At 44.9% G+C, this 57,671-nt stretch carries 46 protein-coding genes (2 of these 46 cut by a window edge); 23 read left to right on the top strand and 23 right to left on the bottom strand.

Annotated features, from left to right (window positions below):
• The 3 genes from ACF8EG_RS14985 to ACF8EG_RS14975 all read right to left on the bottom strand — a co-directional run.
• Positions 1-15, bottom strand: the 5' portion of a protein-coding gene (locus ACF8EG_RS14985) for a hypothetical protein (protein WP_005451745.1). It extends 177 nt beyond the left edge of the window; the window shows 15 of its 192 coding nt (coding positions 1-15); the start codon lies at positions 13-15; its stop codon lies beyond the left edge, outside the window.
• Between the two features lie 279 nt (positions 16-294).
• Positions 295-1,314, bottom strand: coding sequence for a TerC family protein (locus ACF8EG_RS14980; protein ID WP_020842108.1), 1,020 nt, complete (start codon positions 1,312-1,314; stop codon positions 295-297).
• A 521-nt stretch (positions 1,315-1,835) separates the two neighbouring features.
• Entirely contained in the window at positions 1,836-3,578 is a 1,743-nt protein-coding gene (locus ACF8EG_RS14975) for a bifunctional UDP-sugar hydrolase/5'-nucleotidase (protein WP_025795962.1), read from the bottom strand.
• 271 nt (positions 3,579-3,849) lie between these two features.
• Between ACF8EG_RS14975 and ACF8EG_RS14970 the strand changes: the two genes are divergently transcribed.
• A complete protein-coding gene (locus ACF8EG_RS14970; protein WP_015313222.1) occupies positions 3,850-5,484 on the top strand; it encodes an ATP-dependent endonuclease in 1,635 nt (544 codons plus the stop codon).
• A 193-nt stretch (positions 5,485-5,677) separates the two neighbouring features.
• On the opposite strand, the gene ACF8EG_RS14965 is transcribed toward ACF8EG_RS14970, so the two are convergent.
• Together ACF8EG_RS14965 and ACF8EG_RS14960 are read right to left on the bottom strand one after the other, a co-directional pair.
• Positions 5,678-6,160: a DUF1097 domain-containing protein gene (locus tag ACF8EG_RS14965; protein ID WP_015313221.1), complete on the bottom strand. Its 483-nt coding sequence runs from the start codon at positions 6,158-6,160 to the stop codon at positions 5,678-5,680.
• Between the two features lie 268 nt (positions 6,161-6,428).
• Positions 6,429-7,334, bottom strand: coding sequence for a LysR substrate-binding domain-containing protein (locus ACF8EG_RS14960; protein ID WP_005498809.1), 906 nt, complete (start codon positions 7,332-7,334; stop codon positions 6,429-6,431).
• 264 nt (positions 7,335-7,598) lie between these two features.
• Between ACF8EG_RS14960 and focA the strand changes: the two genes are divergently transcribed.
• On the top strand, positions 7,599-9,050 hold the full coding sequence (focA, locus tag ACF8EG_RS14955) for a formate transporter FocA (RefSeq protein ID WP_015313220.1): 1,452 nt from the start codon (positions 7,599-7,601) through the stop codon (positions 9,048-9,050).
• 119 nt (positions 9,051-9,169) lie between these two features.
• Here the strand turns inward: focA and ACF8EG_RS14950 are convergent, their stop codons facing one another.
• The 3 genes from ACF8EG_RS14950 to ACF8EG_RS14940 all read right to left on the bottom strand — a co-directional run bounded on the left by ACF8EG_RS14950 (position 9,170) and on the right by ACF8EG_RS14940 (position 10,692).
• Positions 9,170-9,739, bottom strand: coding sequence for a YceI family protein (locus tag ACF8EG_RS14950; protein ID WP_005477055.1), 570 nt, complete (start codon positions 9,737-9,739; stop codon positions 9,170-9,172).
• Complete coding sequence (locus ACF8EG_RS14945) at positions 9,736-10,275, bottom strand: cytochrome b (RefSeq protein ID WP_025553871.1); 540 nt, start codon at positions 10,273-10,275, stop codon at positions 9,736-9,738. The genes ACF8EG_RS14950 and ACF8EG_RS14945 overlap by 4 nt, the downstream gene beginning before the upstream one ends.
• A 174-nt stretch (positions 10,276-10,449) precedes the next feature.
• On the bottom strand, positions 10,450-10,692 hold the full coding sequence (locus ACF8EG_RS14940; protein WP_020842105.1) for a DUF2164 domain-containing protein: 243 nt from the start codon (positions 10,690-10,692) through the stop codon (positions 10,450-10,452).
• 214 nt (positions 10,693-10,906) lie between these two features.
• On the opposite strand from ACF8EG_RS14940, the gene ACF8EG_RS14935 reads away from it, so the two are divergent.
• Positions 10,907-11,539: a hypothetical protein gene (locus ACF8EG_RS14935; protein WP_020842104.1), complete on the top strand. Its 633-nt coding sequence runs from the start codon at positions 10,907-10,909 to the stop codon at positions 11,537-11,539.
• Between the two features lie 188 nt (positions 11,540-11,727).
• Positions 11,728-12,516 (top strand): EAL domain-containing protein, encoded by a 789-nt coding sequence (locus ACF8EG_RS14930; protein ID WP_005479139.1) that lies wholly within the window; start codon positions 11,728-11,730, stop codon positions 12,514-12,516.
• A gap of 39 nt (positions 12,517-12,555) precedes the next feature.
• Here ACF8EG_RS14930 and ACF8EG_RS14925 read toward each other — a convergent pair whose 3' ends face one another.
• Both ACF8EG_RS14925 and ACF8EG_RS14920 read right to left on the bottom strand, forming a co-directional pair.
• On the bottom strand, positions 12,556-13,809 hold the full coding sequence (locus ACF8EG_RS14925) for a DEAD/DEAH box helicase (protein ID WP_005479127.1): 1,254 nt from the start codon (positions 13,807-13,809) through the stop codon (positions 12,556-12,558).
• Between the two features lie 78 nt (positions 13,810-13,887).
• Positions 13,888-14,484 carry an ACP phosphodiesterase gene (locus ACF8EG_RS14920; RefSeq protein ID WP_005454393.1) on the bottom strand — a complete coding sequence of 199 codons (597 nt, stop codon included), beginning with the start codon at positions 14,482-14,484 and terminating at the stop codon, positions 13,888-13,890.
• Between the two features lie 577 nt (positions 14,485-15,061).
• On the opposite strand from ACF8EG_RS14920, the gene ACF8EG_RS14915 reads away from it, so the two are divergent.
• A complete protein-coding gene (locus ACF8EG_RS14915; protein ID WP_069507119.1) occupies positions 15,062-16,492 on the top strand; it encodes a methyl-accepting chemotaxis protein in 1,431 nt (476 codons plus the stop codon).
• A gap of 552 nt (positions 16,493-17,044) precedes the next feature.
• Here the strand turns inward: ACF8EG_RS14915 and ACF8EG_RS14910 are convergent.
• From ACF8EG_RS14910 to ACF8EG_RS14900, 3 genes are all read right to left on the bottom strand, one after another.
• Complete coding sequence (locus ACF8EG_RS14910) at positions 17,045-17,713, bottom strand: HAD-IA family hydrolase (RefSeq protein ID WP_025631539.1); 669 nt, start codon at positions 17,711-17,713, stop codon at positions 17,045-17,047.
• Positions 17,714-17,896: 183 nt separating this feature from the next.
• On the bottom strand, positions 17,897-19,648 hold the full coding sequence (locus ACF8EG_RS14905; protein ID WP_029864170.1) for an HD domain-containing phosphohydrolase: 1,752 nt from the start codon (positions 19,646-19,648) through the stop codon (positions 17,897-17,899).
• A 70-nt stretch (positions 19,649-19,718) separates the two neighbouring features.
• Positions 19,719-20,228: a hypothetical protein gene (locus ACF8EG_RS14900; RefSeq protein ID WP_020842098.1), complete on the bottom strand. Its 510-nt coding sequence runs from the start codon at positions 20,226-20,228 to the stop codon at positions 19,719-19,721.
• 270 nt (positions 20,229-20,498) lie between these two features.
• Here ACF8EG_RS14900 and ACF8EG_RS14895 point away from each other — a divergent pair, with 270 nt between their 5' ends.
• The 4 genes from ACF8EG_RS14895 (at position 20,499) to glgC (ending at position 25,966) form a co-directional block, all read left to right on the top strand.
• Positions 20,499-20,972, top strand: a complete 474-nt coding sequence (locus tag ACF8EG_RS14895; protein ID WP_005454218.1) for a CreA family protein — start codon at positions 20,499-20,501, stop codon at positions 20,970-20,972.
• A gap of 131 nt (positions 20,973-21,103) precedes the next feature.
• Complete coding sequence (locus ACF8EG_RS14890; RefSeq protein WP_031813085.1) at positions 21,104-22,408, top strand: inosine/guanosine kinase; 1,305 nt, start codon at positions 21,104-21,106, stop codon at positions 22,406-22,408.
• Between the two features lie 238 nt (positions 22,409-22,646).
• Positions 22,647-24,395 carry a formate--tetrahydrofolate ligase gene (locus ACF8EG_RS14885; protein ID WP_045546024.1) on the top strand — a complete coding sequence of 583 codons (1,749 nt, stop codon included), beginning with the start codon at positions 22,647-22,649 and terminating at the stop codon, positions 24,393-24,395.
• 356 nt (positions 24,396-24,751) lie between these two features.
• On the top strand, positions 24,752-25,966 hold the full coding sequence (glgC, locus tag ACF8EG_RS14880; protein ID WP_005498778.1) for a glucose-1-phosphate adenylyltransferase: 1,215 nt from the start codon (positions 24,752-24,754) through the stop codon (positions 25,964-25,966).
• Positions 25,967-26,074: 108 nt separating this feature from the next.
• Here the strand turns inward: glgC and ACF8EG_RS14875 are convergent, their stop codons facing one another.
• Positions 26,075-29,239, bottom strand: coding sequence for a chitinase C-terminal domain-containing protein (locus ACF8EG_RS14875; RefSeq protein ID WP_069507116.1), 3,165 nt, complete (start codon positions 29,237-29,239; stop codon positions 26,075-26,077).
• 277 nt (positions 29,240-29,516) lie between these two features.
• The gene (locus tag ACF8EG_RS14870; protein WP_069507113.1) at positions 29,517-30,398 is read right to left on the bottom strand and encodes an AraC family transcriptional regulator; all 882 of its coding nucleotides are present in this window, start codon (positions 30,396-30,398) and stop codon (positions 29,517-29,519) included.
• Between the two features lie 204 nt (positions 30,399-30,602).
• Here ACF8EG_RS14870 and ACF8EG_RS14865 point away from each other — a divergent pair, with 204 nt between their 5' ends.
• Both ACF8EG_RS14865 and ACF8EG_RS14860 read left to right on the top strand, forming a co-directional pair.
• Positions 30,603-31,751, top strand: a complete 1,149-nt coding sequence (locus ACF8EG_RS14865) for an iron-containing alcohol dehydrogenase (protein WP_023585206.1) — start codon at positions 30,603-30,605, stop codon at positions 31,749-31,751.
• 301 nt (positions 31,752-32,052) lie between these two features.
• A complete protein-coding gene (locus ACF8EG_RS14860; RefSeq protein WP_005479123.1) occupies positions 32,053-32,709 on the top strand; it encodes a lysoplasmalogenase in 657 nt (218 codons plus the stop codon).
• Positions 32,710-32,799: 90 nt separating this feature from the next.
• Here ACF8EG_RS14860 and ACF8EG_RS14855 read toward each other — a convergent pair whose 3' ends face one another.
• Genes ACF8EG_RS14855 through ACF8EG_RS14845 form a run of 3 tightly spaced genes read right to left on the bottom strand, consistent with a single transcriptional unit; the run spans position 32,800 to position 37,698 of the window.
• Positions 32,800-34,068, bottom strand: a complete 1,269-nt coding sequence (locus ACF8EG_RS14855) for a sigma-54 dependent transcriptional regulator (protein ID WP_020842091.1) — start codon at positions 34,066-34,068, stop codon at positions 32,800-32,802.
• Entirely contained in the window at positions 34,058-36,412 is a 2,355-nt protein-coding gene (locus tag ACF8EG_RS14850; protein WP_175423227.1) for an ATP-binding protein, read from the bottom strand. The genes ACF8EG_RS14855 and ACF8EG_RS14850 overlap by 11 nt, the downstream gene beginning before the upstream one ends.
• Positions 36,412-37,698, bottom strand: a complete 1,287-nt coding sequence (locus ACF8EG_RS14845; RefSeq protein ID WP_029830181.1) for an ABC transporter substrate-binding protein — start codon at positions 37,696-37,698, stop codon at positions 36,412-36,414. Before ACF8EG_RS14845 ends, ACF8EG_RS14850 begins: the two co-directional genes overlap by 1 nt.
• Positions 37,699-37,985: 287 nt before the next feature.
• On the opposite strand from ACF8EG_RS14845, the gene ACF8EG_RS14840 reads away from it, so the two are divergent.
• From ACF8EG_RS14840 to ACF8EG_RS14810, 7 genes are all read left to right on the top strand, one after another.
• Positions 37,986-39,365, top strand: a complete 1,380-nt coding sequence (locus ACF8EG_RS14840) for an MFS transporter (protein WP_005397635.1) — start codon at positions 37,986-37,988, stop codon at positions 39,363-39,365.
• 135 nt (positions 39,366-39,500) lie between these two features.
• Positions 39,501-40,979: a pyruvate kinase gene (pyk, locus tag ACF8EG_RS14835; protein ID WP_069507106.1), complete on the top strand. Its 1,479-nt coding sequence runs from the start codon at positions 39,501-39,503 to the stop codon at positions 40,977-40,979.
• A 209-nt stretch (positions 40,980-41,188) separates the two neighbouring features.
• Positions 41,189-41,923 (top strand): amino acid ABC transporter ATP-binding protein, encoded by a 735-nt coding sequence (locus ACF8EG_RS14830; protein WP_020835258.1) that lies wholly within the window; start codon positions 41,189-41,191, stop codon positions 41,921-41,923.
• Positions 41,923-42,720 carry an amino acid ABC transporter permease gene (locus ACF8EG_RS14825; protein WP_017447591.1) on the top strand — a complete coding sequence of 266 codons (798 nt, stop codon included), beginning with the start codon at positions 41,923-41,925 and terminating at the stop codon, positions 42,718-42,720. Before ACF8EG_RS14830 ends, ACF8EG_RS14825 begins: the two co-directional genes overlap by 1 nt.
• Before the next feature lie 9 nt (positions 42,721-42,729).
• Positions 42,730-43,548 carry a transporter substrate-binding domain-containing protein gene (locus tag ACF8EG_RS14820; RefSeq protein ID WP_069507105.1) on the top strand — a complete coding sequence of 273 codons (819 nt, stop codon included), beginning with the start codon at positions 42,730-42,732 and terminating at the stop codon, positions 43,546-43,548.
• Positions 43,549-43,629: 81 nt separating this feature from the next.
• The gene (locus ACF8EG_RS14815; protein ID WP_021454506.1) at positions 43,630-44,550 is read left to right on the top strand and encodes an amino acid ABC transporter permease; all 921 of its coding nucleotides are present in this window, start codon (positions 43,630-43,632) and stop codon (positions 44,548-44,550) included.
• 92 nt (positions 44,551-44,642) lie between these two features.
• Positions 44,643-45,461, top strand: a complete 819-nt coding sequence (locus ACF8EG_RS14810; protein ID WP_005454118.1) for an EAL domain-containing protein — start codon at positions 44,643-44,645, stop codon at positions 45,459-45,461.
• A 126-nt stretch (positions 45,462-45,587) separates the two neighbouring features.
• Here ACF8EG_RS14810 and ACF8EG_RS14805 read toward each other — a convergent pair whose 3' ends face one another.
• The gene (locus ACF8EG_RS14805) at positions 45,588-46,127 is read right to left on the bottom strand and encodes an RNA-binding S4 domain-containing protein (protein WP_025613590.1); all 540 of its coding nucleotides are present in this window, start codon (positions 46,125-46,127) and stop codon (positions 45,588-45,590) included.
• Positions 46,128-46,353: 226 nt separating this feature from the next.
• On the opposite strand from ACF8EG_RS14805, the gene ACF8EG_RS14800 reads away from it, so the two are divergent.
• Complete coding sequence (locus ACF8EG_RS14800) at positions 46,354-47,307, top strand: endonuclease/exonuclease/phosphatase family protein (RefSeq protein ID WP_023624549.1); 954 nt, start codon at positions 46,354-46,356, stop codon at positions 47,305-47,307.
• 9 nt (positions 47,308-47,316) lie between these two features.
• On the opposite strand, the gene cra is transcribed toward ACF8EG_RS14800, so the two are convergent.
• A complete protein-coding gene (gene cra, locus ACF8EG_RS14795; protein WP_069492619.1) occupies positions 47,317-48,297 on the bottom strand; it encodes a catabolite repressor/activator in 981 nt (326 codons plus the stop codon).
• Between the two features lie 364 nt (positions 48,298-48,661).
• Here cra and fruB point away from each other — a divergent pair, with 364 nt between their 5' ends.
• The 4 genes from fruB to ACF8EG_RS14775 all read left to right on the top strand — a co-directional run bounded on the left by fruB (position 48,662) and on the right by ACF8EG_RS14775 (position 53,416).
• Positions 48,662-49,792, top strand: a complete 1,131-nt coding sequence (gene fruB, locus ACF8EG_RS14790; RefSeq protein ID WP_069507103.1) for a fused PTS fructose transporter subunit IIA/HPr protein — start codon at positions 48,662-48,664, stop codon at positions 49,790-49,792.
• 11 nt (positions 49,793-49,803) lie between these two features.
• Positions 49,804-50,778, top strand: a complete 975-nt coding sequence (gene pfkB, locus ACF8EG_RS14785; protein ID WP_392419512.1) for a 1-phosphofructokinase — start codon at positions 49,804-49,806, stop codon at positions 50,776-50,778.
• A gap of 19 nt (positions 50,779-50,797) precedes the next feature.
• Positions 50,798-52,531, top strand: coding sequence for a PTS fructose transporter subunit IIBC (gene fruA, locus ACF8EG_RS14780; RefSeq protein WP_025545774.1), 1,734 nt, complete (start codon positions 50,798-50,800; stop codon positions 52,529-52,531).
• 309 nt (positions 52,532-52,840) lie between these two features.
• A complete protein-coding gene (locus ACF8EG_RS14775; protein ID WP_005454197.1) occupies positions 52,841-53,416 on the top strand; it encodes a porin family protein in 576 nt (191 codons plus the stop codon).
• Between the two features lie 68 nt (positions 53,417-53,484).
• Here ACF8EG_RS14775 and vmeV read toward each other — a convergent pair whose 3' ends face one another.
• The 3 genes in view from vmeV to vmeT are tightly spaced (each overlapping or abutting the next) and all read right to left on the bottom strand, a layout consistent with a single transcriptional unit that may run on beyond the window.
• Complete coding sequence (vmeV, locus tag ACF8EG_RS14770; RefSeq protein WP_024702929.1) at positions 53,485-56,544, bottom strand: multidrug efflux RND transporter permease subunit VmeV; 3,060 nt, start codon at positions 56,542-56,544, stop codon at positions 53,485-53,487.
• Positions 56,544-57,605: a multidrug efflux RND transporter periplasmic adaptor subunit VmeU gene (vmeU, locus tag ACF8EG_RS14765; RefSeq protein WP_069507099.1), complete on the bottom strand. Its 1,062-nt coding sequence runs from the start codon at positions 57,603-57,605 to the stop codon at positions 56,544-56,546. Before vmeU ends, vmeV begins: the two co-directional genes overlap by 1 nt.
• Positions 57,605-57,671, bottom strand: the 3' portion of a protein-coding gene (gene vmeT / locus ACF8EG_RS14760; protein WP_079858969.1) for a multidrug efflux RND transporter periplasmic adaptor subunit VmeT. 1,019 nt of this gene lie beyond the right edge of the window; 67 of the gene's 1,086 nt are visible here — the last part of the coding sequence; the start codon falls outside the window, past its right edge; the stop codon is at positions 57,605-57,607. The genes vmeU and vmeT overlap by 1 nt, the downstream gene beginning before the upstream one ends.

Genomic DNA, 57,671 nt, shown 5'->3' with positions numbered 1-57,671 from the left:
CATTGCTTGTGCCATGATTGCCTCTCTTTAAAAGCAGTAATATGTTTTGTTGGTTGTATAGTAGTCACTTCCTCACTGTTTAAAAAATGACAAAATTTGACCAACCAAATTAGTTTTTCTAATAAAACAAATCATTCACATTGCTGCGAGCTAGAAATGCCCACTTTTCGCATAAAAATTCAACAACCGCCTACTTTTCTTGAATAACTTGGAGTTACGGGGATAACTCCAAGCTTTTAAGTAACAAATCCTTAACCAATCAATACTGAAAATATCTTTTCAAAAATCCGGTTATCAATATTTTTGATTAGTAATATTAACTCGAGAACGACTGTTTTCTTTGTTCTTATACACCGACGCAACTACCGCGGAAGTCATTACTAGAATCAAGAACGTCAACGACCAAATCGTTGGGATTTCGTATTCCGTTCCGACCAAAAGCATCTTCACACCGATAAACATCATGATCACAGAGAGCGCAGGTTTTAAGTAGACAAACTTGTCCAGCATCGCTTGCAGCACGAAGTACAGCGAGCGTAAGCCTAACAGCGCGAATACGTTAGCCGCTAACACCAAGAATGGCTCGCGAGTGACCGCAAAAATTGCCGGAATTGAATCGAGTGCAAACATCACATCCATCACGGCGATCACGCCCACTACAATTAACATTGGCGTCGCAACCCACTTCCCTGCTTGCTTCAAGAACATATGATTGCCTTGATAATCATCTGTTACAGGCAGCAATTTACGAATCACTTGCTCTGGGTATGGGTTCACTTCTTCCTCTTCACCTTTGTCGCGAGCAAGCTTAATGCCTGTCCAGATTAGGAACGCCGCAAATAGGTAGAGTACCCAATGGTATTGGGCGAGCAGCTGCGCACCGACAGCAATCATAATTGCTCGCAGAACCAACGCGCCAATCACACCCCATAGTAACGCACGCGGACGAAGATGCTCTGGCACTTTGTATTGGGCAAATATGATGGCGAAGACAAATAAGTTATCAACGCTTAATGATTTTTCGAGCAAGTAACCAGTTAGGAATGAAACGGTCGCTTTCTCATTGCTGTAAGCACTATGAGGAGCGTAAACGTCCCAAAAGAAATAGATGGAACCTGCAAAAAGAAACGCGAGTAAGAACCAGAATATGCTCCAAACGATGGCTTTTTGCATCGTAATGGCACCGCCTCGGGTTTGATAGATATCAAGCGCAACCAAAACGAGTGTGAAAAGGCCGAATGCACCATACATTGTCAGTGATTCTTGAAATAGAACAGATTGGCTTAACTGGGTGGTATTTTCGATAAGAGACATGCTTCCTCCCACGCGGAAGGACAGCAGTGTTTGGTGACCTTCCGCAAACAATACAAACCAGCAGTCACATTACCCATGTGTCTGCTAATCAATGAATGCGTTGGTCTCGTTGAAGTGCCAAGATTGAATGTTCAATCATACACCTTTACTTACCGGATAAGCGTTCGCTTAACGAGATGACGATAAGTAAACTTGCGCTAACTACTCCCCAAACGCCGCCATCATACGCCTGATCATTCTGATTTCCAACAAAAATTCCCTATCAATAAAATCAATGCATTTAATCGCCAGCAGTCCATCAAATATATGAATATAAAGAAAAAGGAGCACTGACCAGTGCTCCCTCTTATTGCTCTTTGTTCTTTATAGCCCATTTAGCGGCACAAAATACACAAGCATGGACCAAGCGGCTACCCACGCAATGACCACAGCGGCGTCTGCCCAGTCTTTTTTCCACATACTTTCCACCCTCTAACTCGCATGTAGTGTGGAAAGTACAGCAAAATCAATACCAAGAATGATTAACGATTTTGTTGAGAGTAAAGTTTATGACTTTCGTTCAAACAGTTTGGCTCATCTGTAAGTAGTTCAATAAAGCAATCCGCCATTGATAAGTTACTCACACAACCCTCGCCTTTCATATCAAGCAGGGCTTCATAGCCTTCTTTACCTTTCATCGTGTAAGCCGAAGAGGTGCCACGATACCAAGCGTCATCATCAACCTTTACCCAGCGGTATCCGTCAAATATTTCTAATCGTTGGATTCTCTCACCTTTTGGCGCATCGGCTTGATAGTCAAAGTTCAGATTGTACGTATATGGGTAACTGCCTGACCCAGTGCCTTCTACGCCGTTGTTTAGTGCGTTATTGATTGCACCTTCTAGAGCTCGGCGAATAACCGCACCTTTCACATCGTAAAACCCGATCGGTACGGCAAAAGGCAATAATCGTCCGGCAACATCTGCCACTGTAATATCACCTGGATTGAGTGAAGTGCGAACGCCACCTGCATTATGAATTGCAAATTGAACGTTGTGCCCGCGTTTATTTAAGCTATGAAGGAAAGAGCGAGCGACCGCACCGGCAAGTTCACTTCCGCCCAACTCATCCGGAATACGGACATGACGCTTTTTGCTTTCCACATGAGCGATCACCTGCGATTGCAAGGCACGCACGCGAGGTATGTATTTATCGCTCAAAATAGCTTGAGTTTCTGGGTGTTTCTTACAGACCACAACATTTGGTTGGCCGTGAATAAAATCACAAGCGGTTTCAAATACGCCTTGGTCCAATTGTTGATTCAATGTTGAATCCCAGAAAATACGGCGTCCTAACAGTAATTCATTTTGACCATTCAACATGGTTGCTTGGCCATTTTCGTCAAACTCAAGCACACAATGGCCCATGGTCAGGGCATGGAAACCGGCTTGCACAACGTAGGTTCCATTTACTTTGATACCATAAGGATCATCTTCACCCAAACCAATCGCAGTAAAGTCACCTTGCAAACGGTGGCTATGACCACCCACGATGATACCGATGCCTTCTACTTGCTCTGCAAGTTCTAAGTCGCCCTCGTAACCTAGGTGACTCAGTAAAATAATGTTTTTGATTCCATCATTGTGAATTTGTGCGACCGTCGCTTTCGCGGTTTCAATTGCAGTCATAAATGGCGTATCGGCGTCAGGGTTTGCTATATCGCTCATTTTATCGATGGACAAACCAAAAATAGCGACTTTTACACCGTTAAACTCTTTCACAAGGTATTGCGCACTGCGTGAATCCGGTTGATAGCTCAGTACGTTGTTACAGTCGCTTAGTCGATGCGCTTTGTTTTTTGACTCATTGGACAGATCCCAGTTGCCTGCGAGCAGCGGAAAATTGGTACGCTGACAAAATAGTGCAACTGGTTCGTTCCCCATGTCGAGCTCGTGGTTTCCCAATGCCATGGCATCAATATTCAAGGCGTTCAACAAATCGGCGTTCGCTTTGCCCTTAAATAAGGAGAAATAGAGCGTGCCTTGGAAGCAGTCGCCAGCATGAAGGAACAACATTCCCTGCCCTTGACGCTGTGCATCATCACGTAGCTGTTCAACCCGAGTCGCGATTCGTGAGAATCCGCCCGCACTAACATAAGGTTCTAATATGAGGTCTTTGTCGATTTTGAGTTTTAGCTGTAATGACGTTGGCTCAAAGTAGGAATGAGTGTCATTGATGTGTGCCAGTTTGATTCTTACTGGCTTATGATTTTTATTCATTTTCATCTTCTCTCTTTTCATTCCTTATAATAATAAGAAGTGAATCATGACAGAATCATGAATTTTATGAAACTGTGAATTTTTGATTTCACGTTTACGTGATCACGATGCTGTCTGTCGTTCAATTGAAAGCAACTTACGCTTGTCGCGGTCTCTATTCAATAGGAGGCTCTCGTAATTTTGTGAACTGAGCTTAACTCAAAAATTTCGAATTCATATATGCTTAGGAGTAGCAAAATAACTCTCTATAATTCAAATAATTGCAAGGAGGATTGAGATGAGACTAGAACGCATCGAAATCTCCGGGTTTAGAGGCATCAAACGCCTTTCACTCTCTTTTGATGAACTCACTACCCTCATTGGTGAGAATACGTGGGGCAAATCTTCATTGCTCGACGCCCTATCTATTGCGTTACCAGCCAACGGAAGTCTATATGAGTTCGAACTGAAAGATTTCCACGTCGACTACTCCATTTCTCACCCTCAGTCTCAACACATCCAAATTATTGTTTGCTTCAAAGCACAAGATAAACATGAAGCAAACGCAGGTCGTTATCGCCGCATCAAACCCGCTTGGTGTACAACAGAAGATGGCGAACATGTCATTTATTATCGAATCAGTGCCTCTCGCGTTGATCATGACATCACAACCAAATACGCGTTTCTTGACCGTGATGGCAAACCGAAACAGATTCACCATTCAGAAAAATTAGCGGTTGAGTTGATGACGTTGCACCCTGTCATTCGACTAAGAGATTCTCGTCGCTTTCCTCGTCCGTCACACATTAATGGTGACAGCAAAAACGCGCGTATCGAAAAACGCATCAACAATACCTGTCGACGTTTATTGGCGATGCCGGGTCATGTAAACAAAGGGGAAATACGAAGCAGTCTCGATGCCATGAAAACGTTGGTCGAGCACTATTTTGCGTTTCGTAGCATCAGTAAAGGCAATCCTAGAAAACCGAGAGACGGATTATTCTACACTAGCCCATCTTCTGATAAAGGATTGAGCCAATACCTGAAAGAGACCAACGATAAGCAAAGTCGCTTGCTCTTAATGGGGTTGCTTAATGCATATCTCCAAGCCAAAGGGCCGACGGATTTAAGACGTTGCGCGCGGCCTATTTTGATCATCGAAGATCCAGAAGGTCGTTTACACCCAACGCATTTAGCTCGAGCTTGGTCGTTGCTTCAACTTTTGCCAATGCAAAAAATCTTAACTACGAACAGTGGCAGTTTGCTTGGTTCCGTGCCGCTCTACTCCATTCGTAGGCTTATTCGTCTGTCCGATAAAACTATCGCGAAGAGTCTAAACACGTCTAAGTTTGGTGGTGACGAGCTAAGACGAATTGGTTTCCACATTCGTTTTCATCGCGCTGGCGCTTTGTTTGCGCGTTGCTGGCTATTAGTGGAAGGCGAAACTGAGGTTTGGTTGTTTAATGAATTGGCAAGACAATGTGGATACGATCTCGCCGCTGAAGGGGTTCAGATTGTCGAATTTGCACAATCTGGCTTACGTTCATTAATAAAAGTAGCCAAAGAGTTCGGTATCGATTGGCATGTGGTTACCGATGGTGACCCAGCGGGTAAAAAATACGCCCACACAGTGAGAGCGCAGCTTGGGCATGATCAAGAGCGCCATAGGCTCACTGAACTTCCCGATCGGGACATCGAGCATTTTCTTTATAATCATGGGTTCGAGCTTTTCTTTAAGGACATGATCAAAGTCCCTCACGACCATCCAATTCCGGCGAAGAAAGTGGTTAACCGCGTTTTGAAAAAACATGCGAAGCCAGATTTGGCTCTAGCCATTGTGTCTCACTGCGAAGAGAAAGGCATGGAATGTATCCCTGTGCTGTTGCGTTGGACTTTAAAACGCATCGTTACTATGGCAAGCGGGAATACTTAAGCGTTATATATCTATTTACTCGTTTTCCATTTAAATAGTCTTTGGGGATAGCACTGCGCTATCCCCTTAAAATTTAGGCAAAAAAAAGCACACTAAATTAGTGTGCTTGTATCAAATATCATTAATTTTGATTAACTGTATTGAGAGGGATAAAGCTCAATACACAGCGGATACAAATTAGATCGGGGGTTCACTACTGTGCTTGCTCAGCGAGCGAAGAAGAAGTAGCGGTTGATTTCGCATGTAACCAAAGTCCTGTTGCTTTCATTAAGTAACCAAATATGCCACCTAATACAAGCGATGGAACAACAAGTTGCCAATTGCCATCTGCTGCGAATGTCGCGCAAGAACCAATGAAAGTACCAGGAATGTACGCTAGCCAAGCCTGTTTCGCTTGAATACACATGAAAAACGCTACAACAGCTGTGATCACATAACCTAAGATCTCTAAACCTGCGTAAGTGGAGCCATAAATAATTACCATTGCCCAGAATACACCGGTCAAGTTAGTAATTAAGCTTGTCGCTAAACCTTTTAATCCACTCGTTGGAGCTGCGAAGTAGCTTGTACAGCCTAAAAAGCCTGCCCAAGATAAAAGGCCAAGAGAAATGGCAATCCAACCCCAAACGCCGGACAGAATCCCAGTAGTAATAGAGATAGCTAAAAGTGTTGTCATGGTATTCGTACCTGCTCGGCGACTATCGCACCCTTTTGGATTGATAACTGCCTTCATACATTGAAATCAAGAACCAATACTAGGCACATCGCGCCAGTTTATCGGTGATAATGATCACAACAATATCACCTTTCGTTTCATGTTTTACACAAATTATTTGACGCAACCGATAAATCAACAGATTTAGAAAATAATAAAAAACAGAGATGGACGAATAAAAGAGATAAAAAAGGCCCTGCGATGCAGAGCCCATTAAAATTGATAGTACCTATAAGACGGATGGTTTACCCTTCATCATGCGCAAACCTTCACGCTTTATGCAATCGACCAACGGGTTTTCGGCCATATCCGCACGCCAAATAAAGGACAATGTGCGCTCCATTTTCAGATCTGGTACGTTTAACGCGACTAAACGTCCAGCCTCAATGTAACGTTCAACATCCAAATATGGCAAACAAGTTAAGTATTGTCCGTTAGCCACCAAGCTGCGCAACACAGGAACGTGTTCATACTCACGCCATACATCTAAATCTTCAATCAAATGATGAATGGAGCTATCAAAGGTTTTACGAGTACCTGAGCCATGCTCACGCAACACCCATTTCGCCTGCTCTAATTGAGCTAAACTGACTGAAGGGTTACGAGCAAAAGGATGATGAGAAGCTGCGACTACAGTAAGGTGGTCACGACACCAGATTTCTTGGTGTAAACGGTTATCGTCACAACGCCCTTCAATAATGCCTAAATCGTATTTGTAATCTAATACGCCATCGATAACTCCTTTCGTACTTTGTACGCCTAGCGAGATTCGCATCTCAGGAAAATCGTTATCAATGATACTGATAAGGTCAGGCACCAAGTGTTCTGCTGGTGTTTGGCTCGCACCAAGACGGATCTCTCCGCTTAACAAATGTTGCTCATAGAATCCCATTTCTATCTGCAAGGCATCTTGCAATAAACGCTTTGCTTTTGGCCTTAACCACATCCCCCAATGTGTTAGGGCCATTTGCTTTCCTTGCCTTTCAAATAAAGGCCTGCCAAGCATTTTTTCTAACTGCGCGAGCGACATACTTGTCGCCGATTGTGTCAGAGCCAGTTTGTCTGCGGCCTGGCTTACACTGCCGGTATCTGCAACTGCGTCGAAAACCGCTAATTGCTTAAGAGAGTAGCGCAAAGTGTCCTCCATCATGGGCGAGTATTCCCATACTCTCACAACCTCAAAAACATGCCCCAATAAGCAATAGGGTTCATTTTACTCCGCGCTAAAAACTTATCAAATAATTTGATGAGATTTCTAAATATTATCAATTTTACCTGTACCACTGCCCGCCCTATTCTGGATATGCGGTTCGGGAACACCGCAAAACAAAAACAACAATTCATTTTTGAGCTAATAAATCAAGGAGCTTTTTATGGAACCACAAACTAAGGAGTCATTATGGCGGTGACCAGTTCTCAAACTCACCAGGACTTTTCTCCTAAAGAGATGATGGCTGAGGCGGAGAAATTCGCATTAAGTAAAGCAAACAAAACCAGCAGCATGACACTTGGCCTAGCAATAATGGCTGGTGCGTTTATCGGTTTGGCATTTTTGTTTTACATCACAGTGACAACTGGCAGTGCGAATACAGGTTGGGGTTTAAGCCGCTTGGCCGGTGGTATCGCCTTCAGTATGGGGTTAATCCTTATCGTTATTTGCGGTGGTGAGCTGTTTACCAGTTCGGTGCTTTCCAGCATCTCATGGGCAAACAAACAAATCTCTTTCGGCAAAATGTTGTCGATTTGGGGCAAGGTTTACGTAGGTAACTTCATCGGCGCAATGTTTTTGCTTGCTCTTGTGACTGCGGCAGGTTTGTACCAAATGGATGCAGGCCAATGGGGGTTGAATGCTCTTAATATCGCACAACACAAACTGCACCATACATTGCTTCAAGCGTTTGCTTTGGGCGTTCTATGTAACCTACTGGTTTGTCTTGCAATTTGGTTGACGTTTAGTTCTGCAAACGCAATGACGAAAGCGCTTATGACCATTCTTCCAGTTGCGATGTTCGTCAGCAGTGGCTTTGAGCACTGTGTGGCAAATATGTTTATGGTCCCACTAGGCATCGTTATTGCCAATTTTGCCCCTGAATCATTTTGGGCATCTGTTGGTGTACCGGCTTCCCAATATGCGGATTTAAATGTCGCACACTTTATTAGTGCGAACTTAATTCCAGTAACGTTTGGCAACATCGTCGGTGGCGCGGTACTCGTTGGTTTGGCTAACTGGTGTATCTACCGCCGTCCAGAGTTAAAAGCAGCCAATGTTTCATCTATCACAAATACAACTCAGTTATCGTCAGTTAAGGAAATCACAATGAAAAACGCATCTTTCGTAAAGGACATCATGAATCCAAAACCGGTTACACTCAGCGTGGAAATGCCTGTAGCCGCAGCTCTTGATACTCTATTAGACAACAATCTAACAAGCGCACCAGTGGTGGATCTCCACAATCGTTTAGTTGGTTTCTTCTCTGCACACGACGTGATGGTTGAACTGTGGTGTCAAGATTACATCCCAGTGAAAGATCAAAAAGTGGTTGATTTGATGAGCCGTGATGTCGTTGCAATTGATGCTGGCGATCGTTTGGTGGATGTGGTCGAGTTCCTATGCATCGACAAAGAGCAACTATACCCAACAAGCAGTATGGGGATTGCAACTCGTCTAACTTCTCTATCTTTAGAAGAACGAGCGAAAAGCATGAAGGTTAGCAAACCGCAAGTATTGCCGGTTCTTGAAAATGGTCAAATGGTTGGTGTTGTTACTCGCCAAGAAGTCCTTAAAGCCCTACGTCCAGTATTCGGTGAGCGACTAAACCTTGTTGAAGATAAAGCACTAGAAACTGCTTAAACAATAAAGAACGAACGAACAATAACAAAACGCTAATTGTTAGAAACTAACAGCGTTACATGGCACCAATAAAAAAGCGCTCTTGAAACCAAGAGCGCTTTCATTTATTCAAAGCTTAATTACTTCTTCACGCCTTCGATATGCAGTTCCATATCAACGTAGCTCGATGAACCCATTACTGGGATATCGAAATCAGCAAGCTCTAGACGAGTTGTGCCAACAAAACCAGCACGCTCACCACCCCATGGGTCGTTACCTGCGCCAACAAACTCTGCTTCGATAGTAATAGGCTTAGTCACACCGTGTAGCGTTAGATCACCCGTTACGTCTAGCTTACCATTACCTTTATCAACCACTTTCGTGCTCTTAAAAGTCGCTTCGCTGTATTTGCCAGCATCAATAAAATCGCCGCTGCGGATGTGTTTATCACGCTCAGCGTGGTTTGAGTCTAAGCTTGTGGTGTCTACTACTACGTTTACTTTTGAGTCAGCAATGTTTTTTTCATCAAAAGAAAAGTCACCAGAAAAAGTATTAAAACGACCTTTGATGAAGCTGTAACCTAAGTGGCTAACTTTGAAGTTGATAGACGCGTGAGCACCTTTCGTATCGATAACGTAGTCTGCAGCCTGAGCACCTAAAGGCAGTGCCATAGCGATTGCTAGTCCTGTAGCGAAGAGTGACTTTTTCATTTTGAAGCTCCTAACATTTTTCTTAATGTGTTGTCTTTATCGATAAAGTGATGTTTGAGCGCAGCGACAGCGTGTAAACCTGCAATTAGGATCACAGCCCAAGCTGCATAGAAGTGAACTTCACCTGCGATGTCTGATTGACCAGAAAATAATTCTCCTGCGCCGGGTACAGTAAACCAATTGAATACTTCAATACCGCGACCATCAGATGTAGAGATGAGGTAACCTGAAACAAAGATTGTGAGAAGTAATAGATACATCACACCGTGTGCCGCTTTAGCTGCGACGACTTCAAATCGACTGCCTTCTACTTTTGGTGACGCCGTAACATGCTTCCACACGATGCGACCCACAGTAAGAATGGCCAGAAGAATACCGACAGAGCGATGATAATGTGGCGCAGTTCGATACCATTCGCTGTAATAGCTAAGGTCGACCATCCACAAACCCACAGCAAACAGACCAATAATGCAAAGCGCAGAAAGCCAGTGCATTACTCGAGCAGGCAGGTTATAGCTTTTTACCAGTGTTTCCATCTCACGTTCCTAGATATATTCCTAAGTTAATGTTGAGCAAGAAACACAACATTAACCTATTTACCTTATATGAAACAGATTATTTACCATCCTTTACATCCAGCCAATCGCACCGTATCTATCAACTTGTTCGAAAATTTTGAAGGAACTTTGGCGTATTGAATGCGCAAAAGCTTAAATTGATACTTCTTGCTCTATCTCGTAAAGCTCATCAGACATTTCAAGCATTCGACGTTCTATCACGGCTTTCGCATCTTCAACGCCTTTGTTGTAATAGACTGCGCCTAGTTTATCGGTAATAAAATCTATCAGAAATTCGCTGTCAAACTGGCCAATCTCAATGCTGAGTTCATCCTGCATATAGTCTTGAATTGCCGACGCTAATGTTTCTTTTTGGACTCTTTCTAACTTAATCATGCGTGTTCCTTTTAGTGCGGCTTAATGGGGATTTCGCTAACCGTTACGAAATAGTCGAGTTTCGTCTCGATTGTGTAGCCTTTAATCACCCCAAATTCGTATTGCTTCTAATTTTGGTGTTTAGATCAAGAAGTTGCTGATCTAAATTAGTCTATTCTGAAAAGACTATGCTAACCTTTTGCGGTTCGTTTTGTTAACCATTAAGGGATATTCTTTGCTACTCGACCTAGTGATCCAAAGTGTCAATGATTTTCAGGACGATTGTCTTAAACTGTGTGAGAAGCATTATCCTGCCGTACATAACCAAGGTATGAGTGAACACCATCTTGGTCTTGCATTTTCTCGCCGAATGGAACACACCTTCCGTCATTTTGGTTACAACAGCATCGTAAGACCGATTGAAGTACTCGATGCTCCAGACCTACCTCACCACTATCGCATTTCTTCTGAGATTGGAACGGTTTGGGTGTTAAGCCATCACATGGTCAGTGCCGGTAAATCGTGTCGCGAAAACTTGTTGTCTTCAATTACCGAATGGCAAAGCGAGTATGGCTACGCGCTGCAACCTAACGACCTGCTCTTCCTTGTTTGCGATCATTGGATCAGTCGCAGTAAAACCAGCCGAGAACTGCTCCATTGGTGGATGGGCGAATTGCCGGATCAAATCAATGAATATACTGAGCAAGGCATCACTCTTTACACCAGTGAATCTCAGCTCACTCAATCCCTTGATACACGCTTTGATATCAGCCCTTGTTACATCAAATTTGGCCACCCTTTGCGTCGTTCTAACAAACAACAACTGGTTCGAAAGTACTTGCAGTTGTACGCCGTATTACAGTGGTAGTATCAAATTGCAACAGGTAGATTATCAGTCTATTCATACATTTGTTTGATACGGCTCGATAAATCTAATCATCTCGTATTAACCCTCTTGCCTCATATGGCCTAGCCCAATTAGATTCTGACTACTGAAATCAAAGTTGGTGTCCATGTAACACCAATCAAAAACCATTGATCTAGGTTGTCGTAATAATGATGAGCATCTCGCAGCTTCTTGGCTGCATTTCTAAACAAGTAGATGGGCAGTACATCGCGCAATATGAGGAGTTGACACTTCGCAGTGTCTTCCAACCCATTTATAAAAAGGATCTTTCCATCATCGGCTTGGAAGCCTTAGTGCGAATCAGCACTGCTGATGGTTCTATGATCCGTCCGGATCTCTTTTTCCAATCTCCTTCCATCTCTGAACATGTTCAACTTAATGTCGAGCGACTTAGTCGCCTTATTCACATCAAAAACTTTGGGCAATCTCGTTACCGCAATAAAAAGCTCTTTCTTAATGTGCTTCCCAGAGCTGCAGAAATGCTAGCGAAAGACCTTTCATACAGCCATTTACTGAAGCAAGTGATTTGTGAGGCGGATTTGTGTCGAGAACAAATCGTGATGGAGTTAGTTGAATTAAGCGCAGGCGATGAGTCCTTTCTGTACAAAGCGACGAAAGAACTGAGTGACGGAGGCTTTAAACTTGCTATTGACGACTACGGCATTAATGCCTCCACCATCGAGCGAGTGAAATGCGTTCGACCAGACATCATCAAGATGGATCGTTCACTGCTATTGAAATACGAAGACGGGGATTTTTCTGCGTTAATAGAAGCGTTAGCGCTCGCGAAAGAACTGAGTTCAAAAACAGTTATCGAGGGAATTGAAACCGAGCATCAACTTAACTTAATGAAAAAACTCGGTTTCGATATGTACCAAGGCTACTTGCTTGCGATGCCTCAAACCCTAGAAATGTACGAAGAGGCCAAAACGGCCTAAGATCGTCTTGTTAAGCACTGCTGCCTTTGAATACCTGGATTACTTGCGGTGCTTGCCACGATTTTTATGAATCGCGAGTTTTGCTTTTAGTTTGCGCTTTTCTGACGAACGACTCTTACGACGACCGCCACCATCACGCTCAGGTTCTACCTCTTCGATTAGACTTGGTTCGAATCCTTCTAGCCACTCTTGAGGCAAACGCTGGTCTAACAACGTTTCGATCGCACGAAGCAGATATTCTTCATCTCGGCTCATTAATGAAACGGCCAAACCGGATTTACCCGCGCGGCCAGTACGACCAATACGATGTACGTAGTCTTCGGCTTTAAATGGCATATCAAAGTTCACCACTTGTTCAAGCTCTTGAATATCTAGACCGCGAGCCGCCACGTCTGTCGCAATCAGGGCTCGAACTTTACCTTGCTTGAATTCATCAAGTGCACGCTGGCGAGCACCTTGCGATTTATCACCATTAATCGAAACCGCTTTAATACCATCCAGTTTGAGCTCCTTTGCAAGCTCATCGCTGCCTTGTTTGGTTTTAGTGAAAACAAGTACTTGTTGCCAGTTTCGTGAACCTATTAAATACGCTAACAATTCACGCTTACGCTTTTTATCAACTGGATACACCATCTGCTTAACCGTTTCTGCCGTTGTATTCGCTGGAGACACTTCCACCTCAACAGGAGAATCCATCAGTTTGTAAGCGATGGTTTTAATGCGTTTTTCAAACGTCGCCGAAAACAGCATGATTTGTTTGTCATTTGGTAGTCGACGAAGAATGCGTTGCAGATCAGGCCAAAAACCCATGTCCAACATTCGGTCAGCTTCATCAAGCACCAACACGCCAGTTTTAGAAATGTTTACGTTGCCGTTAAACAAGTGGTCTAACAATCGGCCCGGCGTAGCAATAAGAATATCCGCGCCCTCTTCCAACTTGTTCTTTTGCACGCCAATACTTGTACCGCCGTACACACAAACAATACGTAGATCCGTGTGTTCCGCGTATTGCGTTAAATTGTCAAACACTTGCTGCGCCAATTCACGAGTTGGAACTAGGATGAGGGCGTGAGGTGTGCCATTACGTTTCTTTTGCTGTACCGCCTGAATAATCGGCAAACCAAATGCCGCCGTTTTACCGGTACCCGTTTGCGCAGCCGCAAGAAGATCTTTGCCTTCCAGTACGTGTGGAATCGATTTTTCTTGGACTGGCGTTGGCGTCACAATATTCATATTGTTCAACGTTTCGACTAACTGTTGTTCAATGCCAAGATCAGCAAAATTAACGGACATGATAAACCTCATAATTTTTGGAGCGCAGAGTTTACCAGAGCCGCCATAGCCATACTACCTCTTCGCCAAAGGATTGAGTTATGAACTGCTTAGCTGTTGGTGAAATTCAAGTGATTGGCGCAGCACGTCTTGATAAAGCTCTGAGAAATTCGCCTCTAACGCTGCGTATTCACCATCTAACACCTCAAACGTTGTCGTCAAGTCGGCCATTCTCGGGCTTCGCTGAGACATCCGATGCAGTGCAAACTCGATGTTGGAGAGATCTTGATAAGATTGTAGCCAGCCGCCCCGCCACATGCGTTGATGCAATAACATAAAACGCGCAGGAAGCGGTTCGTGAACATCTTTGTCTACTTTTTGAAATGCGAACTCGACAAAGTCGTCTAACGACTCTTGATGAAAATCATTCCAATGCTTGGCTAAACAATGGTCCCAAAACATGTCTAGCGCAATTGGCGCGAAGCGTCTCGCTACCCCTTTAAAATGTGGCTTACATTCTTCGACAATAGGGTGATGATCGGTAATTCGGTCAACGAACCGGTGGAGTTTGATGCCATTAGTAATGTCAGAATCGTATAGCTTGCTTGGATCTCCTTTGACGAAGTCTCCAAGCAAGTTTCCCATAAAATGGCTATTACAGTGATCTGCAATATGCAGGTGGGCTAAAAAGTTCATTTACCGTCTTTCGCCCTTCTTGGCTCGGTGTTTCATGAACTTAGTATAACGTCTAAAAGAACGTGAAGAGAGTACTAAACGGTACTATTCGTTTTCGTTGTCAGAGCCAACGTATTCCGACAAAATAATGCCAATTTCAAGCGCATCTAGCAGCTCTAGGCTTTCGTCGTTTTGGTATTGGTCGCTCATTGTGACCTCCTTTATGAAACTATGAAACATTGCGGTTTCAACTTACTGCCACCATTCCTATTTCATTCGGTGACAGCAACTCCTTTTTATAGACTTTATATGACACATTCATGACAGCGAAAAGTAAAGATTTAAAAACCTATGAGCATAATCATAAGTAAACGATTGCAGCGTCGTTACTCTTCTCTGCCATCTTCACTTAGATAGCTGGAATTACATCGACATTTCTATCATTAAAAGACATAACATACTGTTATAGGCGACCCTAGATCTCATTTTGTAAAATAAACTCACCCTTCGTTACATATTTTGCTGATTCACATCGCATATTTTGTTTCGATATACCCATAGATTTGTTCAATATCTTTTATCTCTAATGGAGTAATCAATGAGAGAAGTTGAGTTTAGAACGATAGACCGACTATTTATTAAGATGTCTATCAACGACAAAATGTGGGTTATTTTCCTCCTATTTCTGGTGGCACTCACTTCGGTAGCAGGAAGCCGATACCTAAATGATTTGCATCAGTTCGAGCAACAATCTATCGCCAACGTGCAAGCAAAACTAGATGGCATCATCGAAGCTAATCCCACAGATATCTATCAAATTACTGGTATCTCAAAAGCTAACCATCAACAAAAAAGCTTGTTTGCAGATGGTGTTACCACGGTTTATGGCACAACCTCTGCGGGTGAGCTTGTTCAATTGACCGAGCACGCTGGCAATCAATACAACGCCCTGCGCTCCGACGCCCTTACCTCTTTCCTTCTTAGTTTTCTATGGGTTTTGCCGTTTGCAGTATTTTGCTATTGGGTAGCGACATTCATCGGAGGCGCTTTGTGGGTGCTATACACCACAACAGAGAAAATTGGTGACGGTGACTTAACTTCTCGATTGGGCTTTCACCCTGGCCGTGACGAGTTTGGCACCATTGGCTGCGCACTAGATAAGTCGATGGATACATTAAGCGAACTGGTCAATAGCGTAAAAGAAAACGCCAATACGCTAAGTGAAACGTCATCTGCATTTGAACAAGACATGAAACTGAGCGAAACACAGATTACGCACCAGTACCAAACACTTGATTCTGTCGCAACCGCAATGGAAGAAATGACGGCGTCTGCCAAAGAGGTTTCGAGCATCTCTCAACAAGCGACCATGCAATCGGATCAAGATGCACAAAAAATAGAAACGAGCCGTAGCCGTGTACAGCACGTTATTGCTGAGATCGAAACCTTGTCGAGCTACATCGAGCAAGCTTCTTCATCAGTCACCAACTTAAATGAAAACACTACGCAGATTAATGATGTCATCACGACCATTAATGCGATTTCTGAGCAGACCAACCTGTTAGCTCTCAATGCCGCTATCGAAGCGGCTCGCGCAGGCGAACAAGGCCGCGGTTTTGCCGTTGTAGCCGATGAAGTCCGAACGCTGGCAAGTCGTACACAACAAGCCACGGTAGAAATCCAAGCCATGATTGAGAAGCTGCAATCGGAAAGCCAAAACATCGCTTCGATTACTGGCAGAACGGTCAAGCAAGCTCAAACAAGCAGCCAGTTGATCGATGAAATTGGTCAAGATTTCACAGCGATTGCGGACTCTGCTCGTTCATTGATGGACATGAGCATTCAAATCTCTACTTCCGCGGAGGAACAAAGTGCGGTTGCGAATGATATTGCCTCTGAGCTTGCTGATATCCGTACTCAGTCCAGCACAATTCGAGAAGTGGCGGAGCAGTCTACTGTTGGTGTCGCGAACTTAACCAAAGCGTCGGTTTCACTCGGTGAAGTATTAGAGCGTTACCGCACAGTTTGATAACAAGGTAATAACAAATAAAGGCTCCTAATTGGGAGCCTTTATTTTCTACATTTGTATTCACTTATTTGTTTCGAGAATATAACTCGCATTCACTTTCTCTACGTACTTGTCTCGTACTCATTCTTTGGTGTAATAAAACCGAACTTATTGAATAATTTGAATTCTATTTGAGGAATGAAAGGAAAATAGCATTGATCAAATACCGATTGGGAAACGGTTTATTTTGAAGTGAATCTCAAGTTCTCCTTGTACCTGATGAAATAATGTTCAAGCGGACGGCGTTCCGCTATGCTTAACCTGCCAATTCCAATTTGCTGCTGGAAAACAATATGAATAATTACAACGATACAAAAGACAACGAAAATCTAAACTGCCCTATTTGCCAATGTGATGAATACTTAATCTCATCAAACGGTGAAAAATTCACGTGTGCTGCTTGTGGGTTCCACACGAAAAATTTCTCATCCATTCAATGCCTTTACCAAGCGCCATATTTACAGTCGAAAATTAAACAAATTCATAACCTAAGTCATTCTCGTCATTAAACGGTTAAACAGAGCAGCCCATGAGCTGCTCTTTTAATTCATCCAAATGTTGAATGCGAATAACTCGGTCATCGTCGACTCGGTTAATGGCCTCACCATTAAATAGCTGAACTGTCTTAATTCCGGCATTCACCCCTGCTTCTACACCCTTGGGTGTATCATCGATATACAAACAATCGCTAGGCAAAAAGCCCATGCTCATCGCGCTGTACATGATCAAATCAGGTTCAGGTTTCCAACTATTTGCTTCAAACGCAGAGAATACTTTTCCTTTGAATGCATCAAGCAGACCGGTTAACTCAAGTGCGTATTCAATTTTATCTTTGGGACCATTTGACGCGACGCAGTATTCAATATTGTGAGAGTCGAGGAATTGGATCAGCCTTTTAGCGCCATCCATTGGTTGTAAATGACGAACAAACAATTTTTGAACTTCTGTTCGGTATTGGGGTTCAAGAACATCAATTGGAACATTAATGTTCATCAACTCTTTGGTATCAAGAAGAATATCGGCCAGTTTTCCACCTTTAAAGTGAGAAACACATTCTTCCATCGTTAACTCTGCACCGTGTTGATTAAATACATTCACTAGTGCTTGGCAGCATAAACGCTCACTGTCGACCAACGTGCCATCACAATCAAAAATCACGCATTTAATATTGGTAATTGCCATAGCCTTCCCCTAGACGCATTTGTCGATGTCGCTGATCAAACTTATTTTTTAATACAAATGTATGGCTTAATCATATTTGAGTTTAGATTTGTTTAAACGACAGACTTGGCATTTCGTAGAAATGGGGAAAAGCAATTCCTGTTTTTCTAAGCAAGATCACCGAATGTAATCTTGCTCAGTTTGTTATGCATCAGGATACATGTATCGAACTTCGATGAAGTCATCTAAATTATCTAGCAACAGTTGGCATAATATTGGGTCAAAGTGTTTGCCTTGTTCCAACTTAAACCAATCGACGACTTCATTAATTGTCCAAGCCCGTTTGTAGCAACGCTCTGTTAATAATGCGTCAAATACATCAGCAATTGCGACGATGCGTGCGAAGAGATGAATTTCCTCACCTTTTAGATTATTTGGATAACCCGTACCGTCCCATTTTTCATGGTGTTCGTGGGCAACCACCGCTGCTAATTTGGTGATGTCGCCCTCTTTCATGTTCAGCAACTTATAACCTTTAATGGTATGTTGCTTCATGATTTCACGCTCTGAACTTGTCAATGCACCAGGCTTGTCGAGAATCGATTCTGGCACAGAGATTTTACCTACATCGTGCATAGGGCTAATGATTTCAATCATTTCCACTTCACGGTGCGTCAACCCGCAAAGTTGAGCTAAATGACGAGACAGTTTAGCGACACGTTTTACATGTTGGCCAGTTTCTCCAGAGCGACTTTCAATCGCCTCACCCAACACGTGAATCATCTCTTTTTGGACGTTTAGCGTTCGTTTTTGAAGCAACACAATTTTTCTATTTTTCTTATCAATCTCTTTGCGTTGGCGAATAGTCATAAACTGAATCACAACAACAAGAGAAAGCAGCACAATAATGCCGCACGTGAACAACAGTGTTTTGAGGTTTACTTTAAACAGTGGCGGTGGCGCATTAAGAATTTCAGCATTTTTAGGGATGTCATAATGGCTGATTTCATACTTTGTGAGCGCCTTATAGTCCAAGACCGCTTCAGTGATAGCCAGCGCATGCGCCGCTGACGTCAGAGACATCCCCATCTTACTCGCCATTATCTCCGCAGCTTCATAACCAAATTGCTCAGAGCGGTTCACAAAGCCACCCAGTATTCCCGGCTCGCCTAAATAGAGTTCCCACATCACAAACACGGGGGCACGGCTTTTTGCACCAATAGCTCGAGCCACTTCTCTGTAGGTGTGATATTTCCCTGAATCCCCTTCCGTATTGTAGTGAGTCAACAAAACCGCATCATTAGCACTGACTGTAGAAAGCTGATTTGCCGCCTCTTGTAGGCTCGCGTCTCTAATTTCAATCAAATTGATACGTGGAAACTTGTTCATCTCTGCTTTCACGCGTTGATATATCAGTTCTGAGGTCACACTGCGATCGGCAAGGTAATACAAATTTTTGATACGGGGACGCAAACGATTGATCAGCGCGATGTTTTCGACCACGCGATCTTCTTCGTAAATCACACTGCCATTTGTACTTACTGTATCGAGAGAAGAGCCTTTATCATTAATCCCAATCGCGACCATAGGAACATTGCGCTTGGGGTTCTGAAAATAATTTCTGACGAAACGCATGGCTGCGTCGTCAGAGATAATCACACCATCAAATTCATAAGCTCGATATTTAAACCGAAGATAACTCGCCATTTGTTGCAAATAGCCTTCGGAATGAACACGCTTCGCGTCCAAATATTCAATGGATAGTTTGACTTCGCCGTCAGTTTGCTTGAACCCCTTTTCGATTCCCGCCTGAATGTCATTAGTCCATTGATAAGACGGATCATAGGAGTGAAGCACGAGAACTCGTTTGAGATCCCAATTTGTTTCCTCAGCTTGTACGGCAACCGTTCCTATGCACAACAAAAGAGTGAGAAAACGCGCTAAACGCTTAACCATTTTTTACCCAGCCGAACCAATGCAATGTTGCATATAGTAGCGCTTCATTTTGAAATGAAGCCGATATTGATCAACTTTCTATTATAATTGTGTCACATAATTTGTGATCACTATTAAGTCTTTTCGCAATATCCGCTGAAAACTGTTGTTTATCTAAAGATTGAGAAACGGCCACGTCAGAAATCAGCGTGTTACCCTCATAGCTACTTGCAATGGCTGCACCCACCGGGTTGCCATCTTTAAAACCAACGTACAACTCAAAATCCGGCGTTAAGATAATTTGGGTAAGGTATTCAACTATCATCTCTTGGTCATACTGTTCTTCCCAACGTTGAGACTGAAGAATCGAAAACATAATAGTCAATCGATGAAAATCCACGAGGAAAATGTCATCAGCCTGCAAATTCGCTTCGCCTTCCAACAAGGAGTCTTTAGCAACGATTTGGTATTCTTGAGCATTTATTGCTTGGAAATAGGTTTCGCGACCTTTCAAGCTTTCAGGAGTGGGAAATTCAACTTCGACGAGATCGTGCAGCCACGCATTTTTGCGTTCGATGCTGGCTAACTGCTGTTCATTCATTTGAGTACCTTAAATATCTCAGGCTACAGAGTAGTAGCGAGTCAAAAACGAGGGCTGTATATGAGCCATCACGCCAATATTTCGAAAACCTAACTGGATTTTCTATACCGCATTGACTCGACTCTTAAACATGAACTCGCTTTGAAGCGGTACATTAGCATGAAGCCCTTAACAAACCTAGCTAAAGTCCTGAGGTTGCGCCAAATTTTGTTTTAGATGCCAACGTCTGATAGATTGAATCTATATATTTTTCTAATTAAGGACGGAATAATGAAAAAACGTTTGCTTGCTTTAGGTTTGGTTACCATTCTTGCTGGCTGTGGCAACGATGAGGTTGGTGATGTGTCTTTGGGTATGTTTACTATGAAAGACATAAAACTGAATACGCTCGTAGACCCTGAAGTTCCAGGCGTTACTTGTCATGTAGCGAGCATCGAAGCGGACTTCAGTTTAGCGGACCCAAGCGACAGTTCAATTTCTTGCCGTCAAACTGGTGAAATTACACCTGAGATGATTACTAAAATTGATAAGAGCAAATCAGGTGAAGTGGTATTTAAAAAGTCCAAGAGCGTTTTCTTCAAATCGATGAAGATTCGCCGTATTTATGATCCAGAAAATCAAACCTTGATGTACCTTTCTTACTCAACTAAAGAGACATCAGGCAGCTTCAAACACAGTCTATCAACTGTACCTCTTTGGGGTACGAAAGCTTACATCCAACCGACTGAAGCTAAGATAAATTAAGCTCAATTCGCTTACGAATTCGTCAGCCCGCTGCATTTTTCAGCGGGCAAATTTCTTTGCAATAAAACACCACGATTTTCATTTTTTTGTGATACAATCCCGCCTCTTTTTTTTCTCACTCAAGAACAAGCATGAAGTTTCCTGGTCAGCGTAAATCTAAACACTACTTCCCAACTCACGCTCGAGATCCATTAGTCAACCAAATTCGACAAGCGCCTAAGCTATACCGCCCAACCATTGTCGGTGTTGGTCAAACCATCGTAGATATCGAAGCTAGTGTGGATGATGCGTTTCTAGAAAAATACAACCTAAGTAAAGGACATTCTCTTGTTCTTGAAGAGAGCAAAGCAGATGCATTGTATGAAGAGTTAGTAGAGCAAGGACTGATCACACACCAGTATCCTGGCGATACTATTGGTAACACGCTGCACAATTATTCTGTTCTAGCAGACAGTAAATCTGTATTGCTTGGCGTAATGTCAAAGAACATTCAAGTGGGTTCTTTCGCCTACCGCTACCTTTGCCGTACGTCTTCACGCATGAACCTAAACCACCTACAAACGGTAGATGGCCCGATTGGTCGTTGCTACACCCTTATCTCTCAAGATGGTGAACGTACATTCGCGATTAACGAAGGTCACATGAATCAACTTCTTCCAGAAAGCATTCCTGAAGAAGTATTTGAGAAAGCGTCTGCGCTTGTTGTTTCTTCGTACCTAATGCGCGGTAAAGAAGAAGACCCAATGCCTAAAGCAGTACAACGCGCGATTGATTTTGCCAAGAAGCACGATGTACCTGTTGTTCTTACTCTAGGTACAAAGTACGTGATTGAAGGCAATGCGGAATGGTGGCAAGAGTACATTCGTGAAAACGTATCTGTTGTGGCTATGAATGAAGAAGAGGGCGCGGCGCTGACAGGCGAAAACGATCCACTCGCCGCTGCGGATAAAGCACTTGAGTGGGTAGATCTTGTTCTTTGTACTGCCGGGCCAAACGGTCTTTACATGGCAGGTTACACGGACGAAAAAGTGAAACGTGAAACTACACACGATATTCTTGAAAGCTCGATTGAGGAATTCAACAAGTTTGAGTTCAGCCGCGCAATGCGCAAAGAAGATTGTGTGAATCCAATGAAAGTGTATTCACATATCGGTCCATACCTTGGTGGCCCTCTAGAAATTAAGAACACTAATGGCGCGGGTGATGCCGCACTGTCAGCACTGCTGCATGACATGGCTGCAAACTCTTTCCATCAGAAAGAAGTGCCAACTTCAGAGAAACACGAAGTACGCTGTCTGACGTATTCATCACTTTCTCAAATTTGTAAATACGCGAACCGCGTGAGCTACGAAGTGCTAACTCAGCACTCTCCTCGCCTATCGCGAGCTCTGCCAGAACGCGAAGACAGCTTAGAAGAGACCTACTGGGATCGCTAAGAAGGTTAGCTTTAGAGCAAAAAATATACTTAGGTCACCGTTTGGTGGCCTTTTTGTTTTGATCTAGCGCAGTATTTAGTGGATTTTGTTACTATGTAGCACGCGAAGGCGCACGAACTTCTTTACACCTAATTTTATACCAGTATTATTCTCGCGCAAACGTTTGCGCAACAACAATACAGTCTTCATAGATTGCTTGATGTTGAACGCCGCGTGTTAGCCATATTTGGGAGTATCCATGCAGTCTGATATTGAAATTTGCCGAAACACACCGTTATCTTCCATCGATGTTATCGCTGAAAAAGCAGGTCTATTGCCTGAAGAATTTGATACACATGGAAAATACAAAGCCAAAGTACACCCTAAGTGTTTAGCCCGCCTGAATGACAACCAAAACGGCAAATTGGTTCTGGTCACCGCGATTACCCCAACTCCACTAGGTGAAGGCAAAACCGTGACAACCATTGGCCTTGCTCAAGGACTGGCGAAGCTAAAGCAATCCGTGATGGCATGTATTCGACAGCCATCAATGGGGCCTGTCTTTGGCATCAAAGGTGGTGCCGCAGGTGGCGGATATTCCCAAGTTGCGCCAATGGAAGAGCTCAATTTGCATTTGACGGGTGATATTCACGCCGTTACGGCTGCACACAACTTAGCGTCTGCAGCTTTAGATGCGCGCTTATTCCACGAGCAGCGCGAAGGATATGACGCCTTTGAAGCTCGAACTGGTTTAAAAGCATTAAAAATTGACGTTGAAAGCATTACTTGGAAACGCGTGATGGACCACAACGACCGTGCACTTCGCATGGTCAAAATTGGTTTGAACGAACATGGCAAAACCATTAACGGATTTGAGCGTAACGAAGGCTTTGATATTTCAGCCGCATCCGAGTTGATGGCCATTATTGCGTTGGCAAAAAATCTTAAAGACTTACGTCAGCGCATTGGCAAAATTGTTGTTGCTTATGATCTCGACGGTCAGCCTATCACCACAGAAGATTTACAAGTAGCAGGTGCGATGGCCGTAACGTTGAAAGAAGCCATTGCACCAACATTGATGCAAACGCTTGAAGGTGTCCCTACTCTGATCCACGCAGGCCCTTTTGCTAACATTGCGCATGGCAATTCTTCTATTATCGCTGATGAGATTGCGTTAAAACTTTCGCGTTACACGGTAACTGAAGCAGGATTTGGCTCTGACATGGGATTTGAGAAAGCCTGTAATATTAAAGCAGCGGCTGCCAACAAAGCGCCTGACTGTGTGGTGATTGTTGCGACGTTAAGAGGCCTTAAAGCGAACTCCGACCACTACGACTTGCGCCCTGGCATGGCAATTCCAGATTCGATTTTCTCGCCTGACCAAGCGGCATTGGTAGCCGGGTTTGAAAACTTAAAGTGGCACATCAAGAACGTCCATAAATATGGAATCCCAGCCGTTGTTGCGATTAACCAGTTCCCTCAAGATTGCGAACAAGAACTCATCGCGCTTCAAGATCTCATTCACGCATTCGATCCAAATGTTAAAGTCGCTATCAGCACTGCTTTTGCCCAAGGTGGTGAAGGTACGAGAGATCTAGCACAGCATGTCGTTGATGCTTGCGAAAAAACCACGAATTTCCGACCTCTATATCAGAAACATCAATCCCTTCAGGAGAAGCTGATGTCTGTGTGTGAAGCTGGATATGGTGCGACAAATGTTGAAATGAGTGAACTTGCAACTCAGCAATTGGCTCATTTTGAAAAACTAGGGTTTAACGAATTAGCTGTTTGTATTGCTAAAACGCCACTTTCTATCACCACCGATTCTTCAGTAAAAGGCGCGCCAGTTGGCTTTACTGTTCCAATTCGTGAACTGCGTTTATGTGCCGGTGCTGGCTTCGTGTACGCATTATCGGGTAGCGTTATGACCATGCCCGGTCTTCCTGACAAGCCAGCGTTTATGAATCTCGACCTTGATGAAGATGGTAATATCATCGGTTTGTCATAATGAGCTTCATTTAAATGAAATCAAACACAAAGGGAGCTAGACAGCTCCCTTTATCTTACTGTTTTAAATAGGTTTTACATTGTAAATCAATAATCTCTTTAAATCCCCAGATTCTATACCGCCCCAATATAATGCACTGTCTATTTTTTAATTCACTAATATAGTGCATCAACTCTCGGTCACAAAATTCATCATTTTGATTTTTAAAGAAATATTCAATGGCGCGATTCTTGTACTACAGTTTGCAGTAGCTAACAAACAAACCAGCACATGTCATTCTAAATTGTTGCGTTGTATAACACCTCCTCCGGTTAAGCACGGTTTAGACGCATGTAGAACAAGGGAAAGGGAATATTATGCAAGACGCACTCGCTGTAATTTTAGCAGGCGGGATGGGCTCACGACTTAGCCCACTCACTGATGATCGAGCCAAACCTGCGGTACCATTTGGCGGCAAATACAGAATCATCGATTTTACGCTAACCAATTGTCTTAATTCAGGTTTACGTAAAATTCTAGTGCTTACTCAATACAAATCTCACTCACTACAAAAGCACCTTCGTGACGGTTGGTCGATTTTTAATCCCGAACTTGGTGAGTACATTACGGCAGTTCCGCCTCAAATGCGCAAAGGTGGTGCATGGTATGAAGGTACCGCCGACGCCATCTACCACAACTTATGGTTACTATCGCGGAACGACGCAAAATACGTTGTTGTGTTATCTGGTGACCATATTTATCGTATGGATTACGCAGCGATGCTTGAGGAGCATAAAGAGAAAGGGGCAAAGCTGACCGTTGCTTGTATGGATGTTCCAGTAAAGGACGCCTCTGCTTTCGGAGTAATGGGAATCGCTGAAAACGGACTGGTTAAGTCTTTTGTCGAGAAGCCTGAAAACCCACCTACTCTTCCAGACGATAAAACCAAGAGCCTTGCATCAATGGGGATCTACATCTTTGATATGGATGTGCTCAAAGAAGCGCTGACCGAAGATGCGAAACTGGAAACGTCTAGCCATGACTTTGGCAACGACATTATTCCAAAATTGATCGACACCGAATCGGTTTACGCTTACAAGTTTTGTGGCAGCAAAGGTCGTGTCGATAAAGATTGTTACTGGCGTGATGTCGGGACAATTGACTCCTTCTATGAAGCAAATATGGATTTATTGGAACCAGTACCTCCGATGAACCTTTATCAATCTAACTGGGCTATCCGCACTTACGAACCTCAATTTCCACCAGCGAGAACCGTCTCTTCTGCAACAGGAAACGAAGGTATTTTCATCAACTCGATCATAGCTACCGGTGTTATCAACTCAGGCGGCTCAGTCCAGCACTCGATCATTTCATCAAATGTGCGCATTCAAGATAGCGCGACCGTTGTGGATTCCATCATTTTTGATGATGTAGAAGTCGGTGAAGGCAGCCAACTGGTGAATTGCATCGTCGATAAACACGTTCGCATACCACCGAACACACAAATCGGCATCAATAAGGTTGAAGACGCCAAACGCTTCAAGATCTCAGAAAAAGGCATTGTTGTTATACCGGAGAGCTACCAGTTCTGAGAGTCCTCAATTCAAACGACAACATAAACGAAAAAGCGCACGATAATTACCGTGCGCTTTTGTTTAAGTACCTATGAAAGTTAGGTAATAACAGTTAATCAATAATGATTAGATGTTACATACTGTAGCCCAGCTACCGTCGCTACCTGGTTCAGAAGCCGTCCACCAGTTTGCTTGGTAAACCACACCATTGTGGATGACTTTGTCACCTTGGTTTGCGTGGCTTGGGTTACCTGCCCAGTCAGTTTGTGGCAGATTTGGGTATGTTACCAAACCAGCAGTGTCACAAGAACCTGGTTCAGTTGTACCGCCACCGCCAGTACCCGCGTTTAGGTCACCGATTGGTAGATCTGGTTGCTCAAACTTGAACGCAAACTCTTTACCACCAGAAATCACTGAGTAGTTCGCAGGACCAGAGATTGGTAGGTAGTAAACCATATCAAGCTCGTAAGTACCGCCTGCTGGCAGATCTTTCCATGCTGGTAGAGAGAACGACACGCGGTGCATTACGCCATCCAAACCACCGATGTTGTTTGCACGAGTATGTCCAGAAGCAATCACTTTCAAACCGCCACCAGATTGGTCTTTCGCGTTGTCCGGCGCAGATACTGGGATATCGAATTGGAATTCAGTACCGCCAGGGATCGCTTGACCTGTGTTGTTCGTAAATGTGATCTTAGGGTTAATTGGGTAGTTTTGGTCGCCAACTTTGAAGCCGCCAACACTAACAGTAATATCTACAGCTTCAGTTGGTGTTGGACCAGTCGCTACTTTGTTACCGTAAGGCGTTGCAGACTTAAACTTGTCGTAGATAGCTTTGGTCATAGTGTTACCCATGTGGTATTCACCATTACCCGCAGCACACGCTTGCTCAGTTGTATCGATAGCAGTACGGTTGCCATTTGCATCTAGTACGTAACAGTTGTAGTCACCTGCTAGTTCCCAGAACATGATACCGCCGATTTCTTTATCGATAACGTAGTCCGCTTTCACTTCGATAGAAGCTTTATCTTCTGTAGATAGGAATACGCCCTTCTCTGCGTTCCACAACCAAGGTGCTACAGCAACACTGTCGTAATTACGAGTGTACGTACCAACCAATTTGTCAGAAGGATCGTTCACTGGATCTAGACCGTAAGCTTGAGCGTAAGAACCCCAAATGCCTTTCTCTAGGTTCTTCGCGTGCCACATTGGGTTCGAGCCTGCACCCATTTCACGACCTTGTGGATCTAAATCGTGCCACATGTTGTCGATGCCGATAGCACCGTTACCACAGTTGTTCTTCTCACCTTCACCTGTGCCTGGTTGACACTCAGCTTGGTTAGGTAGCGCTGCTCGGCCCCAAAGACCATTGTCACCACCAGTTACGCCTTGCCAACCACGGGTGTAATAAGGAACACCGATGTTGATACGGCCTGCTGGCATAGAACCACGGAAGTAATGGTAAGCCCAGTCAGTATTCAAGTAACCAATACCGCCATAAGCTGCTGTGCCGTATACGTTCCACTGTGCTAGCTCAGAGTCTTTGCCTGTATCGAATAATGCCGCGTTGTGGCCAACGTGATCGTTCCAAGCACCGTGCAAGTCGTAAGACATGATGTTTACGTAGTCTAAGTACTTAGTTACATCGAAGGTTTCCATACCGCGTAGCAGGTAACCAGATGATGGCGCTGCGATAGTCAGCATGTAATGCGTACCATCTTGAGCAGAAGCTGCATCTAGTTTTTCACGAAGTACTTTCATCAGCTCTTGGTAAGAAGCCCATAGGTACTGACGACGTGGTTCCATGAAGTCTTTATCGTAAGGGTTACCAGCACCAGCCATTGATGTTGGGTATTCGTAGTCGATATCCAAACCATCGAACTTGTACTTACGCATCATTTCAACTGCAGAAGCGGCGAACTTCTCAATGCCAGCATGGTTGATAGAACCATCGGCATTAGTCGTCATTGTGTAGAAGCCACCATCAGCAACACGATCGCCATTTGCATCGAAGTGACCGCCAGTTTCAGCCCAACCACCAATCGAGATTAGCGTCTTAACATCGTGTTTTTGCTTGTAAGTTGCTAGTGCACCAAAGTGACCTTTGAAACCAAGCGTAGGATCGACTTCAACACCTGGCCATGTTTTGCCAGTTGCAGCGTTGTTTGGATCATTAACATCGCCAACGTTCACTTTACCGTCAGAACCAATGCTCACAAACGCGTAGTTGATGTGAGTTAGCTGTTCCCAAGGAATGTCTTTAACAAGGTAAGTCGATTGTGGGTCATCACCTGCGCGCCAGCTCGTGAAGTAGCCGATGACACGACGTGGGTGATCCGCACCCATTTTCTCACGACCTTCTTCGTCGTAGATTGAACAGTAAGGTACGTCCACGCCTGTTGTTTGGTAAAGACCGTCAGGACGACAGTTAGAGACCACTGCGCCACCATTTACAGTTAACGTAGCAATTGCAGAGTCTGTGCTTGCACCTGCGTTATCTGTCGCTTTCGCGTATACCGCTAGAGCGCCCGCTTTTGAAGGCGTAACGTCTAGTGTGTAAGGAGCAGCTGTTGCTGTGCCAGCTAATGCGCCAGCAACGTAGAAGTCAACTTTAGCAACGCTACCATCCGCGTCTGCTGCGTTAGCAGTAAGCGTAACAGTACCGCCTAACTCGATTGAAGTAGCTGAAAGCGCAACATCCACTGTAGGCGCTTCATTACCTGGCTGAGCTGAAGCAATCGTAAGCGTTACTGAACTTGCAGTACTTACCGCGCCAGCGTCATCATAAGATTTAGTTGAGAACTCGTGTATGCCTTCAGTTGCAGTCCAAGATGCAGTGAAAGGAGCCGAAGTAGACTGACCAACTAAAGCACCATCAACAAAGAATTCAACTTTGCTAATTGTGCCATCAGTGTCTGCTGCATCTGCGGCTAGGTTAACCACTTCACCAGCGGTGATAGATGCCGACGCAGAAGGAGCGGTTAGAGTCACCGTCGGGATTTCATTTTGTGGTGGATCAACAGGACCTGTTCCATCACAAGCACCAAGAGATTCCCACTCGCCCCACTGGCCAGCTTGTGCAGGGTTATTGTTTTGCGTCCAGTAACGCGCTTTGTATGCGTTACCTTCGTGCTGAACTTGGTCGCCGCCATTATAAACTTTTGACGAATCCCAAACTTCTAGAGGGGCACAATCAACCGCTGCGTAGCTGTTGAAGGCCAATAGACAAGATGCAGTCAGCGTACTTAGCGTAAAGACGCTTTTCACTGCTTTCCCGTTTTTAAGGTGCATAATCGCTCTTCCTTAAGTTATTGTTAAAACAATATTAAACGTGTTTGAAACAACACGTTCTTACTTTTATTTCGACGTAAAATAACTTAAGTACAAGTTGGAAATTTCACACTATGTATTTGCGAGTTTTCAACACCACCTCTCAAGAATCCACTAAATGGTTGCAACAAAATACCTATTATTTGGCACCAGCAACTAATTTTATAATTCGAATAAATAAGTGACTCGCAAATTAATAAAAAAGGCGAAAAAAGTCGTCATTTTGAAATAAAGATCACTATGCCTTTGTTGACCTTGGTGTTTCATTGAAATGTCGCTTGTACTCGCGACTAAACTGTGATGGGCTGCTGTAGCCTACAAGTCGAGCAGCATCGTTGACTCGTTTCCCTTCGAGTTGAATCAAATCTCTCGCTTTATTGAGACGTACTTTTTTGATGTATTGCAAAGGTGATTCTAAGGTTACGCTCCGAAACGCCTGATGAAATGCCGAGATACTCATGTTGGCCTCTTCCGCCAATGTTTGGACATTCAATTGCTCATGGTATTCGGCATGAACTCGATTGAGTGCTTTTGCAACTCTCGCGTAGGAACCTTCTTGGTGAGCCAATTCATACAACACGTGCCCTTCTTTGCTTACAAGCGTTCGATAGACAATTTCCTCTAGTAAGGACTCGCCCAATATCGCCACATCCAAATCGTTGCAAAGCGCCTTCATTAATCGCTTGCAAGCATCGAGCATGGCGTCGTTCATTCGAACCGATTTGAGGCCACAACGTTTAGAATCTTCGCAGATATTACTGAATTTCTGTGCTTCGAGCTTTTTCACAAGTTTGTGCAGCAGCGTTGGCGAGATGTCGATAGAAATACCGAGTAAAGGCTCATTGTTGGTGGCAAATGCTTCACACTCTAGAGGCATAGGTACACCCACCACCAAATAGTCATCCGGACCATACTGAACTGGCGTTTGCCCTATATGGATGTTTTTATGCCCTTGGCCAAGCACAATGATCCCTGATTGATACACAAATGGTTGACGGTTATTGCCTTTGCTACTGCGATAAAACCAAACGCCTTCGATAGCGGTTTGCTTAATGCCTTCTAAATTGTGCAGATCATGCTTTTCAACATACTGCTGCATGGTTTCGGCTAATGTGTTCATGTAACGCTCCATAAACTGTCAATCGGTCTACGCTCTGTTGTCATTTTGCTCACTATACTTTCTCTTCTGTTTCCGATTCCAGCGCTATAACAACAATTTTGTAGAAATAGGCAAGTAATTTACAGAAATCGACCTACAACACGACAAAAAGTCGTACTAATATGCACGTATTCAATCTCCTCAACTGGAAACAAGAGGTCTGCAATGAACTTTTCTTATGTCAACCCAACCAAAATTTTCTTTGGCCAACAACAAATCGCAGCAATCAAAGACGCGATCCCAGCGGATCAAAGGGTCTTGGTGATTTACGGTGGCGGCTCAATCAAAAAGAACGGCGTATACGACCAAGTAGCAGAAGCGCTCACTGGCCACGAATGGTCTGAGTTTTCTGGTGTAGAACCAAACCCAACAAAAGAAACATTGGATAAAGCGGTCGCTATCGTAAAAGATCAAAACATCGACTTTATTCTTGCTGTTGGTGGTGGTTCGGTTATCGACGGTTCGAAATACGTTGCGGCAGCATCAAAGTACGATGGTGACGGTTGGGACATTATGATCGGTAAGCATCAAGTTACAGAAGCAACACCGCTTGCGGCTATCCTAACGCTACCTGCAACTGGTTCAGAATCCAACATGGGTGCAGTGATTACAAAAGCAGAAACTCAAGACAAGCTGCCGTTCATGTCTCCTGCTGTACAGCCTAAGTTTGCAGTCTTAGATCCAGATGTAATGAAAACGCTGCCTGAACGTCAGCTTATTAACGGCATTGTGGATGCGTGGGTACACGTTTGTGAGCAATACATTACACTGCCTACTGGTGCGATGGTTCAAGACGGGTACGCAGAGACCCTGCTAAAAACCCTAAAAACGCTTGGCGAACAGTTCGCAGAGCGCGATGACGACCAATGGCGCGCAAACCTCATGTGGTCTGCAAACCAAGCATTGAATGGTTTGATTGGTAGCGGCGTTCCTCACGATTGGGCAACGCACATGATCGGTCACGAGCTGACTGCTCTTTGGGGCGTCGATCACGCACGTTCTCTTGCCATCATCCAACCATCACTGCTGCGTAACCAGATGCAATTTAAGCGCGCGAAGCTTGAGCAAATGGGTCGTAATGTATTTGGTCTGGAGTCTGGTGATGATCTTGCAGAACGCACTATCGAAGCCATCGAAGCGTTCTACCACCAACTTGGTGTAGCAACTCAACTAGACAACTACGGTGAGAGCCGCGAGCAAGCGATCGATGCCATCATTGACCAACTCAACAAACACGGAATGACGGTTCTGGGTGAAAACCAAGCGATTACTCTTGAACGCAGCCGTGAAATTTTAGAATTAGCTGTCTCATAACAGCAACAACTGTTCACTGCCCTTTCTAGGGTTTAACGGTATTGTGACTTAACGGTCACAATACCGTTTTTTTTATGCTATTTTGTAAGCTTCAACGCGTTCAAATATTGGGCATTCTAAAAACAACAATTAATGCGCAAAATTAAGTGTTCCCGTTGGTCAGTAAAGTGGCGACCGTTTAGCTTTACATACACAAAAAAATAAAATTGAAATCAAAGGTCTAACTTACGCATTTGTTAGATCTTTTTGTTTAGAGTAGCACTACGCTACTCACGTTTGTCTGTTCGAGAGTTCTTTATATATGTGGCTAGTTGTCGTTGTATTAGCATTCATACACATCATAAGTGTCCGTAAAGGGCCGAAATGGCTATTTTACGTATCAAAGCCATTGCCTGTACTTGTGATGATTGGCATTTTGCTTAATTCTCCCGCGAGTCAACTTCCTTACACTCAGTGGATATTAGTGGGTTTATCGTTGTCACTACTCGGTGATTTACTACTAATGTTACCGCGAGATAAGTTCATCATTGGTCTAAGCCTATTTTGCTCTGCTCATTTGTCCTACAGCTATGGCTTTAGCTTAATGTCGGCATGGCATTTCACTCCTTGGCTTCCTATTGCTTTGTTTGGGCTCGGCATTTGCTTTTACTGGCTGTTTCGACCTGACCTCGGCAAAGAAAGAATCCCTGTCGCGATCTACATTTTGGTTTTGATGACCATGTGTTGGATGGCCATTGAGTATTATCTAAGTGGGAAAACGCAGTCATCTTCGTTTGCGGTGTTAGGAAGTTTTATCTTCATCATTTCCGGCACGGTGCTGGCTTTTGAGCGCTTTGGTGGTTACTCGGTATTTTCTCGGCAAGTGGTGATGGTCACGTACTATTCAGCGCAAACTTTAATGGCGATGTCCGTAATTGCCATCGTGATTCGTTATCCGTATCTCACGGTGATCAGTTAATTTTCTATGCCGCAGATTGGTGTTTGCCACTCTGAATTTTGATGAAAAAAGCGTTTGAGCTTACTGATGTAGACCTCAAACGCTTTGTTGTTATCGCGACTTATAATTGCCCTTTTCAATTCCGTGCTTTTTCATTCTCAAATACAGCTTTTTACGCGGTATTTGCAGATGGTTTGCCGCATCCGTAATTCGCCCGGAGTGCAAAAACAGCGCATCTTCTATGAGCTGCTTTTCAAAATCGTCCACCAAATCATCCAATGGAAGCTGAATCTCATTTTGTGAGTAGATGCGCTCTTTACCCGTTAGCTTAACAATTCCGATTGCGTATAACTCAGCGATGTTTCTTAGCTCACGGATGTTGCCCGGCCACGGATAGCCTCTCAGTAGCGCAAGATAGCTAGAGTCGACATTCGGCAATGTTTTGCCTAATTTCTTACAACTCAGTTTTAAGAAGTAATGAAATATCGTCACGATGTCGTCAGGGCGCTGACGCAATGGCGGTACGTGCACCACGCCTTGGTTGAGCAGATAGTACAGCTCCGGCAGCAATTGATTTTTGGTGATGTACGCTTCCGGTTCTGAGTCAAAAATCGTTACAACACGCAAATTCTTTTTCCCACAACGTTCTCGCGCCAATAACAATTGAGCCAGATGCCGTTGCCCCTCTTCAGGCAGTTCAGGTAAGTTCTCTAACACAAGTAAACACGACTGCTGTTTGTCGATAGCGTCATCAATACTATCCGTTGTTGTGGCTGCACTGAGCGCTAAAGAGCCATACTCCGTTTCTTCACTCTTAGACATCATGTCTTTAATTAACCCCGCGACGCTGTGACGCCCAGTGCCCGACTCACCATAAACCACCACGTGCGTGTCCAGTAACGCGTATTGGGCAACAAGCTTGCGGATCTGCTCCATATGCGCAGACTTACCAATTAATGAGCGCGAAATAGATTTCTCCGCCTGTAGCTGCAATTCCACCTGGCTGCTTCGAGTTTCAAGCTGCTGTTTTACTAGTGTTAAGAGCTCCGCAGGATTGATCGGTTTTTCTAAAAACTCACACGCGCCCTGCTTTACTGCATCAACCGCCATTGGAATATCCCCGTGCCCAGTGATCACAATGACAGGGATTCGCTCATCGACGTTTTTGATCATCCGAAGCAGTTCTAATCCATGCATTTGCGGCATGTACATATCGAGAATAACAACGCCCGCCCACTCTGGAGAGACATATTGCAGCGCTTGTGTTGGGTCGTTAATGGCTTTTGACTTGATTGATGATATGTTCATCAAGTACGAATAAGAGTCCAAAACATCCTGATCATCATCGACCAATAATACTGAATATGGGTTATTGCTCATTGGGTAACTCCAACACAACCATCGCACCTTTTTCTAATGAGGAAGCGAGGTAGATACTTCCTTTATGCTTTTCTATTAATGACTTACAAATATTCATCCCCAGCCCTAGACCAACTTCTTTTGTCGACACAAAAGGTTGAAAAATCCGCTGCACAATCTCTTCACCAAACCCAATGCCGTTGTCACTGATCGCAATCAGTGTGGTTTGGCTGGTTCGTTCCACCAGCGCCATTTGAATCCGTTTTTGTTCGTCCCTTGTACTTTCCATCAACGCATCACAACTGTTTACCAAGACGTTAATGAAGACCTGTTCTAGCGCCAACATATCGCCTTGCACTTTTACATCATCAGGTAACTGGTTTTCTATGATGATCTGTTGACGCTTCGCTCGCGTGTTTACAATGGTGGATGCTTGCTCCGCCACCTCATGAATACTTACAGACTTCACTTCTCTTTCACCTTCTGGCTTGCGAGCGAATTGGCGCAAACTGTTGATGATCTTACTCATCCGAGTCGCCAAACCTTCGATGTGGGTAATGGATTCACCAACCTTTTCTGGAGATTTCTGTTCGAGGAACATTCTCGCGCTGTATAAATACGTCGACATTGCGTTTAATGGCTGGTTAAGCTCATGCGCCAAACTGGTCATGGTTTGCCCTACAACCGCCATTTTTGCAGCTTGAATCAACTCATCTTGCGTCTTTTTGAGATTGTCTTCGGTGCGAATGCGCTCTTCGATTTCGTTTTCTAACTGCTGGTTTTTCAGTAGTAAATCTTGCGTTTTTTCTAACACTCGACTTTCCAAGGTACGCGTGGTCATTTCTTGATGAGTGACATCCGTAATGGTCATGATCAGTTTGTATTCAGCACCATGCGCGAAAGGACGAATATCAAAACGCACATACTTTGGTTTCTCGTCCCCAAGTGACAATGTCACATGAATTTTACCGAGTTCAATCCACAAATGAGAACCATCGAATACCTTTTTCAGTTGATCTCGACAGCTCTCTGGGAAGTACTCCCAAATCGGATAACTTTCGTTAACCTCACCAAGTTTCAACAACTTACGCGCGCTTAAGTTTGCTGATTCCACTACGCCATTGAGGTCACTGGTAATCAAACTCGCCGTGGTGTTGTTGATCAGACTCAAAGCGTTAGTCCGCTGAATTTCCTGTACCTTTTCACCATATTCGATGAGCTTTTCACTCAAGCGTCCGATCTCATCATTGCCGTCCACCACAACCGGATGGCTCAGGTCGTTTTTGATTATGGCATCAATACTGTCACCTAACCCTATCAAACGCGCCACAATGCGGCGGTTGATGAAGTAATACGTCAAGAACATGCTCGTCATGATCGACAAACTAAAGCAGACAATCAAAACGTGGTTGCCGTAAGACACACGCTCGGCGGTTTCACTCTTCACCTGTTTGAACGTTTGATCCGCAGTAGAAACCAGTTCACCGATTTGTTGATGAATGGCATCCATGCTGAGCGCGATTTGCTCTTGTATTTTCTGAATATCGCCGTTCAACGTCACTAATGACATCAATTGTTTATCGAACGCGCCTTCTGGACTCAACACAACCACAAGTTCTTGCAATAACTGTTTGTAAGCGATTGAGGTTGGCTGATTCATTAAGGTTGTGCTGCTTTCTTGCAGATCCATCAAGCGAAAGTGAATCACCTTCATCCCATTGTCGACCTGCTCCGGCATTGATGCGCCAGCAACATCAATCGCCATGTCGTACACCGCCGATTCAATATCGATGACCCGTTGCAAAGTACTCAATTGCACCAGCAAGTTTTGAATTTCTTTCGAATCGTTTACCCGCTCAATTTGCCAATGCACTTCTTGTCGAACCGGTTTGAGCTCAGAGCGAATATCTTGGTGAAGCCAGTTAATCTGCTCCATCAGTTGGTCGACGCGGCGAGTTTGATCGATGCGAGTTGAAATCATATCCACGTACTTTTCCAGTAGCGAGGCAAGGCCAGCTTCCGATTCGAGCAATTGATAAAACTCCGAGCTCATCTTATTGCTTTTCAGAACTGTCGAAATCGAAGCCAATTGCTCGTTGACCTGCATGGCTTGTTCAGTCAGCTGTACTTTGTTGTCTACCGCTTGCAGCGCTTCTACGCGGCGGTTAATTTCACTGGTTTTACTTTCGAGAAAATAGCTGGCGTTATATTTAGGCACGCTATCTTCCAACAAAAGGCGCACCTGATTATCCAAGCTGTTCCATGTCGCCCAAGCGACCAAACACACCACGGTGAGCAAGAGCGTGCTGCAAGCAAAAGCGGCAATTAAGCGGGCACCAATGGTTTTGTATTTCGGGTATAACACTACTTCTCTTTCCCTCGCCATTGAGCCAATTGCTTATTAACGTTGTCCAATTTTTCCGACATCGCACGCCCCAATTCATGGGAAAACTCTGCCAATAACGCTTGGTAGTGCGTCATGCCAACTTCGGAGTCTTTATCCATGGTCGACAGCTTTTGCGCAATTTCGGTTACTTGCGCTTTACTCAGTGGCAATTCAAACAGTTGTTTTTCAATGGCTTGTAGCGAACGTTGTTTCTCTGGTTTTCCGTCGGCTAGTCGATTCAATTTAATGAGCGAGAGCCAAGCATCTTGAAGCTCCGGAAGGCGCTTGGTGATCGCGGTATCAAAAATCAAGTTGATTAACGCTTCGCGTGGCATTACCTGTTCTAGGTCGAGAACGGGATTTTCTCCACCGTATCGAGCCGTATCGTCAAGCGCTGTTTTGGAGAAGGTGCTGCTTTCCATCTGCTCTTGTACTTCTTTCGAAAGCAAATGAGCAATAAAGGACTCTGCCAACTTATCACTCTTGCCCCGATTGATTTGTGCAATATAGGTAGGCATCAGCGTAAAGTCTTGGTCATAAGCAAAGCCAACGTAGTCGAACTTGCGTTGCGCAATCAGTGCGTAGCTGTCGATCGTCGGCCCAATACCAAACTTACCTTTGGCGATGTAATCCGCCACTCCAAAACTGCGAGAAGAGATCGTCGCGAGGTTCGCTCCCACATTGAGTAAAATCCGCCAGCCCTCTTGCCAACCATATTGACTAAGCACACTCTCGACCATCAATTGCGTGGTTCCAGAGCGGCTTGGCGTGCTCATGGTGACGTGACCAAAGTACAGCGGATTGGTCAGATCTTGAAAACGCTTCGGTTCTGGTAAATGGTTCGCGGCCAAATAATCTTTGTTCCAAACAATCCCGGCGCCGGAGTATCCAAACGCCACGACTTGATCGTTATTAGGTAATAGATAAGGCGACAACCATTTCGGCACTTGCACACGCGACGACATATCAGCCAAACGATGTTCATTAGACAGCTCTTGCATCAGAAACGGCGACGAGCTCAACACCAAGTCGATATCCTTCATGTAGCTTTTGCTGAGCAATTGCAGGCTTGATTGAGTGCGTCGGTGAACCACTCGGACTTCAGCATCAGGATAGTGCTGCGTAAAGTCATCCACCAAAGCAGTGATTGGTGCTTGAGAGAAGGTCGTGAGTATCACCAACTCTTTTTCTGCTGCCATTGTGAGTGGTGCATAAAGCGCCGCACCAAGAAGTAAACGACGCCCAAATTGCTTGAAATCAGCCATCAAATTAACCAAAAACCTTAAATAGTGTGCGGTAACTCAAATCTATGAAAGATTGTCAAAAAATCTTACAGAGTATGTTTGAGTCACTATTGACGCACTTCAACTAGAACTAAGCATATTCTATCAGTAACAAGTGTCAGCCTAACGTTCTAAATTCCCGTTTTTGACTCAACCTAAATATCAATATGGGTCAATTCTGTCTCAAATTCATGCCTTTGTACTGTGCAATCTGTCACTTCAAGATAGCCCTGCAACAAAACATTTGTGATTAAAACTTGGAGTGCAAGATGTTTAATTTCTTTAAAACACGCCCTGACCTCCCTCTTTCAGATGGCTCGAAAGAGGAAATGCAAGCGCGTTTCAAACGCTACCAATGGCATGTATTTTTAGGCTTGGTTTTCGGTTACGCCGTCTTCTACGTAGTTCGTATGAGTTTAGGTGTTGTTAAAAAACCAATGCTGGATGCAGGCATCGTAACCATCGAAGAACTCGGTATCATGGGTTCGGCTTTCTTCTTCACTTACGCTTTTGGTAAGTTCTCGAACGGCTTCCTTTCTGACTATGCCAACATTGGCCGATTTATGTCGTTCTCTCTACTACTGTCTGGTATCACCGCAGTATTCATGGGTTTGAACACCACGGCATTCTTCTTTGTTCTGCTTTGGGGTCTAAACGGCTGGTTCCAATCTGTTGGTTCAGCACCGTCTTGTGTGTCTCTGTTCCAATGGTTCTCACCAAAACAACGTGGTAGCCGTTACTCTATCTGGGGTGGCTCACGTAACATCGGTGAAGGTATCACTTGGATCCTAACGGCGTCTCTAGTGAGCTACTTCGGTTGGCGCGCAGGTTTCATCGGTGCGGGTATTGCAGCGATTGCAGCAGCGATTTGTATGTTCTTCATCCTAAAAGACCGTCCACAAACTTACGGTTTGCCAGATTCAGCAACAGCATTCGACGAAGAACCTGAGATCAAGAAAAAGAACGATCCGCAAGCAACTCGTCGCGCTCAAATGTTCATCCTGAAGCAACCAACCGTTTGGCTAATTGCAGCAGCGTGTGCAGCGATGTACATCTCTCGCTACGCGATGTCTTCTTGGGCAGTTCTTTACCTACAAGAAGCAAAAGGTTACTCACTGATTGACGCTGGCTTTGCAATGTCTACATACCCTATCGCGGGTCTAGCAGGTGCAATCCTATCAGGCATCATCTCTGACAAGGTGTTCAACTCTAACCGCCATATCCCGACTCTACTTTACGGATTGGCGAACATCGGTGGCATGTGCTTGATGTTCTTCGGCCCAGATAACCGCATCGTTGACGCAGTAGCACTCGGTATGATCGGTTTCGCTATCGGTGGTCTGGTTGTGTTCCTTGCAGGTCTAACTGCTTGTGACTTGATGCCTAAGAACGCAGTTGGCGCAGTGAAAGGCTTCATCGGTCTGTTCTCTTACATCGCCGCTTCTGGTCAAGAGTTAGCGTCAGCTTCTCTAATCAAAATCACAGAGGTTGATGGCGTAACTAAATACGACTTCTCTCAAGCGCAATATTTCTGGCTGGCTGCTGGTGTGATTTCTCTACTTCTTGCTCTAACAGTTTGGAATGCGAAGAAAGTGGTTGATATCGACCCAGTTGAAGAAAAAGAGCTAGAAGCTCGCCCTAGTCACTAATCCTGACTAAAGCGGGAGGCAACTCCCGCTTACTCCCCCAATGTCTTAAGTTCTTTTGCAAAGAGTGCTTACGAGATTGATAGAAAATCCCCCCCTATTTCTATTTTCCTTTTTAAGTGTCGATTGAGGTGACAAATGTGTAAAACCAAAATTGTGGCTACGCTAGGCCCAGCAAGTGAAAACCGCGAAACACTGACTAAATTGATTCGAGCAGGCGCGAACGTAGTCAGACTCAACTTTTCTCACGGAACGGCGCAAGAACATATTGCACGCGCGAATTTAGTTCGTGAAATTGCGGCTGAACTCGACACTTATGTTGGTGTGTTAGTCGATTTACAAGGCCCTAAGATTCGTATTTCTTGTTTCGAAAATGGCGCAGTTCTACTCAATCAAGGCGACGTATTCACCCTGAGCGGCACACTTGACGCACAATCTGGAACCCAAGAAATGGTTGGGCTTGATTACCCAGAGCTGATTCAAGACGTGAACGAAGGCGATATTCTGTTGCTAGATGATGGCCGCATTCAGCTAAAAGTAAGCCAAGTACACCGTGACGAGCAGTGGATTAAAACCACAGTATTGAACAGCGGTAAGTTGTCTAACCGTAAAGGCATTAACTTGTTAGGTGGCGGTCTTTCCGCTCCGGCTCTTACCGCGAAAGACATTCAAGACATCGACACCGCAGCTAAACTTCGAGCCGACTTCCTTGCCATTTCTTTCCCGCGCAATGCACAAGATATCGAATACGCTCGCAGCTTGGCGCAAAAAGCAGGTTGTCACGCCAAGATTGTCGCGAAGGTAGAACGCGCAGAAATAGTTGAAACCAAAGAAGCCATGGATGATGTCATTAAAGCATCAGACATCATTATGGTTGCTCGCGGCGATTTAGGCGTAGAGATTGGCGACGCACGACTGCCAATGGTGCAAAAATCATTGATCAATCGTTCTAAACATTGGGGTAAGCCAGTCATTACCGCGACCCAGATGTTGGAATCGATGATCGAGAATCCTCTCCCAACTCGCGCTGAAGTGTTAGACGTGGCAAACGCGATTATCGACGGAACAGACGCCGTGATGCTGTCGGCGGAATCGGCGGCGGGCAAATACCCAATCGAAGCGGTCGAAGCCATGGTTCGCATCGCACAAGGTGCAGAGCACGAGCTGGAATGCAACCATGACTGCTGGGATACTCTGCAACACTTATGTTCTAACCCAGGCAAAAGTTTCGCGCTTTCATCAATGATTTCGGCTTCTCGCGTTCATCAAGATCTTGGCGTTGCGATTTTAACCCAACATGGTGAAACGCCGCTGTTGATGTCTCGCTGCCAAAGTAAAACTAAGATTTGGGCTCTGAGCGACAACCCCGCTTTACTTGCACAAATTACCATTCTACGCGGTGTTGAACCTTTGTATTTCAAAGCAGCAGAAAGCCACGTTGATCTCGCGCCACAATTAGTGGAATGCTTACGTCAAAAGGCCAACGAAGCACATATTTCCTCCATTTTGATGACCCAACTCGACTCCATCGAAGGCATGGGTGAAATCAATGCGTGTCGCTTGCTGAGCTTGAATGTGTCTTCTCACATGAAGCCAGCGGAAGAAATCGCAGCTTAGGTTTACCTCCCCCTTATTCAAGCTCGACCTTGAATTTCTCCCCCATAACTTGCTCCACAGGGACTTGACCTGCCAAATGGCAGGTCCTTTTTATTACGCACGATATAACCAACCATTCGCTGACTCTTGGAATATGAGCGTTAACTTAATGAAATCGCATTCACAACTTGTTATTGTAGAGCGATTGTTATCCCTAAAAGCGTGCCCCTTTGAAAGAGAACACTCCCGTCGTCGAATTTAGCAACGTAAACAAGTGGTATGGCGATTACCACGCTCTAAAAGATATCAACTTCTCCGTACATTCTGGCGAGATCGTCGTTGTGTGTGGCCCTTCTGGTTCAGGAAAATCAACGCTCATTCGTTGCATCAACCATCTTGAATCGATTCAAGAAGGTCAACTTCATGTGTTTGACCAGCCTTCTCATGCAAAATCTCTCAAGCCCGGTAAAATCGGCATGGTGTTCCAGCACTTCCACCTTTTTCCTCATTTGACTGTACTGGAAAACCTTACCTTAGCGCCGATTCGCACACTCAAATTGTCAAAACAAGAAGCTGAAAAACGCGCACGACATTACCTCAAGCGAGTCAATATTGAAGAGCAAGCGAGTAAGTATCCCATCCAGCTTTCCGGCGGTCAGCAGCAGCGCGTCGCGATTGCCCGTTCCTTATGTATGGAACCGGACTTACTCCTTTTTGACGAACCGACTTCGGCGCTTGACCCGGAAATGATCAACGAAGTGTTGGATGTCATGGTTGAACTGGCACAAAGCGGAATGACGATGATTTGCGTCACGCACGAAATGGGATTTGCCAAAAAAGTAGCGAACCGCGTGGTATTTATGGATGAAGGCCAAATCGTGGAAATGAACTCACCGATCGCCTTATTTGAAACACCACAGCATCCACGAACCCAAGCATTTTTGAACCAAATTTTAAGTTACTGATGATAGTTCGCGTAATCAAACCCGTCCTTCAAGCTTTGCTGCAAATGATGCTCCTCTTCATCGCGATTGTGTGGGTGTTGGACTCTGGTGCCGATGCTATGGGCTATCAATGGCAATGGGAACGCGTACCTGATTACATCGCTTTTTATGAAGATGGCGAATGGTGGCCAGCAGAACTTATCGATGGGCTATTGGTCACGCTTAACATCTCGACTATTAGTCTATTCTTCACCTTAGTGTTGGGGTTGGTCACCGCGTTACTAAGGCTTAGTGATTCGAAAGTCGGCAATGTTATTGGCACCACTTATGTCGAGGTAATACGTAACACGCCGTTGTTGGTGCAAATCTATTTACTCTACTTCGTGTTTGGCCCCGTGATTGGTTTGGACCGATTCAACACCGCCGTTTTGGCATTGTCCCTTTTCCAAGGTGCCTACACTGCGGAAATATTCCGCGCAGGTTTAAACAGTATTCCTAAAGGGCAATTCGAAGCAGCACAAACACTCGGGTTATCACCGTTTTACACTTACAAAGACGTGATTTTGCCTCAGGTTTTACAGCGCACATTACCGCCATTGACCAATGAAGTGGTTTCTTTGATCAAAAACTCTTCCATTGTAAGCGTGATGGCGATTTTTGATTTAACAACACAGGCACGCAACATCGTCTCTGAGACGGCGATGCCGTTCGAAATTTGGTTTACCGTGGCAGCAATTTATCTTGCTCTCACTCTATCACTTTCTGGCTTGTCTGCATGGCTAGAACACAAACTCGGAGCCAGTTGGCGCAAATTATAAGGAGATAACATGAAGTTATTCAAAGCGACCATTACTGCATTATTAGGGCTAGCCATCGCTATGCCTACTATCGCGAAAGAAGACGTTCCCACTCCCAATGTAGATCAAATCAAAGAACGAGGCACTTTGCGCGTTGGTATGTCAACATTTGTACCTTGGGCAATGCGCAACAAGCAAGGTGAGTTAATCGGTTTTGAAATCGATGTGGCCAAACGCTTAGCACAAGATTCAGGTTTGAAAGTGGAATTTGTACCGACTGCATGGGATGGCATTATTCCCGCACTACTGGCGAAAAAGTTCGACGTGATTATCGGTGGCATGTCGGTCACGCCTGAGCGTTCCAAAAGCGTGTTGTTTACCGAGCCCTACTCGCACTCTGGAGTTCAAGTGGCAGCGAACAAAGAGCTTGCTTCAGGTTTTAGCGAATTCTCCGATTTTGACTCACGACGCGTAAAAATTGCGGCTCGTCGCGGCGCATTCACCGTTCAAGTAGCCAGAGAAACCTTCCCGAAAGCGAAGATTCTGCAATTTGATGACGACGCGCAAGCGTTCCAAGAGGTACTGAATGGTAACGCCCATGCGGTTATTGCTTCTAGCCCAAAACCAGAACATGAGACAGTGAAACACAGCGACAAGCTATTCCTTCCATTCTCTGAGCGACTATCAAAAGGTAACGAAGCCTTTGCGGTTCGCTTAGGGGAGGAAGATAAAAAAGCCTTTTTCAATAAATGGATTGAAGAAAGAACCCAAGATGGATGGTTAAAACAGCGTTATGAATACTGGTTCTCGACATTAGATTGGCAAGACCAAGTCTCGCAAGGCCAGTAATCTAAATGGCTCGTGGTCTTCGCGAGCCTATACTTTTGAATCATCTATTTTACTTTTCCATCATCTATCGGAGTTAAATTTTTGGGCGAACAAACCACCACTCGCACAGCACCCACCAAGGCCAACACAGGTTCCTTTCTAGTTCGGTTCAACACGCTCGATTGGGTACTGCTTATTATCTGCGGTATTGGTGGTGTTTGGCTGTACCATCGTTCCAGCGTTGGTGTGCATTATTTGTGGCAGTGGAAAGAGGCATTTGAACTACTTTTCACACCAAGATCCGACGGTGGTTTGCCCTACTTCTTCCAAGGTTTGATTTCGACGTTAAGGCTCAGTATTTGGGGCATCAGTTTCGCATTAGTGCTTGGCACTTTGTTGGGCTTAGCGCGTTTCTCTCGCTCCGTTTGGTTGCGCACACCTGCCAACGCGTTTATTCAGTTGGTAAGAAACATCCCACCGTTGGTTTTTGTTTTTATTTTCTACTTTTTCATTTCTAACCAATTGATCCCGTTACTCGGTTTAGAAGATCTTCTACGAAACTACAACGGTGAACCAAACGCGCTACAAAGCTTTCTTTTTGGACCTTCTAACCTTTGGGAAAATCTTGCCTCTGGCGTGTTATGCGTCGGCTTACTCTCTTCTGCCTACATAGCAGAAGTTGTGCGCGCAGGTTTACAAAGTATCGACCAAGGTCAGTGGGAAGCGGCGGATTCATTGGGCTTGTCTCGATGGGTGAAGTACCGATTCGTTATCGCGCCACAGGTGCTTAAAGCAATAACACCTGCACTTGCCGGTCAAACCATCTCTTTGGTGAAAGACACCTCCATCGTTTCGCTAATTTCTATACAAGAAATGACTTTCGTTGGGACAGAGATGGCAAACTCATCAGGATATATCTTTGAAATTTGGCTGATTGTTGGCTTTTCTTACTTCTTGATTTGTTTCGGTCTGTCACTCATTTTTCGATATATTGAGAAAAAATCGGAATCTATTTCAAATTAACTCAATAGCACATGCAATTAGACACATTTGATTCTTCAAATTGGAACTGCATCCTGTTACATTGACTCAATGCTAAATTCTCGGCGTTTTTCATGGAGTTAAAGAAACAGTCTGACTACGAACAGTACATAAGACAGGACGGTCTTGGGGAATATTACGTAGTCATCAACCAATTCACTTTTCACAGTGTTTATCAGCCGATTTTTGATAAGCACCAACGCGTTATTGGAATGGAAGCCCTCCTTCGTATTCATGGCGCAGACGGCGTTCAAATTCGCCCAGACATTTTTCTCTCCAACGCAAGTATCGACCCTTACTTTCGCTTATGTGTTGAATTTTTATCCCGAGCCATGCACATCAGAAACTTCGCTCGTCACTTTGCCGGAACGCCGATTAAGCTCTTTCTCAATGTTATGCCTCAAACTCTACTCACGCTCACCAAAGACATGGGCTTTAAAGACAACGGCTTGCTTTACAAACGTCTTGCCGATTTGGGTATGACCCCGTCTGATGTGGTGTTTGAGGTTGTAGAAGAATCCTGTGGTGATACTGATTTACTGATCAAAGCCGTACAGTTAATGAGAGCGAATGGCTTTATCTTTGCCATCGATGATTTTGGCGCGCAACATTCCGACATTGCCCGAGTTCAGCAGCTTTGTCCTGACATAATTAAAATTGATCGCTCTTATCTACTCGATTATTGCGCTGGTGATACCTTTTCCATTCGAAGTGCGGTAGATCTAGCGGCAAACATGGGGGCCAAAGTGATTATCGAAGGGGTTGAAGAGAACAACCAGCTGCAAGCCATGCGTCAACTGGAACTCGATTATTATCAAGGGTTTTATCTCGGTAAACCAAGTGCAATTCATCACTGGACAGAATACGCAACCTGCCAATGCACGGTGCATTAAGCTTATCTCGTCATGCCGCATAAGCCACACAAACTATCCCAACAAAAAAGCGCCGAACACATGTCGGTGCTTTTGGTATGTATGGGTTTGAACGCTAAGATTCAATCGCTTATATGATTCTATCGCTTAGAAGAAGTCGATAGAGTTACGTCCACTCTTCGGGTCACGCGTTGCTTGTGGTTTGTCTTCTTTCTTGCCTTTCTTAGCAGATTGAGACAGCGCTTCTTTTTGTGCTTTGCGCTCTTTATGTGCCGCTTTACGACCCGTTGATTTAGGTCCTGTGCCTTTCGCTTTAGGCGGCTTGCTTTGGCGAGACTTCTCTTTACGAGTAGATTGCGTTTCTTTCTTCGCTTTCTTTTCCGCTTTTTGTTCTGCCGTTTCTGGTTCTGTCACTGGCGCGTCACAAACCACCACATAGTATTCTTGGTTAAACTCAAAAAAGTCACCATCATACATTTTGCGTCGTTTACGTGTTTCTAGCTCGCCATTCACCGCAACATAACCTTCTTCGATGATATGTTTTGCTTCGCCACCACCACTGACCAAGTTTGCGATTTTAAAAAGCTTATACAGTTCGATAGGATGCGCATCAACATCAATGCCGATCGCTTCGATTTCAATCTCGTCGCCTTCTAAATACTCTTCGTGGTCGTAATCTTGGGTCATGTTATTTACTCTTCATATTTGATGCTCTGAAGTTTAAACGCAATACCCCAAAATAGAAACCTCAGCCAATGCTCTATCGCAGGTTCTTTGTGGCTTTTGAGCACGTCTTGACCGATTTAACTGACCATTCGCAAGCTGTTACGTCAATGCCAACTTCAAACGAGACTGCAATTCCATAATCCGAAGGTATATACTCTCCAGGTTATTGTTAAAAAGAGCGAATACTTTGTCTCGACCAAGCAGAATTACCTTCGTTACGGCTAACTTGTTTAATTTTGTCGCACCGCCGAACGCCTACTACGACTTCGAGAATATTTATTCCCAAGAGCAGTGGCGAGACAAACTTGCTTGGACGCAAAACCAATTAGAAAAGCTCGAACCGGACATTATCGGTCTGCAAGAGGTGTTCAGTATCGAAGAGACCCGCGCGTACTTTTTGTCACTTGGCTTTCCGTATTTCGCTACGGTCGATACCCCAAAAATAGAAGACGAGTATATTTATTCTCGCCCCGTCGTCGCGATTGCGTCTCGCTTTCCTATTGAGGATGTAAAACGCGTAGAGTTCGATTCAAACTCACTCACGCCATTTGGGGTAAATGAAGCACCCGATTTCAGTCGCAAGCCGATTTATGCGCAAGTCGTTCACCCAGTCCTTGGTCACATTGCCATATATGTCACTCACCTCAAATCTCAACGCCCTGCGGATACCGAAACGCCAGAACCATCAAGTCGCGTAATGGCTCGTTGGTTGTCTACACAGCAACGCGGTTGGGAAGCGGCCATGTTGCGAGACGCGATGCAGGCACAATATCGAGCACATCCGATACCGACCGTGTTAATGGGTGATATGAACCAGCCCATCTCAAAAGAAAGCGTTAATAACGTACTTACCGAAACATTTAGTGACAGCGTCACCGAATTACAACTAAAGGATGGTTGGAATCTGCAAACGGGTTCGTCTCTTGAGGTGCGCCCAGCGACTCACTACCACTTTTCTACGGGGAACGTGCTGGATTACATCCTGCTTTCTCAAGAGTTTGATACACATTCGGATGTATCGGTAGCGGAAGTGATTGATTATCAAGTGTTAGAACAACACTTGATTAACCCATCCTATGAGAAAGATAAAAACGCCAGCGATCACGCGTTTGTGTCGCTGACGGTCGAAGTGAAATTGTAAGTGCCGAGACTATTGTCGTTTGACAATTTTGCGAGGAATAAGCTCCACACCTGGCTTGTAGCGTTTGGCCGAGGCATTCAGTGCCAACTCCATCGCACTATCAGCAATCAACTCAAATTGCTGAGGCAGAGAGTTGATTTTCACTGGTAAGAAGTCCAGCAGTCGATTATCACCAAATGTCGCCAGACGAACTTGACTCATGAGCTCTGGCTTTTCAAGCATCACGTCTAGGACGCCTTCAAGCAACGTGTAGGAAGTCGTCACGATCGCATCAGGCAAACTGTCTGCTTGAACCCATTTATCCAGTACCTTTTTTCCCTCCTCACGAGAGAAGTGCAAACCGTAACCGACGGTCATTGCCGTATCGTCTTTTTGGCAGGCAGACCGAAAACCCAGTTCGCGCTCTTTCGACACTTGCAGATCTTGCAACGCACCAATCAAACCAATGGTTTTTATCTCTGGTGTCAGTACCGATTCCGTAAGCTCAAAAGCAGCATCAAAATCTTCACTGATAATGCAACAAAAATGCTCATCATCCATTGGACGGTCAAGTGCTATAACCGGAGTGCCCGAGTTTTGTAACTTGAGATAATACTCATTAGCCGATGGCATACCACTTGCGACAAATAGCGCGTCAATTCGGCGGCTGATTAGCGCTTCAGCAACCTTTTTCTCCGTTTCCGGATCATCATCTGAGCAGCCAATTAGAATTTGATAGCCCGCCTTACGCGAGTTTTGTTCAATCAGTTTTGCAAGGCGTGCGTAACTGGTGTTCTCCAAGTCTGGGATGATAAGTCCAAACGAACGCGAGTTACCGGCACGCAACGAAGAAGCGGCATGATCCGGCTTGTAATTGTACTCGTCGACAACCGCCATCACTTTCTTTTGCGTCTTTTCGCTGATGCGGTATTTCTGCGCTTTTCCGTTAATTACATAGCTTGCAGTTGTCTTTGAAACCCCTGCCAATTTGGCTATTTCATCCAGTGTCATATTCTCAACCCTATTCTGTGCGCGCGATCATATTAATACATCAACGATCTTACGATAAGTTGAATTATAAGCTGAACCGATTCAGTATAAAAGCTGAAAGGATTCAGCAAAATCTAAAAATTGACGAAAATCACCAAAATCCGGCAATGCAGTAAGTCTTCGTCTAGGCTTTAAGCAATACAGCTCAAGGGGTGTTTAGCGTCAGATTTTTAAAACATTTTGCTAAGTCTTTTAAAAAATTTGCCACGTAGCTGAATCGATTCAGTATCGAAAGGATATTTAGCTAAGACACAACAAAACTAGAGCAAGACTGAATACATTTTTAATTTGATTGGTACGAATACCTTAAGGCTGGAGAAGCACCATGCTTAAGCTAAACAAGAACGACATTACCCTCTCGCAATCAGCGACAGATAAGTTTGCAGCAATCAAGAATATTGCGCAAAGCCTGACAGACAAAGGCCTTGTTGAACAAGGTTATGTGGAAGGCATGCTAAATCGTGAAAACCAAAACTCAACGTTTTTAGGTAACGGCATCGCGATCCCTCACGGCACAACCGACACTCGCTCGATGGTAAAAACCACTGGCGTCGCTGTTCACCACTTTCCTGAAGGTGTGGATTGGGGTGACGGAAACAAAGTCTTCGTTGCGATTGGTATCGCGGCAAAATCAGACGAGCACTTAGGCATTCTGAAGCAACTGACCAAAGTGCTAGGTGCTGATGGCGTGGAAGAGCGTCTTCGCGATGCAAAAAGCGAAGAAGACATCATTGCCCTACTTCATGGTGATGTTCAACTTGAAGCGGACTTCGATGCGTCTCTTATCCAACTGCTTTTCCCTGCAAGCGATATGGTACAGATGAGCGCTGTGGCTGGTGGCCTCTTGAAAAACACTGGCTGTGCTGGCGCTGAATTTGTTGCTGATCTCGTGACAAAAGCACCGACTCATCTTGGCAACGGTTTATGGCTAGTTGGTAGCGATAAGCACGTTTCTCGCACCGGTGTGTCTTTTGTCTCGACGGCCAACGATTGCGAATACGAAGGCCAAAAAGTGCGTGCTTTGGTTGCGTTTGCTGCTTGTAACAACGCTCACCAATCAATTCTGAACAACTTGTCTAAAATCGTTTTCAACAACGAACACAATAAGCTGTTAGATGCCTCTGCAGAACAGATTCTCGCGCTATTCAAAGGCGAAGAAGTGGCTGCGCCAGCCGAAGATGGCAACGTAGCAGTCTTTAAGATCAAAAACGCACATGGCCTTCACGCTCGCCCGGGTGCGATGTTGGTTGCAGAAGCGAAGAAATTCGAATCAAACATTCGCGTGGCAAACCTAGATGGTGATGGTAAAGCAGTAAATGCGAAAAGCCTGATGAAAGTGATTGCCCTTGGTGTGAAACACGGTCACCAATTGCAGTTCTCTGCTGAAGGCTCAGACGCGGCTCAAGCGCTGGAGTCTATCGGCAACGCGATTGCTTCTGGCCTAGGTGAAGGTTAAGGGGCACGCAAATGACAGCATTAAAAACAAACAAAGTTGTGACCATCACGCTGAACCCTGCGCTTGATCTAACAGGCTCGCTCGACGCGCTAAAGGTAGGTTCAGTCAGCCTTGTTGCACAAAGTAGCCTTCACGCGGCAGGCAAAGGCGTTAACGTTGCAAAAGTGCTGAGCGACCTTGGCGCCGACGTTACGGTGACCGGCTTTTTGGGTAAAGACAACCCAGAGCTGTTCCATCAACTTTTCACCGAAATTGGCGTAAAAAACGAGTTTGTTGAAGTTGAAGGCGCAACACGCATCAACGTAAAACTGGCAGAAGCCGACGGCCAAGTGAGTGACATCAACTTTCCTGGCGTTCAAGTAACGGCAGAAGAAATTGCTCGTTTTGAAGAGACCCTGTTCCGCCTTGCAGACACTCACGACTACTTCGTTCTAGCTGGCAGCTTACCGGGCGGTATAACCGCTGAGCAATGCGCAGCATGGATTGAAAAACTGCATCAACAAGGCAAAAAAGTATTGTTCGACAGCAGCAAAGCCGCTCTACGTGCAGGTATTGATGCTCATCCGTGGCTTATTAAACCAAATGATGAAGAGCTGAGTGACTTTGTCGGTGAGCACCTAGAAACGCCAGAACAGTGCCAAGTGGCAGCACAAACCCTCAGCAACAAAGGCATCGAGAATATTGTTGTGTCGATGGGCGCTGACGGTGTGATGTGGCTAAACCAAGGCGAGTGGCTACGCGCACAACCGCCACGCATGAATGTGGTGAGCACAGTTGGTGCGGGCGACACACTGGTGGCAGGCTTATGCTGGGGTCACATGCAAGTGATGCCGAAACACGATTTATTGCGCTTCGCGACAGCGCTTTCTGCTTTAGCAGTTAGCCAAGTTGGCGTGGGGCTAACCAGTCAAGAAGAACTGGAAAACATTAAGCTGCAAACACAAGTCAGCGAGCTTTACCCTAATACGAACTTAGACAAAAACTAAGGAACAGAAGGTTATCAGTATGAATATTGCCATTATTACTGCCTGCCCTAGTGGTGTTGCTAATAGCATCCTTGCGGCGGGTCTATTAGAACAAGCGGCCGCTAAACTTGGTTGGGAAGCCAAGATTGAATGCCAATCCAGTGTTATTGCTCCAACGCCGCTGACAGACGCTGACATTGAACAAGCTGACGCGATCGTAATCGCGGCGAACACCACCGTTGATACTTCTCGTTTCGTAGGTAAAAAAGTCTACCAAGCAGAAATCAGCGCGGTGGCAAAAGATGCTACCGCATTCTTAACGACCGCAGTCGAAAGTGCAGCAACACTTGAACAAGCAACCACAGTTGAAGCGCCTGTCGAAAGTGCTTCTGCAACCAAGAAAATCGTCGCTATTACGGCATGCCCTACTGGTGTTGCACATACCTTCATGGCAGCAGAAGCTTTAGAAGAAGAAGGCAAACGCCGTGGTCACCAAATTAAGGTGGAAACTCGTGGCTCTGTTGGCGCGAAGAACCAACTAACTGACCAAGAAATCGCAGATGCGGACTTGGTTATCATTGCCGCGGACATCGAAGTGCCACTTGATCGCTTCAACGGCAAAAAAATGTACCGTACAAAGACTGGCCCAGCTCTGAAGAAAACCGCTGAAGAGATGGACAAAGCGTTCGAACAAGCAACGATTTACCAACATTCAGGCGCTGCAAGTTCTGCTTCGGCAACAGACGAGAAGAAAGGCGCATACAAACACCTAATGACGGGGGTTTCGCACATGCTTCCTGTCGTCGTTGCAGGTGGTTTGATCATCGCCCTATCGTTCGTATTCGGTATTGAAGCGTTTAAAGAAGAAGGCACATTGGCCGCCGCACTCATGACCATCGGCGGCGGCTCTGCGTTTGCACTGATGATCCCTGTGCTTGCTGGTTACATTGCCTTCTCAATTGCTGACCGTCCGGGTCTGGCTCCGGGTCTTGTTGGTGGTATGTTGGCAAGCTCTACTGGCGCTGGTTTCCTTGGTGGTATCGCGGCTGGTTTCATCGCAGGTTACGCAGCGAAGCTCTTAGCAGATAAAGTAAAACTTCCTCAATCAATGGAAGCATTGAAACCGATTCTGATCATCCCGTTTGTTGCGACGCTATTTACGGGCCTTGTGATGATCTACATCGTTGGTGGTCCGGTTTCTGGCATCATGAATGGTCTGACTGACTTCCTAAACAACATGGGTTCAGACAGCGCCATTCTACTTGGTATTATCCTTGGCGCAATGATGTGCTTCGACTTGGGTGGCCCAGTAAACAAAGCAGCTTACGCATTCGGTGTAGGTCTATTGGCTTCTCAAACTTACGCACCAATGGCCGCAATCATGGCGGCAGGTATGGTGCCGGCGCTAGGTATGGGTCTGGCCACTTTCCTTGCGAAGAACAAGTTTGAACCAAACGAGCGTGAAGCGGGCAAAGCATCATTCGTGTTAGGTTTGTGCTTTATCTCTGAAGGTGCAATCCCATTCGCAGCGAAAGACCCAATGCGTGTAATCCCATCTTGTATGGCTGGTGGCGCTCTAACAGGTGCTCTATCTATGCTATTCGGCGCGAAACTGATGGCACCTCACGGCGGTCTATTTGTACTGCTTATCCCTAACGCTATTTCTCCAGTCTTGATGTACTTGGTAGCAATTGCTGCAGGTACGGCGGTAACAGGCTTTACCTATGCATTCCTAAAAAACAAAGCGGATGCAAAACAAGAAGTTGCTGCATAAGCAAAACTTAAGCGATTAACACTTAAGCAATTAACAATGCCACCCTCGATTTGGCATTCAGCACCTCCCTTAAATTCCGGTTAAGGGAGGTGTTTTTTATTTCCCCCTCTTCTGACAAAACCATACATTTCGATACTTAACCTTTATTTTTTGACTCGTTATGCTGCACGCATGAGAGGTGCGACTTATTTGCTTAACTAACGCTTCGGTGACTTGTGTTTTTTCAAGTAGCCGATGAAAAATCCCAAAAGCAGATAAAGCCTCTTATGTTTCACTTCGTTTTAATCAAAATAATAAAGTTAATTACACATGAAAAAAGCTGTCCTTTTGTTAGCTGCTGTTTCAGCATTCGCGCAAGCAAATCAAACTGATGTCGAGAAAAAAGACGTATCAGGCTTTTACCTTGGTGGTGGTATCGGGGTTACAACTGTCTATGACGACAGTGTTTGGCCGTATGCGGTTAATCTGGATTCTAACGACTCCACATACAAACTGTTTGGCGGTTACCAGTTCAACCGTATCGTCGCAATCGAAGCGCAATACACACGCTACGGTGATATTTTTGACAAGTTTGAAGATGCACCACGCACAATGGTAAAACCTGAAAACATCGCTCTAATGGCGAACCTAGGTTACACCTTTGACAGTGGCTGGCGTCCGTTTGCGACGGTTGGCCTTGGTCGTACCGAACTTGATTTTGGCTCTTCGTCAAAAGCAGAAACGTCATTCCGTGCAGGTGTTGGTGGCGAATACTCACCTAAAGCGATCGAGAATCTGAATTTCCGCATCGCTTATGAAGTAGACACATTTGTAATTGACGAAACTTACGATGACTTAACCATCATGCTCGGCTCACTTTACGCTGGTGTTTCTTACAAGTTCTAAAACGAAAAAAGCCCTGAGGAAATCCCTCAGGGCTAGGCAGGAAGCTGACTTAGATAAGTCAGGAGTCCTTATGCAGTGGTCGGTTTAATCCTAAATAGAATCGCAAACATTACTGGTACAACAATCAATGTTAGTACCGTTGCAAAACCAAGACCTGCCATAATCGTAATCGCCATTGAGCCAAAGAAGGCGTCAAACACGAGTGGAATCATACCTAGAATCGTTGTCAGCGCCGCCATGCTTACTGGACGCACACGGCTGATCGCGCTATCTACAATCGCAAGATACGGATCTTTGCCAGACTCTAATTCCAAGTTAATTTGATCAAGTAACACAATGCCGTTTTTCAAAATCATCCCGCTCAAGCTAAGCAATCCAAGGAATGCAGTGAAGCTGAATGGCATGTTAGTTGTCAGTAGACCGAACGCCACACCAATAATGGAAAGCGGAACCGTAAACCAAATCACCAACGGTTTTTTGATTGAGTTAAACAGTAAAATGGTGATGATGAACATCAGCAAGTAGCCCATTGGCAGAGAACCAAATAGCCCTTCTTGCGCATCTTTCGATGATTCGTATTCCCCACCCCAAGTAATTTCGTACCCTTCAGGGATGTGTAAAGCCATCACTTTTGGTTGTACACGAGCAAACAAACTTGCCGCCGTATCATCACTCAATACATCGTGGTCAGCCAACACCGTTAAGGTACGTTTTCTGTCTCGGCGTTGGATCAGAGGCTCACTCCAATCTAGTTCGACACCATCAATGATTTGATCGACAGGAATGTACGTTTGTAATGACGGGCTCCAAATCTTCACGTTTTGTAGCGATTCAAAGTCCACACGCTCCGCTTCAGGTAGACGCATCATAATAGGTAACGTATGAGTTCCGTCACGCAGAACACCAAACGTGCTGCCGCCAAACGCCATTTGCAGCGTACTTGATAGATCTTCTTTCGAAATACCAAGGCGACGCGCTTTAGATTCGTTGAAGACGGGCACAAGTTCTTTCGTTCTTTCACGCCAATCGTGGCGAATGTTTCTCGCACCTGGATCCGTGTGAAGAATGTCTTCCACCTGAACCGCTAGCTCTCGCAACACTTTCGGATCTGGGCCAGTAATACGCGCTTCAATTTTAGACGCTGGAGACGGGCCAAATTCCATCAGTTTGAACTGGAATGTAGGCTCATCGAACGTCTTAGCTAAATTGTCATCCAGCTTGTGAAGCAGCTTGAACATATTGTCACGGTCAGTTGTTCGCACTTGGAACTGAGCGTAAGCCTCGTAGCTTTTCTCCGGTTGGTACGTCAATGCAAAACGTTGTAGACCTTGGCCAATCGAAACCGAGACAAAATCGATGTCATCTTGCTGACGAATATAGCTTTCTACTGTTTCCGCTTGCTTAATGGTCTGACGGATATCTGTACCTTCTGGCATCCACATATCAACGTAGAACATCGGCGTATTCGAAGGTGGGAAGAATTGCTGCTTCACATTGCCAAACGCAATAACGGCACCCACTAACAACGCCACCATCGCAGCGACCGTCATCCAACGAAAACGTAACGAGAACTTAAGCAATGCGCCAAATACAACGAACAACCAACCTTTGTAAGGGTCTTCGTCTTCACCGTTCGTGTCTTTCTCTTCTTCTTTTAGAAGCAGGTCTGCTAAGAAAGGCGTGAGTGTAATTGCCGTAACCCAGCTCAAGAACAATGAAAAACACAACACCCAGAAGAGTGAGCCCATGAATTCGCCAGTTGCGTCTTGAGATAAGCCGATTGGTGCAAACGCGGTAATTGCGATTACTGTCGCGCCAAGTAAAGGCCATTGTGTTTGTTTCACAATATCAACGGCAGCTTGAACCTTTGTGCGCCCTTTCTTCAGGCCAACCAGAATACCTTCAACCACAACAATCGCGTTGTCCACCAACATACCCAATGCGATGATCAACGCACCGAGCGAAATTCGATGAAGTTCTATGTTGTTGTAATTCATCAAGATGAACGTACCAAACACCGTCAACAGAAGAACCACACCAATGATCACGCCACTACGTAAGCCCATAGTGAACAACAGCACAATAATTACGATGGCTACCGCCTCAGCTAAGCTGATCACAAACGCTTTTACAGAATCATCGACCTCTTGCGCTTGGTTGTAGAAATAGCTCATGTCCAAACCCGCAGGTTTGATGGACTCTAAACTGCTTAACTCAGCGTTAAGGCGCTCACCTACTTCTACTACGTTAACGCCAGACGCAAACGAAATACCGATGTTGATTGCTTTCTTGCCGTTAAACAAAATCATGTTGCCCGGCTTTTCTTGAATACTTCGGGTGATCGTCGCAACGTCTTTTAAGCGAATCAAATTACCCGTATCACGACCGTGAATGATCAGGTTTTCTAACGCTTGAACTGTATTCAGCGTACCGCTAGGACGAATGACGAGGCTTTCACCATTCACCATAACTTCGCCAGCCGAAACCACGTTATTCTGTTGGTTAAGCAAACCAGAAACAACGTTCATGTCGAGATTCAGAGACGCAAGGCGGTCAAGCGAGATTTCAACGAACAACATCTCTTGCTGATCACCAGCAATGTCTACTTTGCCCACGCCATCAACCAGTTCGATTTCGCGTCGTAGGTGGTCGGCATAGCGTTTGAGCTCGACATAGTCGTAATCGTCGCCCGTCAGCATCAACATCACACCATACACGTCACCGAAGTCATCAATAATCTGCAGAGATTGAACACCTTGCGGTAAAGTTGGTTGCAGATCATTGATTTTACGGCGCATTTCGTCCCAAATCTGTGGCAGTTCGTCTGGGCCGTAATCCATCTTCATACTGACCATGATCTGCGACATACCATTCGAAGAGGTCGACGTGATTCGATCAATGTACGGCAGTTTACGAATCTCTTTCTCAAGCGGATACGTTAATTCTTCTTCCACTTCTTTGGAGGTCGCCCCAGGATAAGTCGCGACAATCATCGCGTCCTTAATCGTAAACGCAGGGTCTTCTAATCGACCAAGCTCTAGGAATGAAGTCACCCCACCGATAGCAAGAATAACAATGAACAACCAACTGATGACTTTGTTCTTAATGGAATACTCAGCAATGTTCATTATTGTTCCTTCTCCACAACATCCACATGCTTACCTTCGCGTAATTTACGCAGGTTTGAATTAACCAACACATCACCTTGAGTGATTCCCGATGAGACAATCGCCCCTTCACCGTTAACTTGTGAAATCGCCACAGGCACTTTAGTGACAGCGTCACCGTTCATTTTCCAAACAAAGAACTCATTGTCATCGTTGCCTGCTTGAAGTGCCGTCATTGGGATGTTGTAACCATCGATAGAAGTGATACCGGCTTTGATCATGTCGACCATCACGCTCACACTGGTGCCCGGAAGAATCTCTTGCTCTGGTTGAGGCATGGTTAAGTACATCTCATAAGTCTGTGTTTCTGAGTTTGGCTCGCTAGTGTGCTCTAAATAATCCAGCGCATACGTTGTTGGAATACCTGAGAACGTCGCACGCGGCTTATAACTCATGTTTTGTGCGGTTGGGTTCACCATCGCTAACACGTTGTCAGACAATTCGATGCGCACATAAACCACATCGTTTTGATACAAGTTCAGTACAGGTTCGCCAATCGCCACGCGCTCAAAACGCTCTTTGAAAACGTCTGAGACTTTTCCTGCAAACGGGGCAAATAAACGCGTATAGTTCAACTGGTTGGTGGCGTTATAGAAGTTTGCCTCTGCCAGTTCCTTGTTTGCGGTCAGCTCATCCAATTCTGCTTTGGATATCATTTGGCGGCCGTGCAGTTCTTCACCTCGTTTAAGCTGGCGAATCGCAAGCGTGTATTGCGCTTCAGCATCATTTACCGCTTGCTTTTCTTTACTGTCATCCAGCTTGGCGATCATTTGTCCTTCTTTCACTACGTCACCAGCTTTCACTAGTACGTGTTGAATTTCACCGGCGCGACGAAATGCCATGGGTGTTTGTTCAGCAGGAACAACTAGCCCTTTAAACTCTCGATATTGGCTTTTCACTGGCGCGTCAACTGAAATGGTCGAAACATACAACGGTTGTTCGGCTACGTTTTGGCTATCACTTTGACAACCAGTAAGAACGGCAAAGGCGATGGCCGATACTGCGAATAGAGAATGCTTCATTAAATGCCTTCCTCACGAATCCAAGCTTTCACCACTTGCCCTTCGACTAATCGTTCTACGCCAGCA

Source organism: Vibrio sp. YQ_11 (assembly GCF_043103065.1).
GTDB lineage: Bacteria > Pseudomonadota > Gammaproteobacteria > Enterobacterales > Vibrionaceae > Vibrio > Vibrio parahaemolyticus.
Note: the sequence above shows the minus strand (reverse complement) of the source record. Positions and strands in the feature narration are given on the sequence as shown.

Excerpts from the sequence above, each read along its gene's own strand:
- ACF8EG_RS14980 (WP_020842108.1), bottom strand. The coding sequence starts at position 1,314 with ATGTCTCTTATCGAAAATACCACCCAGTTAAGCCAATCTGTTCTATTT.
- ACF8EG_RS14975 (WP_025795962.1), bottom strand. The coding sequence starts at position 3,578 with ATGAAAATGAATAAAAATCATAAGCCAGTAAGAATCAAACTGGCACAC.
- ACF8EG_RS14970 (WP_015313222.1), top strand. The coding sequence starts at position 3,850 with ATGAGACTAGAACGCATCGAAATCTCCGGGTTTAGAGGCATCAAACGC.
- ACF8EG_RS14965 (WP_015313221.1), bottom strand. The coding sequence starts at position 6,160 with ATGACAACACTTTTAGCTATCTCTATTACTACTGGGATTCTGTCCGGC.
- focA (WP_015313220.1), top strand. The coding sequence starts at position 7,599 with ATGGCGGTGACCAGTTCTCAAACTCACCAGGACTTTTCTCCTAAAGAG.
- ACF8EG_RS14950 (WP_005477055.1), bottom strand. The coding sequence starts at position 9,739 with ATGAAAAAGTCACTCTTCGCTACAGGACTAGCAATCGCTATGGCACTG.
- ACF8EG_RS14945 (WP_025553871.1), bottom strand. The coding sequence starts at position 10,275 with ATGGAAACACTGGTAAAAAGCTATAACCTGCCTGCTCGAGTAATGCAC.
- ACF8EG_RS14940 (WP_020842105.1), bottom strand. The coding sequence starts at position 10,692 with ATGATTAAGTTAGAAAGAGTCCAAAAAGAAACATTAGCGTCGGCAATT.
- ACF8EG_RS14930 (WP_005479139.1), top strand. The coding sequence starts at position 11,728 with ATGATGAGCATCTCGCAGCTTCTTGGCTGCATTTCTAAACAAGTAGAT.
- ACF8EG_RS14925 (WP_005479127.1), bottom strand. The coding sequence starts at position 13,809 with ATGTCCGTTAATTTTGCTGATCTTGGCATTGAACAACAGTTAGTCGAA.
- ACF8EG_RS14920 (WP_005454393.1), bottom strand. The coding sequence starts at position 14,484 with ATGAACTTTTTAGCCCACCTGCATATTGCAGATCACTGTAATAGCCAT.
- ACF8EG_RS14915 (WP_069507119.1), top strand. The coding sequence starts at position 15,062 with ATGAGAGAAGTTGAGTTTAGAACGATAGACCGACTATTTATTAAGATG.
- ACF8EG_RS14910 (WP_025631539.1), bottom strand. The coding sequence starts at position 17,713 with ATGGCAATTACCAATATTAAATGCGTGATTTTTGATTGTGATGGCACG.
- ACF8EG_RS14905 (WP_029864170.1), bottom strand. The coding sequence starts at position 19,648 with ATGGTTAAGCGTTTAGCGCGTTTTCTCACTCTTTTGTTGTGCATAGGA.
- ACF8EG_RS14900 (WP_020842098.1), bottom strand. The coding sequence starts at position 20,228 with ATGAATGAACAGCAGTTAGCCAGCATCGAACGCAAAAATGCGTGGCTG.
- ACF8EG_RS14895 (WP_005454218.1), top strand. The coding sequence starts at position 20,499 with ATGAAAAAACGTTTGCTTGCTTTAGGTTTGGTTACCATTCTTGCTGGC.
- ACF8EG_RS14890 (WP_031813085.1), top strand. The coding sequence starts at position 21,104 with ATGAAGTTTCCTGGTCAGCGTAAATCTAAACACTACTTCCCAACTCAC.
- ACF8EG_RS14885 (WP_045546024.1), top strand. The coding sequence starts at position 22,647 with ATGCAGTCTGATATTGAAATTTGCCGAAACACACCGTTATCTTCCATC.
- glgC (WP_005498778.1), top strand. The coding sequence starts at position 24,752 with ATGCAAGACGCACTCGCTGTAATTTTAGCAGGCGGGATGGGCTCACGA.
- ACF8EG_RS14875 (WP_069507116.1), bottom strand. The coding sequence starts at position 29,239 with ATGCACCTTAAAAACGGGAAAGCAGTGAAAAGCGTCTTTACGCTAAGT.
- ACF8EG_RS14870 (WP_069507113.1), bottom strand. The coding sequence starts at position 30,398 with ATGAACACATTAGCCGAAACCATGCAGCAGTATGTTGAAAAGCATGAT.
- ACF8EG_RS14865 (WP_023585206.1), top strand. The coding sequence starts at position 30,603 with ATGAACTTTTCTTATGTCAACCCAACCAAAATTTTCTTTGGCCAACAA.
- ACF8EG_RS14860 (WP_005479123.1), top strand. The coding sequence starts at position 32,053 with ATGTGGCTAGTTGTCGTTGTATTAGCATTCATACACATCATAAGTGTC.
- ACF8EG_RS14855 (WP_020842091.1), bottom strand. The coding sequence starts at position 34,068 with ATGAGCAATAACCCATATTCAGTATTATTGGTCGATGATGATCAGGAT.
- ACF8EG_RS14845 (WP_029830181.1), bottom strand. The coding sequence starts at position 37,698 with ATGGCTGATTTCAAGCAATTTGGGCGTCGTTTACTTCTTGGTGCGGCG.
- ACF8EG_RS14840 (WP_005397635.1), top strand. The coding sequence starts at position 37,986 with ATGTTTAATTTCTTTAAAACACGCCCTGACCTCCCTCTTTCAGATGGC.
- pyk (WP_069507106.1), top strand. The coding sequence starts at position 39,501 with ATGTGTAAAACCAAAATTGTGGCTACGCTAGGCCCAGCAAGTGAAAAC.
- ACF8EG_RS14825 (WP_017447591.1), top strand. The coding sequence starts at position 41,923 with ATGATAGTTCGCGTAATCAAACCCGTCCTTCAAGCTTTGCTGCAAATG.
- ACF8EG_RS14820 (WP_069507105.1), top strand. The coding sequence starts at position 42,730 with ATGAAGTTATTCAAAGCGACCATTACTGCATTATTAGGGCTAGCCATC.
- ACF8EG_RS14810 (WP_005454118.1), top strand. The coding sequence starts at position 44,643 with ATGGAGTTAAAGAAACAGTCTGACTACGAACAGTACATAAGACAGGAC.
- ACF8EG_RS14805 (WP_025613590.1), bottom strand. The coding sequence starts at position 46,127 with ATGACCCAAGATTACGACCACGAAGAGTATTTAGAAGGCGACGAGATT.
- cra (WP_069492619.1), bottom strand. The coding sequence starts at position 48,297 with ATGACACTGGATGAAATAGCCAAATTGGCAGGGGTTTCAAAGACAACT.
- fruB (WP_069507103.1), top strand. The coding sequence starts at position 48,662 with ATGCTTAAGCTAAACAAGAACGACATTACCCTCTCGCAATCAGCGACA.
- pfkB (WP_392419512.1), top strand. The coding sequence starts at position 49,804 with ATGACAGCATTAAAAACAAACAAAGTTGTGACCATCACGCTGAACCCT.
- fruA (WP_025545774.1), top strand. The coding sequence starts at position 50,798 with ATGAATATTGCCATTATTACTGCCTGCCCTAGTGGTGTTGCTAATAGC.
- ACF8EG_RS14775 (WP_005454197.1), top strand. The coding sequence starts at position 52,841 with ATGAAAAAAGCTGTCCTTTTGTTAGCTGCTGTTTCAGCATTCGCGCAA.
- vmeV (WP_024702929.1), bottom strand. The coding sequence starts at position 56,544 with ATGAACATTGCTGAGTATTCCATTAAGAACAAAGTCATCAGTTGGTTG.
- vmeU (WP_069507099.1), bottom strand. The coding sequence starts at position 57,605 with ATGAAGCATTCTCTATTCGCAGTATCGGCCATCGCCTTTGCCGTTCTT.